General features: G+C 44.4%; 41 protein-coding genes and 1 riboswitch (1 of these 42 running past the window's edge). Of the genes, 30 read left to right on the top strand and 11 right to left on the bottom strand.

What is annotated here, in order from left to right:
* Nucleotides 1–288: 288 nt before the first annotated feature.
* Both DDT91_RS18615 and DDT91_RS18610 read right to left on the bottom strand, forming a co-directional pair.
* Nucleotides 289–1,338, bottom strand: a complete 1,050-nt coding sequence (locus DDT91_RS18615; protein ID WP_187177701.1) for a YncE family protein — start codon at nucleotides 1,336–1,338, stop codon at nucleotides 289–291.
* Complete coding sequence (locus tag DDT91_RS18610) at nucleotides 1,335–3,089, bottom strand: TonB-dependent siderophore receptor (protein ID WP_187177700.1); 1,755 nt, start codon at nucleotides 3,087–3,089, stop codon at nucleotides 1,335–1,337. Before DDT91_RS18610 ends, DDT91_RS18615 begins: the two co-directional genes overlap by 4 nt.
* 65 nt (nucleotides 3,090–3,154) lie before the next feature.
* Nucleotides 3,155–3,385, bottom strand: a riboswitch (cobalamin riboswitch).
* A gap of 31 nt (nucleotides 3,386–3,416) precedes the next feature.
* On the opposite strand from DDT91_RS18610, the gene DDT91_RS18605 reads away from it, so the two are divergent.
* The 12 genes from DDT91_RS18605 to DDT91_RS18550 all read left to right on the top strand — a co-directional run bounded on the left by DDT91_RS18605 (nucleotide 3,417) and on the right by DDT91_RS18550 (nucleotide 20,860).
* Nucleotides 3,417–4,652 (top strand): ABC transporter substrate-binding protein, encoded by a 1,236-nt coding sequence (locus DDT91_RS18605; RefSeq protein WP_255502187.1) that lies wholly within the window; start codon nucleotides 3,417–3,419, stop codon nucleotides 4,650–4,652.
* On the top strand, nucleotides 4,649–5,668 hold the full coding sequence (locus DDT91_RS18600) for an iron ABC transporter permease (protein ID WP_187177699.1): 1,020 nt from the start codon (nucleotides 4,649–4,651) through the stop codon (nucleotides 5,666–5,668). The genes DDT91_RS18605 and DDT91_RS18600 overlap by 4 nt, the downstream gene beginning before the upstream one ends.
* Before the next feature lie 4 nt (nucleotides 5,669–5,672).
* Complete coding sequence (locus DDT91_RS18595) at nucleotides 5,673–6,650, top strand: ABC transporter ATP-binding protein (RefSeq protein ID WP_187177698.1); 978 nt, start codon at nucleotides 5,673–5,675, stop codon at nucleotides 6,648–6,650.
* 307 nt (nucleotides 6,651–6,957) lie between these two features.
* The gene (locus DDT91_RS18590) at nucleotides 6,958–9,960 is read left to right on the top strand and encodes a PVC-type heme-binding CxxCH protein (protein WP_187177697.1); all 3,003 of its coding nucleotides are present in this window, start codon (nucleotides 6,958–6,960) and stop codon (nucleotides 9,958–9,960) included.
* A 33-nt stretch (nucleotides 9,961–9,993) separates the two neighbouring features.
* Nucleotides 9,994–10,242: a DUF1016 N-terminal domain-containing protein gene (locus DDT91_RS18585; protein WP_187177696.1), complete on the top strand. Its 249-nt coding sequence runs from the start codon at nucleotides 9,994–9,996 to the stop codon at nucleotides 10,240–10,242.
* A gap of 81 nt (nucleotides 10,243–10,323) precedes the next feature.
* Entirely contained in the window at nucleotides 10,324–11,025 is a 702-nt protein-coding gene (locus tag DDT91_RS18580) for a hypothetical protein (protein ID WP_187177695.1), read from the top strand.
* 202 nt (nucleotides 11,026–11,227) lie between these two features.
* Entirely contained in the window at nucleotides 11,228–12,490 is a 1,263-nt protein-coding gene (locus tag DDT91_RS18575; RefSeq protein WP_187177694.1) for a hypothetical protein, read from the top strand.
* Between the two features lie 866 nt (nucleotides 12,491–13,356).
* Nucleotides 13,357–14,028 carry a DUF1080 domain-containing protein gene (locus tag DDT91_RS18570; protein WP_187177693.1) on the top strand — a complete coding sequence of 224 codons (672 nt, stop codon included), beginning with the start codon at nucleotides 13,357–13,359 and terminating at the stop codon, nucleotides 14,026–14,028.
* A 44-nt stretch (nucleotides 14,029–14,072) separates the two neighbouring features.
* Nucleotides 14,073–17,225, top strand: a complete 3,153-nt coding sequence (locus tag DDT91_RS18565) for a HEAT repeat domain-containing protein (protein WP_187177692.1) — start codon at nucleotides 14,073–14,075, stop codon at nucleotides 17,223–17,225.
* Between the two features lie 261 nt (nucleotides 17,226–17,486).
* Nucleotides 17,487–17,903, top strand: coding sequence for a hypothetical protein (locus DDT91_RS18560; RefSeq protein WP_187177691.1), 417 nt, complete (start codon nucleotides 17,487–17,489; stop codon nucleotides 17,901–17,903).
* Between the two features lie 1,545 nt (nucleotides 17,904–19,448).
* Complete coding sequence (locus DDT91_RS18555) at nucleotides 19,449–20,387, top strand: alpha/beta hydrolase (RefSeq protein WP_187177690.1); 939 nt, start codon at nucleotides 19,449–19,451, stop codon at nucleotides 20,385–20,387.
* Nucleotides 20,388–20,473: 86 nt separating this feature from the next.
* A complete protein-coding gene (locus DDT91_RS18550; RefSeq protein ID WP_187177689.1) occupies nucleotides 20,474–20,860 on the top strand; it encodes a PH domain-containing protein in 387 nt (128 codons plus the stop codon).
* Between the two features lie 179 nt (nucleotides 20,861–21,039).
* On the opposite strand, the gene DDT91_RS18545 is transcribed toward DDT91_RS18550, so the two are convergent.
* Complete coding sequence (locus DDT91_RS18545) at nucleotides 21,040–21,759, bottom strand: class I SAM-dependent methyltransferase (RefSeq protein WP_255502186.1); 720 nt, start codon at nucleotides 21,757–21,759, stop codon at nucleotides 21,040–21,042.
* 288 nt (nucleotides 21,760–22,047) lie between these two features.
* Here DDT91_RS18545 and DDT91_RS18540 point away from each other — a divergent pair, with 288 nt between their 5' ends.
* The 5 genes from DDT91_RS18540 (at nucleotide 22,048) to DDT91_RS18520 (ending at nucleotide 24,937) form a co-directional block, all read left to right on the top strand.
* The gene (locus DDT91_RS18540) at nucleotides 22,048–22,434 is read left to right on the top strand and encodes a heme-binding domain-containing protein (RefSeq protein WP_187177688.1); all 387 of its coding nucleotides are present in this window, start codon (nucleotides 22,048–22,050) and stop codon (nucleotides 22,432–22,434) included.
* Nucleotides 22,435–22,437: 3 nt separating this feature from the next.
* Nucleotides 22,438–22,923 (top strand): heme-binding domain-containing protein, encoded by a 486-nt coding sequence (locus DDT91_RS18535; RefSeq protein ID WP_187177687.1) that lies wholly within the window; start codon nucleotides 22,438–22,440, stop codon nucleotides 22,921–22,923.
* A gap of 97 nt (nucleotides 22,924–23,020) precedes the next feature.
* Entirely contained in the window at nucleotides 23,021–23,401 is a 381-nt protein-coding gene (locus tag DDT91_RS18530) for a hypothetical protein (RefSeq protein ID WP_187177686.1), read from the top strand.
* Between the two features lie 11 nt (nucleotides 23,402–23,412).
* On the top strand, nucleotides 23,413–23,628 hold the full coding sequence (locus DDT91_RS18525; protein ID WP_187177685.1) for a hypothetical protein: 216 nt from the start codon (nucleotides 23,413–23,415) through the stop codon (nucleotides 23,626–23,628).
* Between the two features lie 235 nt (nucleotides 23,629–23,863).
* A complete protein-coding gene (locus tag DDT91_RS18520; protein WP_187177684.1) occupies nucleotides 23,864–24,937 on the top strand; it encodes an alkaline phosphatase in 1,074 nt (357 codons plus the stop codon).
* Between the two features lie 472 nt (nucleotides 24,938–25,409).
* Here DDT91_RS18520 and DDT91_RS18515 read toward each other — a convergent pair whose 3' ends face one another.
* The 5 genes from DDT91_RS18515 to DDT91_RS18495 form a co-directional block, all read right to left on the bottom strand.
* The gene (locus DDT91_RS18515) at nucleotides 25,410–25,934 is read right to left on the bottom strand and encodes a hypothetical protein (RefSeq protein ID WP_187177683.1); all 525 of its coding nucleotides are present in this window, start codon (nucleotides 25,932–25,934) and stop codon (nucleotides 25,410–25,412) included.
* Nucleotides 25,935–25,947: 13 nt separating this feature from the next.
* Nucleotides 25,948–27,237 carry a hypothetical protein gene (locus tag DDT91_RS18510; RefSeq protein ID WP_187177682.1) on the bottom strand — a complete coding sequence of 430 codons (1,290 nt, stop codon included), beginning with the start codon at nucleotides 27,235–27,237 and terminating at the stop codon, nucleotides 25,948–25,950.
* 11 nt (nucleotides 27,238–27,248) lie between these two features.
* Entirely contained in the window at nucleotides 27,249–27,824 is a 576-nt protein-coding gene (locus DDT91_RS18505; RefSeq protein WP_187177681.1) for a YceI family protein, read from the bottom strand.
* 297 nt (nucleotides 27,825–28,121) lie between these two features.
* Nucleotides 28,122–29,225 carry an endo-1,4-beta-xylanase gene (locus DDT91_RS18500; protein ID WP_187177680.1) on the bottom strand — a complete coding sequence of 368 codons (1,104 nt, stop codon included), beginning with the start codon at nucleotides 29,223–29,225 and terminating at the stop codon, nucleotides 28,122–28,124.
* Between the two features lie 149 nt (nucleotides 29,226–29,374).
* Entirely contained in the window at nucleotides 29,375–29,914 is a 540-nt protein-coding gene (locus tag DDT91_RS18495) for a hypothetical protein (protein WP_187177679.1), read from the bottom strand.
* Between the two features lie 178 nt (nucleotides 29,915–30,092).
* Here DDT91_RS18495 and DDT91_RS18490 point away from each other — a divergent pair, with 178 nt between their 5' ends.
* From DDT91_RS18490 to purN, 4 genes are all read left to right on the top strand, one after another.
* The gene (locus DDT91_RS18490; protein ID WP_187177678.1) at nucleotides 30,093–30,701 is read left to right on the top strand and encodes a hypothetical protein; all 609 of its coding nucleotides are present in this window, start codon (nucleotides 30,093–30,095) and stop codon (nucleotides 30,699–30,701) included.
* Nucleotides 30,694–31,356 carry a DUF2306 domain-containing protein gene (locus tag DDT91_RS18485; protein ID WP_187177677.1) on the top strand — a complete coding sequence of 221 codons (663 nt, stop codon included), beginning with the start codon at nucleotides 30,694–30,696 and terminating at the stop codon, nucleotides 31,354–31,356. Before DDT91_RS18490 ends, DDT91_RS18485 begins: the two co-directional genes overlap by 8 nt.
* The gene (locus DDT91_RS18480) at nucleotides 31,353–31,784 is read left to right on the top strand and encodes a VOC family protein (protein WP_187177676.1); all 432 of its coding nucleotides are present in this window, start codon (nucleotides 31,353–31,355) and stop codon (nucleotides 31,782–31,784) included. Before DDT91_RS18485 ends, DDT91_RS18480 begins: the two co-directional genes overlap by 4 nt.
* 129 nt (nucleotides 31,785–31,913) lie before the next feature.
* On the top strand, nucleotides 31,914–32,471 hold the full coding sequence (gene purN / locus DDT91_RS18475) for a phosphoribosylglycinamide formyltransferase (RefSeq protein ID WP_187177675.1): 558 nt from the start codon (nucleotides 31,914–31,916) through the stop codon (nucleotides 32,469–32,471).
* 199 nt (nucleotides 32,472–32,670) lie between these two features.
* Here the strand turns inward: purN and DDT91_RS18470 are convergent, their stop codons facing one another.
* Nucleotides 32,671–33,597, bottom strand: coding sequence for a LysR family transcriptional regulator (locus tag DDT91_RS18470; RefSeq protein ID WP_187177674.1), 927 nt, complete (start codon nucleotides 33,595–33,597; stop codon nucleotides 32,671–32,673).
* Between the two features lie 126 nt (nucleotides 33,598–33,723).
* Here DDT91_RS18470 and DDT91_RS18465 point away from each other — a divergent pair, with 126 nt between their 5' ends.
* The 7 genes from DDT91_RS18465 (at nucleotide 33,724) to DDT91_RS18435 (ending at nucleotide 39,776) form a co-directional block, all read left to right on the top strand.
* A complete protein-coding gene (locus DDT91_RS18465) occupies nucleotides 33,724–34,383 on the top strand; it encodes a carbonic anhydrase (protein ID WP_187177673.1) in 660 nt (219 codons plus the stop codon).
* Nucleotides 34,384–34,395: 12 nt separating this feature from the next.
* On the top strand, nucleotides 34,396–35,358 hold the full coding sequence (locus DDT91_RS18460; protein WP_187177672.1) for a sodium-dependent bicarbonate transport family permease: 963 nt from the start codon (nucleotides 34,396–34,398) through the stop codon (nucleotides 35,356–35,358).
* Nucleotides 35,359–35,370: 12 nt separating this feature from the next.
* A complete protein-coding gene (locus tag DDT91_RS18455) occupies nucleotides 35,371–35,664 on the top strand; it encodes a transcriptional regulator (RefSeq protein ID WP_187177671.1) in 294 nt (97 codons plus the stop codon).
* 206 nt (nucleotides 35,665–35,870) lie between these two features.
* Nucleotides 35,871–36,971 carry a DUF6544 family protein gene (locus tag DDT91_RS18450; protein ID WP_187177670.1) on the top strand — a complete coding sequence of 367 codons (1,101 nt, stop codon included), beginning with the start codon at nucleotides 35,871–35,873 and terminating at the stop codon, nucleotides 36,969–36,971.
* A 140-nt stretch (nucleotides 36,972–37,111) separates the two neighbouring features.
* Nucleotides 37,112–37,576: a hypothetical protein gene (locus DDT91_RS18445; protein ID WP_187177669.1), complete on the top strand. Its 465-nt coding sequence runs from the start codon at nucleotides 37,112–37,114 to the stop codon at nucleotides 37,574–37,576.
* Nucleotides 37,573–38,031, top strand: coding sequence for an aminoglycoside 6'-N-acetyltransferase (aac(6'), locus tag DDT91_RS18440; RefSeq protein ID WP_187177668.1), 459 nt, complete (start codon nucleotides 37,573–37,575; stop codon nucleotides 38,029–38,031). Before DDT91_RS18445 ends, aac(6') begins: the two co-directional genes overlap by 4 nt.
* Nucleotides 38,032–38,258: 227 nt before the next feature.
* Nucleotides 38,259–39,776, top strand: coding sequence for a M20/M25/M40 family metallo-hydrolase (locus DDT91_RS18435; protein WP_187177667.1), 1,518 nt, complete (start codon nucleotides 38,259–38,261; stop codon nucleotides 39,774–39,776).
* Nucleotides 39,777–40,020: 244 nt separating this feature from the next.
* Here DDT91_RS18435 and DDT91_RS18430 read toward each other — a convergent pair whose 3' ends face one another.
* Nucleotides 40,021–42,276 (bottom strand): helix-turn-helix domain-containing protein, encoded by a 2,256-nt coding sequence (locus DDT91_RS18430; RefSeq protein WP_187177666.1) that lies wholly within the window; start codon nucleotides 42,274–42,276, stop codon nucleotides 40,021–40,023.
* Between the two features lie 132 nt (nucleotides 42,277–42,408).
* Here DDT91_RS18430 and DDT91_RS18425 point away from each other — a divergent pair, with 132 nt between their 5' ends.
* Together DDT91_RS18425 and DDT91_RS18420 are read left to right on the top strand one after the other, a co-directional pair.
* The gene (locus DDT91_RS18425; RefSeq protein WP_187177665.1) at nucleotides 42,409–43,299 is read left to right on the top strand and encodes a phospholipase A; all 891 of its coding nucleotides are present in this window, start codon (nucleotides 42,409–42,411) and stop codon (nucleotides 43,297–43,299) included.
* A gap of 71 nt (nucleotides 43,300–43,370) precedes the next feature.
* Nucleotides 43,371–43,991, top strand: coding sequence for an FMN-binding negative transcriptional regulator (locus DDT91_RS18420; RefSeq protein ID WP_187177664.1), 621 nt, complete (start codon nucleotides 43,371–43,373; stop codon nucleotides 43,989–43,991).
* 51 nt (nucleotides 43,992–44,042) lie between these two features.
* Here DDT91_RS18420 and DDT91_RS18415 read toward each other — a convergent pair whose 3' ends face one another.
* Nucleotides 44,043–44,463 carry the final stretch of a S8 family peptidase gene (locus DDT91_RS18415; RefSeq protein ID WP_187177663.1) on the bottom strand. The gene runs 971 nt beyond the window's last position, so 421 of the gene's 1,392 nt are visible here — the last part of the coding sequence; its start codon lies beyond the right edge, outside the window; it ends in the stop codon at nucleotides 44,043–44,045.

Below are 44,463 nucleotides of genomic sequence, written 5' to 3'. Positions count from 1 at the left end.
TAACTTTTGGGGGCTAGTTCACGAGGCAGCTCTTTTTAATTTGGCTAAATCCTAGTCCTCAAATATGAATTCCGATTGATCGTATTCTTAGATACTTTTAGATTCAATTCCACAAAAAGCTTGACTTTCATGGATTCTCCATCACCTCTTTTGCCAGTAGACCTGCTTGCAGCAGGAAAGTCTCGCAGAAAAATTCGCAGATCAACGCAGAAGTGATTAATCCTGTGACTGACCACTGAGACTTCCTACTTCTTCCAAACCACCAAACTCCCCTACTCCATAACTTATTTACCTCACCAAAAATCCTGAAGGCCCCCTTCCCGTTTCCATAGTTTTGACCATAGAACCGTCCTTTGAATAAACGATCACTTCTCCATTGCCTTGGAAACCTTTGGAATTGGCCACGTAGATTTCTTGGCGGGCTTTGTCATAACCAATTCCATACAAGCCCGATTCATTTTTCCAGAGCCTGGCGTAATTTTCTCTCAAGGAAACTTCGATTACCTGATCCCTATAATCTGGCCAACCTGTGCTGAGTATTAAGTAAAGTTTGCCTTCGTCCCCTATCGCCATACGGCCTGTTGGATTAGCCATTGGATAGGACTTGGTTTCTTTCACCGTTTGGGCAGAAAGGTTTAAAGAATGAAAGTAGGCTTGATTATTAGAAGTGGCAAATACCCAAACTTCACCGTTCAACTCAAAAAACTGAACCGGATTGCCTTCTACTTCTATGGTCTTGGTCACCATTTCGGTATCCACATCGATAATCTCGATTTTCCCTTCTTCCGAACCCGCCACAAACACATATTTTCCAAAAGCAAACAAATCCTCGGGCTTGTTCGAAACATCGATTTTCTTTTTCACCGTACCACCATCCAAACCGGAAACCACTGCTACATAGGAATCAGGAGTCATAAAACTCGCATCATAAGGCCCATAATCAGAGATGAAAAGTTTTCCTCGAGCTGTTGCCAAGGACCTGGGCTGATCCAAATCGCCAATCACGGCACCGATGGACTTGAAATCACCCGGATTTACGATCTCGACCTTTCCCGTATTGGCCACCAAATAGAGGCGGTCTTCTTCCAAGATCATATCCTCCAGCAAGCCTGCAAAAGGCCGGTTATTTTCCGCTTCAAAAATGTTTGGGGTCAAGGTACCTGAAGCAGGATCAAGGTGAAAAACTTCCCCGTCATTAGCCCCGAAGGCACCTTCGTTCATCACTAATATCCCGGTGTCATACTTCCCAAGAGGACGCTCATCGGTTCCATTTTCACAGGAGAAAAGCAGGAGGATCAGGGCAAGTGCCCAAAGCTGATTTTTAAACAAATACTTCATAGTAAAAGAGTTAGATTAAGTTGATAAGATCGACCGGGCATTGCCCGAAGGTAGAGCACTTGATAGTCCCGATTGAGCAGGTTGAGCACCTGAAAGCTGATCGGAATTTGGAGTTTTTTTAAGTGGAGTTGGGAAAAAGAAAGGCCCGCATTCCAGAGCTGATAGCCCTCTAAGACTCGGGCATTGCCGGTTCCTATGGCACGTGGCCCGATATAAAAAGTGTAAAGATTCATTGAAAATCCATTTCTCTCCGTTTCCAAACTCCCATTCGCCTGATGCTTGGGCGTATAGTGAAGTTGCCGGGGAATTTGAGTATCAGAGGTTAAGTCCAAGGCTTGTGAAAACGTATAGCTTCCTCGAGCTTCCCAGTTCCACAAACCTGTTTTCCAAGTCATTTTTCCCTGATATTCAATTCCCTGATTTTGCACTTCACGGATATTCTGCGGACTCCAAATGGCTCCCTGAGGCAGCCAAATGATCCAATTGTCCACCTGCATGCGGTAGTAAGTCAGGCTTTGCTCCCAGGCGAAATCGCCTTTTTTGAGCCATTGAAGACCGAATTCTCCGTTTACACTTTTCTCGGGAAGTAAATCGGGATTTCCTCCCGGATTCCAAAAGCGGTCATTCAGCGTGGGTACTTTAAACCCTTTTCCCGCAGAGGCTTTGAGCAAAAGTTGATGGTTTTCTTTTTCCCAAATCAAAAAATCCATCCCAACGCCCGGAAGAAAAGGCTCCAACTGATTCTGATAAGCGAGCTGTCTGAAATTCGCAGAAAAAGACAAGCGCTCACTTACCTCCCATTTTGCACTTTGATACAACTCAATCCGCTGATCAGTGGCCGAAAAGGTGCTCAGATCGCCTTTGGCAAAAGTTCCTCGGGCTCCCACTTTGAACGTCCAATTTTCATTTTTTTGGATATCCCAGTCTGTAGCTAAGAGAAATTGACGGGTACGGTTTTCACTTCCGTTGAAAGTGAGTTGGTCCGAAATCCAGCCGGCCTTGACATTCCAAACCGAACCTTTTCCAAAGCGGAAATAGTCCAGCACTGCCCGCCAACTTTCATCTTGCTGCTGGTCTTGCGTGGCCGAACCCATTACCGGCTGAATCTGCCGATTAGCCCAATTCCACCAAAAGGAGGCTTTCAGCTGACTTTTTTCTGAAAGATTCCAGACCAAATCCTGCACCCATCCGACTTGCTCGGTTTGGGCATTTTCGGCTCGGATTTCCGGAGTTCCGGGCCTGGAAAGGTCCCGAAAGGGAAAATCATTTTGTGCAAACTGTCGGTAAATCTTGGTTTGAGTGCTAAAGCTTTTCCCCGAAAAACCAGCCGAAATCGACGAATTACTCAGTCCAAAGCTGCCAAAAGTCTGACTCAGTTGCCCTTTGAAGCCTCCCCCAAATTGGGCCTTAGTGCCTAAATGCACACTTCCTCCGATGGCCTCATTGCCAAAAAGCGCTCCCGAACTCCCAAAATGAACTTCTGCCTGATCAATGGCTTGGATCGGCAAAATACTCAGATCACTTTGTCCAAGGGAAATGCTATTGATTGGCAGGCCATTCCAAAAAACAGCGGTATGTCCTGCCGAGGTCCCTCGAAACGAAGGAGAAGCCAGCATTCCTGCTCCGTATTGACGCACAAAAACGGGGGACTTTTCCTGAAGCAAATCTCCCAAGGACCGAGCCGCATAGGCTTCCAAGTCCCTTTTTTCAAAGGAAATCACACCCAAAACACCAAGGTCATATCCGATCAAACACCCTCATACGACACAGGTCGGCTGAGAAATCGACAAGTCTTCTTCGCTTTTCCTCCGAAAGCACAGAATCAGCTGATCTAGGCAGGTCTCCTGGCTCGTCTGACTTTTGCCGGCCTTCTCTCCCGTCAAGCGGAAAATGGCTAAGTGGTGCAAAAGTACTTCCCCATGTTGCGATGGGGCAGACTTACAGTTGCGGGGACAGCTCCGGTTTTGCACCGGATTCCCTTTTAATCCCAAGCTCCAATCCCGATAGCTATCGGGATGGTTTGGGAACCAAAATCGATTCAAAGTAAAGCGATTTTTATTCGGGAGAAAAGCCTCAGAATGTTAAAAATTTTGGAAAGCAGGGAAAATCACGGTTACCTTGGTGGAAAATTTCGCACTAAGTTTGAGATGAAAAACTTCTCTTTAATATTCTCTTTACCCTATTTTTCAGCACCTTATCTCATACTTCTCGGGTTGGTATTATTTACTTTTTCCTGCGAAAAGAAATCTGAAACCGCTTTGGAAAAAACTCCGGTTCCTTTGGAGTTTGCCCAGGGCTTTGAACTTTTTAGAGGAGAAAATTTCTGGGAAATCCACGTTACCCAAGGCTATACAGGAGCGGAAAAAACCTATCGCTACCTCGTCTTGGAAGAAGGAGCCGAAGTCGAAAAAATCGGGTTCGATGCCGTCGTTCAACTGCCGATTTCCAAAGTCATTTTGACTTCTACCACGCAGGTTCCCCACCTTGATATGCTGGGTGAAACCGACAAACTCATCGGTTTCCCGCAGACCGATTTGATCTCAAGTGTTCCCACTCGTGCTCGAATAGATGCGGGAAATGTTACCGATCTGGGTAGTGGTCCTTCGGCCAATCCTGAGATGGTCATTGACCTGCAACCGGATTGGATCATGATTTCGACCTTAGGGGAAGATCTGCGCTACCTGGATCTTTTCGCGCAAGCCAATGTGCCTGCTCTGATCAACGGGGAATATGTGGAGCAAAATCCGTTGGGAAGAGCCGAATGGATCAAGTTTACGGGGATTTTGCTGGGCAAATATGAGAAGGCAGTTGCGGAATTTGAGAAGATAAAAATGGCCTATCAGGAAGCGGAAAAACTTGCTTCTCAACTCCCATTGGCCAATCGTCCCAAAGTCCTCAGCGGAGTCATGTACCAGGACATTTGGTACGCACCGGGTGCCGAAAGTTGGGGAGCACAGATCCTTCAAAATGCTGGCGGAGACTATGTATTCTCTGACCAAACAGGCTCTGGCAGCTTACAACTCAACTATGAATTCGTCCTCGATCGGGCTGCTGAAGCGGAAGTGTGGATTGGTTCGGCGGACTTCCCTGATATCAAAACCATGGGCAGCAATGAACCTCGTTACCAAAATTTTCAAGCTTGGAAAACAGGTCATATCTATACCTATACTGCCAAAAAAGGAGCCACAGGAGGCTTGGAATACTTCGAACTCGGCTATGTGCGCCCCGATCTGATTCTCAAGGACCTGATCAAAATCCTCCACCCGGAACTTTTACCCGAGTTTGAGTTATATTTTTATCAGAAATTACCATGACTCATCGCCCCTACCTTTTTCCCATCGCCATCCTACTCCTCGGATTGAGCTTGCTGCTCAATCTGAGCTTGGGTTCGGTGTGGATTCCCTTTGGAGAGATTGTTGGCGGATTGGTTTCGGGCGACTGGACCAAAACTTCCTGGGAGCAAATCATCCTCAACTACCGTCTTCCCAAGGCCTTGGTGGCAATTTTTGCAGGAATCGGACTGAGCTTGAGCGGCTTGCAGATGCAAACCTTTTTTCGAAATCCATTGGCCGGGCCTTTCGTTCTGGGAATCAGTTCGGGTGCAGGATTGGGAGTGGCCATATTGATGTTGGCAGGTTCAGCATTGGGTTTTGCCTTAAGCGGAATCAACTCCTGGGCCATTGCCACAGCCGGGATTTTGGGAGCGGGATTGGTGCTTTCGGGGGTAAGTTTGGTGGCTTGGCGGGTCAAGGACAGCATGACCTTGCTGATCGTCGGACTGATGTTTGGAAGTGCGGTATCGGCGGTGGTTTCGGTCTTGTCTTTTTTCTCAGGAGCTGAAGCGCTAAAGCTATACACCGTTTGGTCTATGGGGAGCTTGGGTGCTTTGGGATGGACCCAGGTTTCGATTTTGGGAATCCTGATTGCTTTGGGAAGCCTGCCCGTTTTTCTTTCCATCAAGTCCTACAATGCCTTGCTGTTGGGAGAAAACTACGCCCGAAGCATGGGTATCCGAACCGGACAAATGCGCTGGGTGATGATCGTAAGCACGGGGATTTTGGCAGGGGGAATCACGGCATTTTGCGGGCCGATTGCCTTTTTGGGCATTGCGGTGCCGCATTTGGCGCGGATGGTTTGGAAAAGTTCGGATCACCGGGTGCTATTTCCGGGATCAGCACTGATCGGAGCGATTTTACTATTGCTTTGTGATGCTGTGGGGCAATTGCCAGGTTTGGCGAGTACTTTGCCTATCAATGCAGTTACTTCGCTTGTCGGAGCGCCCATTGTGATTACCCTGATTTTGAGAAAAAACTTCAGTAAAGACTTTTGATCCGATGAAGAAATTTTCCCAAACTATCGCCCTTTCCGGAAAAAGCCTTTCCCTTGGCTACACTCACCAAAAAGCTAAAAAAGAGATCCTTTCCGACTTGGATTTTGCGCTTTTCTCGGGTGAACTCACCTGTCTGCTCGGACCCAATGGAGTCGGGAAATCCACGCTGATCAAAGCCATTTTGGGACAAATCCATCCCTGGAAAGGAAGCATCCAACTCGATCAGCAATCCATTACAGACTATTCTGTCGAAGAACTTGCCAAGCGGATTGCTGTGGTGCTGACCGACCCGGTTTTCCCGGGAAATATGACTGTGGGGCAACTTGTCGCTTTGGGCCGAACGCCCCATACGGGTTGGTCTGGCAAACTGAATCTATTTGACAGAGAAATCGTCGAAAAAGCCCTATCCGACACCAAAATCACCTACCTCCGCGACGAGCGACTCAGCGAAATCAGCGACGGACAACGTCAAAAAGCGATGATTGCACGGGCCTTAGCGCAGGATGGACAGGTAATGATTCTGGACGAACCTACAGCCCACCTGGACTTGGTCAATCGCTTTGAGATCATGAGTTTGTTGCGAGAAATCGCTCATTCCCAGGAAAAAGCGATTTTGGTAGTAACCCATGATTTGGACATTGCGATAGAGACCGCGGACCGATTTTGGTTGCTTAACTGTGGTACCCCACTCATTTCTGGTAAGCCAGAAGACCAGATTCTTTCCGGTCAGATCAACCAATTGCTTCCAAGTAATAAATATCGATTTAGCCTAACTCGGGGAAGAATGGAGGCTGAGGAACCAGACTTAAATTTTAAGATTGAAGGACCTCAGGAATTGGTTTTTTGGGTGAAAAAGGCACTGATTAAAGCGGGCTTTCAGGGCTTGGATTCGGTAGTTTCGGTTTCGAAGGAACCATTTTTGATTCGCTACAAAGACCAGGGATTTAGTACTTTGGAAGAGCTAGTGATTTTTTTGAAATAGTAAGAAATTGAGGGAATTAAGGAGGTTCTTAACTCAATCGAGGCCTAGCCAAAACCCTCAGTGTTATGCTGCTTTTCCGAAAGCAGCATTTCTTGTTTAGAGGATATCAGTCCAGCGTCTGGAAATGCAGGACAGCAGAAATGATTCAAATCCAACAAATCATCTCTTACTGACCTCCTTTTAACCTCTGGGTTCTCCGTTGTTAAAATCCTCAACAGTTAAATTTTCTTTGATCTCAAACGCATTCCTTCTATTTTGTCATTTGATTGATTTTCAAAAGAAATCAAGCCGATAACCCCAAAAACCTATGAAAAAACCTATTCTAGCCTTGGCCGCGATTGGCCTGTTGACTTTTTCCTGCGACACCACCAAGCCCCAACTTACCCAAGAACAGTACGATGCCCTCACCGATGAGCAAAAGCGCTCGGTGGAATTTGCGCTGGACGGAATTGAGGTGCTAGATGATAGACTTCAACTTACCCTTTTCGCCTCCGAACCCATGATGACCAACCCGACCAATATGGACATCGATGACCGCGGTCGGGTGTGGATCACCGAGGCCTACAACTACCGAAATCAACTCAATCCCAAAAATCCAGTCAAAGCTGAAGGGGATAGAATCTTGATTATGGAAGACACCGACGGAGATGGACAAGCGGACAAATCCACGGTCTTCTACCAGGGAACCGACATCAATGCCGCTTTGGGAATTGCGGTTTTTGGCAATAAAGTTTTCGTTTCCGTCAGCCCGAATGTCTTTGTCTTTACGGATGAAAACGGGGACGATGTACCCGATAAAAAAGAAGTGCTTTTCTCGGGAGTCGGCGGCGTACAGCACGATCACGGCATGCATGCCTTCACGTTTGGACCAGACGGAAAGCTCTATTTCAACTACGGCAACGAAGGCAAAGGCCTGCATCATGCCGATGGAACCCCGATTTTGGATCCTTTAGGTCGTCCGGTAACTTCCGAGACTTCTCCCTATCAGGAAGGCATGGTCTTCCGTTGCGATCCTGACGGCAGCAATCCGGAAGTCCTTGCCTGGAACTTCCGAAACAATTACGAACTCGCCGTGGACAGCTATGGCCGCATGTGGCAGAGTGACAACGATGACGACGGCAACCGTTCCACGCGAATCAACTTCGTGATGGACTACGGCAACTACGGTTTCAAGGACGAAATGACCAAGGCCGACTGGAGAACCCGCCGTGTAAATATGGAGGACTCCGTGTGGCGTCAGCATTGGCACCTCAACGATCCAGGCGTAGTGCCCAACTTGGTTCAGAACTATGCGGGTTCGCCCACGGGCATCCTCGTCTACGAAGGCAAACTCCTCCCCGCCGAATACCAAAATCAGGTCATCCATGCCGATGCCGGTCCCAATGTGATCCGCATGTATCCCGTGCAGGCTTCCGGAGCGGGTTTTACGGGTGAAGTCAAGCCGATTTTGGATGGCAACAAGCGGGACAACTGGTTTCGCCCATCCGATGTGACCGTGGCGCCTGACGGCTCGATCTTCATCTCCGATTGGTACGATCCCGGAGTGGGTGGCCATGCTGTGGGGGATTTGGAAAAAGGCCGGGTCTATCGCCTCGCTCCGAAAAAGTCCAACTACAAAGTGGAAGCACCGGATTATTCTTCTGTCGAATCCCTGATCGAACTGGTGCAAAATCCCAATCGGGCGATCCATTTCAAGGCTTTTATGGCCCTTCGGGAAAAAGGAACTGAGGCCAAAGATGCCTTGGAAAAGCTCTATGACTCCGAGGACTCCCGCATGAAAGCCCGTGCCTTTTGGTTGCTGAGCAAGCTTCCCAATGGAGAAGAATACATCCGCCAAGCCGCTGCCGACGCAGATGAAAATATCAGGGTCGCAGCAGTTCGCGCTTCCAGAATCAACGGTATGAAAGACAATGCCTTCCTGCTCCAACTTGCTTCTGATCCCTCTGATCAGGTGCGTCGGGAAGTGGCTGTAGCCATCCGATATGAGGAAGCTCCAGACGTGTGGCTGAAACTGGCCGAAGGCTATCGCAGCGGAGATCGCTGGTACTTGGAAGCTTTGGGTATTGCGGCGGAATACCATTGGGATAGCTATTTACCAGCCTATCTGACAAAAATCGGTCAGGGCTGGAGTAATTCGCCTGAGGCCAAAGACCTGATTTGGAGATCGAGATCGGCAGGTACACCGGCGCTTTTGGAAGAACTGATCCTAGCGGAAAACAGTCCTGCAGATCATCGCTACTACCGGGCATTGGACTTCCAATCCGCCGATCTGAAAAACCAAACCCTAAAAAACCTCCTGGCAAAAGGCCAAAACGAAGATCAGGTCATCATCCTGAGACAAGCGGCTTTTGATACCAAAAAACCAGACGCACAGCTGCTCAACTTGGCAAAAGCCAAAGCGGGAGAAATCGCTGATGACCGGGATTTTCTAGAGATCGTGCGCAAATACCAGTTGAAAGACCAGAAAGAGCGCCTTCTTGGTTTGGTGTATCAGGACGAAGACCGTGGTTTGGCCAATCAATCGGCTGGACTTTTCGCTTCCCTCTACGGCATGGGTGAGATCGAACAGGCCATGAAAAATTCAGATGAAACCAAAGCCATCGCCGCCATCCGTAAGTTTGGCTCAGTGGATACCCCGGATATGGCTAAACTGCTGGCTAAATTCTGGAAAAATGACAAAGCCTCCACGGCTATCCGAACCGCAGCCATGGAAGAAGCCAAAGGCTATCAGTCTGAGGCCGTGCTTTGGGAACTGGCCAAGGAAGACCAGATTCCTGCCGACCTACTTCCTATCGCACAGAAGATCCTGATGAGCAGCTGGAACGGCAATATCCGAGTGCTCGCCCTGGAAAAATACGGGGATAGAATCGCCCAAGACTATGACTTGGTCAAAATGCTCTCTGCCAAAGGGGAAGTGGAAAAGGGAAAAACTCTGGCTTCCACCTACTGCGTGGCTTGTCATAAGATCGGAAATGAAGGCGTGGACTTCGGCCCTGCTCTTTCCCAAATCGGAGGCAAACTCAGCAGGGAAGGACTCATCAATGCCATCATCAACCCTTCCGAAGGCATGGGCTTCGGCTACGAAACTCAACTCGTCAAATTCAAAGACGGCAAGGAAATCCGCTGCATCGTCAACTCCAAGACCGAAAACGACCTGATCGTAAAGCTCGTCGGCAGCAGTGATCAAACCATCTACAAGCTCGCCGACATCGCCTCCATCACCCAACTTTCCGAATCCTTGATGCCCGCCTTCCCGCTGAGCGAACAGGAACTGGTGGATTTGGTAAGTTATTTGGAGGGGTTGAGGTGAGGGAAGCTCAATGACAAATAAGGGAACTCAAGAATGAAGGAAGAAATCTCCGCCCATAGTCAAACCTTATTCAAAGGAATTGAGCAGCTAACTGCATCTGCGAGAGGTCGTGTTGCAATCTTTGTCAATGCGGAAACGACTATGCTTTATTGGCAAATTGGGGATTATATCAATAGAGAATTGCTTAAAGGGGATAGAGGGATCTATGGAACAAAGATTCTTACGACACTGTCGCAAGATTGGATTTGGCAGAAATATCCAATTACAAATTGGAAAGTATAATCGGGTGGAATTGCAAATTCCACCCAGTCCAAACCATAATTTGACTACTCCGAGAAGGAAAAGTAGCTGAAAATTTGAAAAATGGATTTAGAAACGTTCTCAAAGTTGATTACCAACTCAACCGAAATTGTTATGGTCTCGATGGCTTTTTTTGCTGCATTATTCGCGGGAATTCAGGCATTTTTTCTTTTAAAAGCCTACGAATTAGCAAAGGATTATCTACCTCAACACAAAGCAAAGCTGAGATCTGAGATATCAGCTCAACTGTCTGAAAAAATAATTTTCAACCTTTATGAGTTGAATCGTTTAGGAGAATCTTTGTTTGATGGAATTCATTTAGTTTCAGTGAACAAGATTATAAAAAATGAAGACTATTCTGACATTCCCAAAAAATTTAAAAATATACATTCTAGACTGGAGTTAGTTTTAAAAAATCTGGAGGAAAGATCTGAAGCAATTGGGGAAGTAATGTCAAATATTCTAGTGCATACAGATTTTTTAAAGGACGAAACGGCTAGGAAATTGGCAGAAAAATTAAATTTTTCATTTGGGTCCTTTTCCAGTAAACTTCAAATTAATTTTTCAACAATCGATAGTGAAAGTGATTTCCAACTTGAACAAATGAATTCAATTGAAAAGCATATTTATATCAAGGAGAAGTATAAAGAATTTAAACGATTTATTCCAAGAAATTTTAATGATTTAGAGTTTGATCAAATTAAAGAATTTAGAAAAATTCATGAAGAGTTTAGAATTTACCTTCTTGCTAATCATAGACCCTAGCTACGCCATCCTCCGTGTATAATAGGAAAATGATTAGGACTAATTGTAGAATAAACCTTCACTTTTCTATCCAAAAATATTTGTAATTGATATATACAGCATGAAAGAAGACCAGTTAAAAATTGGTTTGGACTACTCCGAGGGGGATCTAAATGCAAAAAAGAGTTAAAACATCGAAATAATTAATAATAACTTTTAAATAATGGAAATAGAAAATCATAAAATCAATAGCAAGTCAACCATAGAATCGTATGTAAAATTAGAAACTGAAAGAGAAAATAGAAGATCTATTTATCTTGGGGTTAAAATCCCTAGCGAACAAGAAAAATTGAATTATATTGAAAAAAATATAAATTCACTGAAAATATATCCAACATATGACGATTTATATAAGGAGTATAAATTTTTCAAATACTATTTTTTTACTGATTCACTCATAGGAATATGTAGAACCTTGAATCTAAATGAAGATTTTAAATATGCATCGACATATCACTTTGAAAAATATAAACACTTCTTTATTGAGGGATATGAAAAATACATAAGAAATGATTACACTATTAATGATTCCCATAAGGAAAAATATATTAACGAATTTTCCAATATTGAATCGATTCTGACTGAAACAAATAAACTTCCTACCTACTCAATTTTTCAAGGGGGTACTCCTGAATTTATTGAAGAGATGAAAAATCCTCTAGACCCGGAAAAACATGATTTTAATGAAGCACTATTTAATAGATGGATTCTATTTTCTTGCTGGAATAGGTTAAATAAACGGGAAATTATAGAGATAATATGTTCCGGAAACTCAAGTTTATTCCTCCATTCAACAAAAAAAGTATTAGGCGAGGAAAAATGTAAAGAATATTTAAACGAAAAATACCAAAAAAAAGAAGACTTGTTAGAAAGCCTATTTGAGAATTTCATTTTTGACAATTGGTGGGAAATTGAAAAAATGAAGAATTACAAGGAGGGATTTTTTACTTACGAACCATATTCTTTCGATTATAATTTGGTATGTGAAAAGGAAATATTTAAATCTCTTAGAATTATAGAGAATGAAATGAGGTTGGATTTTGGCCAAAAATCAATAGGATCCTTTTACAATGAAAACATTCTTTTCAAAACTATTAAAAACAATTTCGGCAATAAGTTTAAAGTAATTTCACAAGCGTCACCTGATTGGCTAAAACCACAAAGATTTGATATCTATTTCCCAGAAATTAATCTAGCAATTGAGTATCAAGGAGAACAACATTTCCGACCTGTTGATTTTGGTGGTAAAGGATTAGACTTTTCACAAAAGCAATTTGAATTAAATAAAAATAGAGATGAATTAAAAAAAATAAAGTGTATTAGAAATAACTGCATTCTTCTCGAAATGACATTTAAAGACGATATAAATGAATTCATCAAAATTATTTCTTTAAAAATTAATACGATTGAGAAAAACAGAGTTTAATATTATTTCCAACCGCCTATCTAAGGCGTAATTTCTTCTTTTCAACATTAAATTCCCCGCCTGAGCGTAGTTTAACGCCGGCCCGAGCGGAGTTTGCCCTTCTGGGTATAGTTTGAAATCGGCCCCATTCTGAGCGTAGAATTAGCGGTTGACTGAGTGTAGTTTGCAACTACGCTCTTCTATTCAAACGAATTTGCAATTCGCTAAATCACCTTCTGGGTATAGTTTGAAATCGGCCTAGGCGTAGTTTGCAAAACGCCTTTTTATCAAAACGATCCCATAAAGCTGTCGGGGTGTGATTCAACACCAAACAAACTTACTAATACCAAAAGCAGGATTTCTCCATCACCAAAAAGACGTATATTCAAGTCATGGAAAAGGTGCTAAAGATTACTTCTCTAAAAGATACCTCCTCTGACTTTGCCTTTTGGTCTACCAAAAGTCCTATCGAACGCCTGGAAGCTGTAGAACTCCTTCGGCAGCAATATTTTAGCCTCAACAAAGATGTTCAGCCAAGACTTCAAAGAGTTTGTAGAGTTATTAAACAATCATAAAGCAGAATACATCATCTTCTGGCCGTAGAAATTCTGGTTGACTGAGCAGATAAGGAATCTTCTTCGCTTATCTATTTTTCCGGGTAACGTACAACTGTTTCTTCCCGAAAACTCTATTGCTGCTTGGTCATGGAAATCGGTTCCTTGAAAAACCTTTCCAAAGGCATACAGAAAGAAGGTACACTTTTAAAAAATGCTTGTTCACCACATATAAAAATAGTGGTCAAAATAGACAGTAAACGGATGGATTTAAGGAAGTTATTTCTAGATTAAAGTGTCAAATCAAAACACACCATTTCCAAAAACAACAGAATGAAGTCCACAGTAAAGCAGTTTCTCCGTATCAACTTGTTCTTTTTTACAGCATTTATCTTCAGCTATGCAGCTTCTGTGGGACAAACTTTCCAAAATACCATTTCCATATTTAACGGAAAATCTTTGGAAGGTTGGAAGGTACACCCTGTAGCAGCTAAAGACCTTTGGAAAGTTGAAAACGGTCTGATCGTAGGTGGGGATGGGACTAGTAAAATCCCTGAAAACACCTACCTATACACAGAGGAAGTGTATGGGGATTTTGAATTGAGATGTCTTTTCAGATTGACAGGTGATGAAAATACTGGCCTGATCAATAGTGGAATACAGTACCGTTCTGCCGTTGTAAACAACAACATGGTTGGCTATCAAGCAGACATCGGCAATGGCTATTGGGGAGATATTTATGACGAACACAGACGTGGTAAGCTGGTGGGAGGTGACTTGAGTACCCTAAAACACATCCTCTCCGAAAGTGGATGGAACAGCTATACGATCCGCTGCAAAGGAAACTTCCACGAGATTTTTATCAATGGGGTAAAGACCGCTGAGTATGAAGAAAAGGATCCCAATGTTCCAAAAAGCGGGTTGATCGGCCTGCAGTTACACAGTGGAGGAAATGCCAAAATTGAATTTCGGGATTTGACGATTACCCGTCTGAGCGGGAATTGAATTTTTCACTTAAAAAAACTAATCCAATACCCCTTTACACTATCATGAAGGCTAATAAAATCCTAATCCTGGCAGCTTCTGTTTCTATAATTTTATTGATCCTATTTTTCTTAACTAGTTCACCCTTTCAGGATCAAAGTTCAACCACAACCTCAGTAGAAGGAGCGCTTACTCCTGAAGAGCAACTGAAAAGCTTCAAATTACCTGAAGGATTTATCATAGAGCTGGTTGCCAGTGAACGGGATGGGATTATCAAGCCGATTGATTTGACTTTTGATGAATCCGGAAGATTGTGGACCCAAACTGCTTCCATGTATCCCCTCGATCCGATCGCGGATATCAAGTGGAACGATTTATTAAATCTGATGAATGATTCAGCCGCTCAAAAAAACCATCCTGAGTTTCAAAGAATTTCAAAACTGTATAAAGGAGAAACTAAAGGGGATGACAAAATCCTAGTCCTTTCCAATCTCTTTAATGACAACCCTCTGAAAGTAGATGTTTGGGCGGATGGACTTACCATTCCTCAAAGTATTCTGCCTTACAAAAACGGCGCATTCGTAGCTCAGGGCTCTGAACTTTTTTTACTGCAAGATTCCGATGGCGATGGGAAAGCTGAAACCAGAACTCCCCTATTCACCGGTTTTGGCTTCACCGACACCCATACCATGGCTCATACGCTGGTTCGGGCACCGGGGAATTGGATTCACTTCAGTCATGGCGCTTTGAACAAAGGAGAAGTCACCGCCTATCATGGCGACATGAAGCTTCGGATGGACTACAGCAAAATTGCGCGGTTTTCAATTTCCGAAGCAAAAATGGAAATAGTCAATTCAGGGTTAAACAACATTTGGGGTTACCAATTGCGCCACAATGGACAGTGGTATGGCACTGAAGCAAATGATATGGGGTATTCGGTAGTCCCAATGGAATCCGGAACAAGTTTTCCGGGAATAGGAAATGAAAAAATCCGACCCTATCAGCCCTGGTTGCCGGCCTTTCATGAATTCAGGGTGGGAGGTACAGGCCTTTCGGGTTTGGCCTTTTCGGATGACACCCCGGGATCTTTTCCTGAAGAATGGCGGGATGTTGCTTTTTTGGCCAATCCTATAACCGGAACCATAAACTCTGTAAAAATCAAACGGAATTCTGATGGCAGTTATAGTTCGGAACATCTTGAGGATCTGCTGGTATCAACTGATCCCTGGTTTCGCCCTGTCAATATGGAATTCGGACCAGACGGCTCACTGTATATCGCAGATTGGTATAACAAGATTGTCTCCCACAATGAGGTTCCCACCACCCATCCGGATAGAGACAAATCGCTTGGAAGAATTTGGAGAATCAGGCATGTAAGCCAAGAGAAAAGGGAGATTCCTGATTTCAGGAAGATGAAAACCGAAAACTTGGTAGAGCATCTCCATTCTCCCTCTCTCTGGGCAAAAAGGTCAGCTTGGCAACAACTATCCGATCGGCCAATCTCTGAAACCAAAAATCTCTCTCCCAAATTGATCGAGCTGGCGGGTAATACTTCGCAGGATGAAATCACGCGAATCCATGCACTTTGGAGTCTTGAAGGGATCAACCATTACGATGAGAACTTGATGAATGCCTTAATTCAAGACCCCATGGAAAATTTAAGGCGTGAAGCCATTCGCTCTCTCGTCACTTTTAAGTTAAGTCCCGCTGAGGCGGCAAGTAAACTGAAGGTAAGCAGTGAAGACTCAAATGCTCTGATCAGATCTCAGGTGCTTCGAACCCTATCGGAAATTGGAGGTGGGATTCCCGAAACCATTGAGATACTGCTTTTAGCCTGCAAACCTGAATTGCCTGGAAACCAAATGGGTGGATCCTATGAAAGAAGATTTGAGCGCTACCTTGCCAGAAAAGCATTGGAAAACTACCCTTCCGAATTGTATGCATTTTTAAATTCCCCAGCCGCTTCCAACATCCCCATCACCAATAAAATCTGGGCAATTCAAGCCTTAAACAAGGAAGAAAAAGAACAACAGTTTCTCACCCTTTGGCCCAAGGCCAAGATTTCTGAATTGGATGAGACCCATTTCATCATTGTCTCCCAAATGTTGGGGAACAAAGAAATTTATCAATTGGTCAAGCCCTATTTTTCCAACCTTGACCATGCATCCGACTATGTCAGTTTTGCCATCCAAAACCAAGCCCTGATTCAGTCTGATTTATTGACTGAATTACTGAAAACACCTATTGCCTACCTGTTGAAGCAGGATTCTGAGCCGAACAAAAACTTAGGATTAGAGGCTGTCAGCAGATTTCAAATCCGCTATCCGGGACAACAATTGAGCTCATTGGTTGATAAGAATGCTTCAGAGAAAACTACTAATCTGGTCATCAAAGCCTTGGAAGTTGACCTCAATGCCAATCAAACCTACTTTTTTCAACTCTACCAAAATGGAGATATAAGCTTTGGCAATCAGCTTTTGGCATTAAACCATTTTTCGAAAGTAAATCCATCAGAAGGCAAAAAAGAACTGATCCAATTGATCCCAACCTTGGATTCCTATGAAAAAACTGAATTGGTCAAATTATTCTCCGGCTCCAAACAAGGTTCGGAAATAGTAAAACAACTGTTCGATTCAAACTTGCTGGAAATTTCCGCATTTACTAAATCTTCAGCCGAACAGATAAAAAGTTACGATACCTCTGACCCTCTTGGCAACAAACTATTAGCTGCTGTTTACGAATTTGAAGAGTCCGAGAAAAAATTACTGAATGAAAAATTAATCAGTTACAAAAACAGTATAGCCAAGAATAAAGGAAATGCAGTGAATGGGAAAGTCCTTTTCCAAACTTGCTTAATGTGCCATAGAGTCGGCAATGAGGGTCAAAGTTTTGCTCCTGCTTTGGATGGTTCGGCCAACCGGGAACTAGAAGCTCTCCTTACCGCAATTCTGGACCCGGATGCTGCTGTGGAGTCAAATTATGCGGTCTTTAGGGTTACCAAAAAAGATCTCCAAAATATCGAGGGTTATCTTATCAAAAGAGAAGATTCGGGGACTACCCTGGGTTTTATGGGAGGAAGCAAAGTATTTATTGCTGCAGAGGACATTAAAAGTCAAGGCTTTATCGGCGGGCGTTCATTCATGAATTATGGTTTGATTGACAACCTCACCGAACAAGAGGTGGCCGATTTATTTGCCTATATCAGTACTTTAAAATGAAAATTTACTCCCCGCATTTTATCCGAATGAGCTTGTCGTTGATGGAATTAGGGGAAAGTAGTCCTCCAACTCATCAAATTAAAACCTAGTTTTCTCCCCAAAACCAATATCCCACTTATATCCAACCCAAAAAACTTAAACCCATTAACAACCTATCCAAGACAGGCTTTCCCGCCGTTTTTCCACCCAAAACAAATTGGGTTTTGACTACACAAAGCTGAGTCAGATTCAAGAAATTTTTAACAGACAAATTATCAGCAGATGAAGCAGAATTTTAATTTTTTCAAAAAAACTTTACAGCTCTTCTGTTTAATCCTGATTCAAAGCTGTGGGCCCGAGGATCCGACTGTGTTTTCCGGAGAAGTAGTAGACCTAAGGACTGGAAGTGAAATTCCCGGTGTCACTTTATTAGTAAGTGTTTACGAGAAGTCTCCTCTCCTAACAATTCCTGGTATTATCAGAGAGGATACCCTTGAGACGGATAGCCAGGGAAAATTTCGACTAGTGGTTCCTTTCGACGAACGATATTCCCGCTTCACCCTAAACGTTTTGAAAGAAGTAATCCCCGGCATCTATGAATTTGCCGACGGGAAGGATTGTTCCCCTTACGATTGCACTTCGTTGATCCCTGGAAAAGTGTATCAATTCAGGCTAAAGATCCCTTTGGACTCACTTTAAAAAGCGGTTTAAATAATAACTGGCCTTGGCCTGAAAATAACAGGAAGCAGCTACTTATTTTTATCCAAATGAATTTATAAATCCCTGAAAATAAAATCTTGTATTTGCTGTTTCCTGATGGTTTCCGGATATTATCGGCCATGCCTACGGCATTTTCCGGAATCGTTAATCATTTTTTCACCAGCCATTAAAATGGCTTGCTAGATCATCTGCCATGCCTAAAAGGCATTTATTCCAAATAGACATCCTTGTCGTAGAAATGCAAGTTAATCGGATACGTCTAGAGGTGTTTTTATAATACAGTCCCGTAGGGACGATCCATCTACTAGCCAGAGGTTTCAACCTCTGGATTTAAGGGTTACCACCAAATTTGACCAAAGTCCCATCGGGACGGACGATATAATTTCAATCCCAATTATTCAAATCATATTTTAAATCAAAAATCGGTCATGCCTAAAGGCATTTTTTCCAAATAAACATCCTTGTCGTAGAAATGCTAGGCAATCGGTTACGTCTAGAGGTGTTTTTATAATACAGTCCCGTAGGGACGATCCATCTACTAGCCAGAGGTTTCAACCTCTGGATTTAAGGGTTACCACCAAATTTGATCAAAGTCCCATCGGGACGGACGATATAATTTCAATCCCAATTATTCAAATCATATTTTAAATCAAAAATCGGTCATGCCTAAGGGCATTTTTTATGAACCCACCATTCCTTTTTTCCAGCCATTGAAATGGCTGGCTAAGCAATCTTTCATTCCTATGGCATTATTCTCCAGTATAATTAAATTTTAGTCCCATCGGGACGATTCATCCACTAGCCAGAGGTTTCAACCTCTGGATTTAAGGGTTACCACCAAATTTGACCAAAGTCCCATCGGGACGGACGATATAATTTCAATCCCCATTATTCAAATCATATTTTAAATCAAAAATCGGTCATGCCTAAAGGCATTTTTATGAACCCATCATTCCTTTTTTCCAGCCATTAAAATGGCTGGCTAAGCAATCTTTCATTCCTATGGCATTATTCTCCAGTATAATTAAATTTTAGTCCCATCGGGACGATTCATCCACTAGCCAGAGGTTTCAACCTCTGGATTTAAGGGTTACCACCAAATTTGACCAAAGTCCCATCGGGACGGACGATATTCAATCGACAAATATTTAATAAATCATAATTATTTCAATCAAAAATTGATCATGCCTATCTCTTGAATACAGGCACGCCTACGGCATATTTCCCTGTTAATTCCCCACCCTGCTCCCGTACAGCTGTCGGGACTGGCTGCTTGCTAGATTTGTCCTGTGGACAAATCCTTTACGCTCGCCCCTCCTATCGGGATGGATAATAGGATTTCCATTTCTTTCATTCAAACCTTAAACTATTTCACCACAACCTTTTTTTGCTTTCTCCAAAAATCACTTTCACCTTTTGCTTTTTAGAAAAACTAGTCATTTCCACTTCCCAAAATCAAAAATCCCCTGACTTTTCTCCACAAAACCAATATCTTACTCCAGTCAAACCCAAAAACCTATACCCATGACTAACCTTATCAAATCAGGCTTTATCGCCTTCTCTCTGGCCTTTTCCATTCATGCTTTTGCCCAAGACGGCACCATTTACCCACTTGAAAATCCCGCCGAACCCAATGCCATTCTTCTGGGAACGGGCGGAGTGGAAAACCAACCCGCACCCGAAACCTGGTTTCGCCAATGGGGTGATCCCATGGCTCGGAATATCTCCACAGCCACGTTGACTCCTTTCCTCCCCGAACCAGGAAAAGCCAATGGCGCGGCTGTGATTGTGGCACCGGGAGGTGGATTCAGTTGGCTATCCATGGGCAATGAAGGTTGGGAAGTAGCGGAGGCACTAGCCAAGCAGGGAATTGCTGCTTTTGTCCTGAAATACCGATTAAATCCTACGCCTCCTGCACTCGAGGACTTCTCAGCTTGGATGAACCGACCTCGCCCAGCCGCTCCAGCACCGCCTGCCTCCGGTTCTGCCGGATCGGCTCCTTCTGCTCCTCGACCTCCTCAACGGGACCTTTCCAACCAGTTGGAAGATGCCGAGGCAGCGTATGCGATGATTGTCAGCCGAGCCAATGAATGGGGAGTGGACATCAACCGGATAGGAATGATCGGTTTCTCCGCAGGCGCAGGACTGACCATGCATGCCACGCTAAATTCCAAAACCATGAAACTGGCCTTTATCGGCCCGATCTATGGTGGCATGGGCCCCGTGGAAGTACCAAAAGATGCTCCTCCCATGTTTAATGTAATTGCCACTGACGATTTCCTGTTTCAGGGGCAGTTTGGCGTGATCGAATCTTGGCACAAGGCAGGCCGGCCAGTCGAGTTTCACCTTTACCAAAACGGCGGCCACGGCTTCGGTCTCGGCAACCCCAACCGTACCAGCAACCGCTGGTTTGATGCGTTTATGCATTGGCTGGATGTGAATAAGTTTTTGGTGAAGGGGTAAAAAAATCAATGGATTAAAAAAGTCGGATGCAAACCATGCGTGCCTGTCCGCTAAAGGCAGGCACTCGCATTGAAAAAGCATACTTTATGAGAAAAATATTCACCATCGCTATACTAACATTCGCTTTTGGATTGGTCGCTTATGGCTTGATTCCGGGAAAAACAGTCATTACAGGTGACGTTGTCAAGTTTACCGGAATGTATGGAATAGAGCTTAACCTTAGTGACATAGAACAGGTGCAACTGATCAACAAAATTCCAAAGATCAAATCCCGCACCAACGGACTCAGTGCATTTGGGGTAAAAAAGGGACATTTCAACCTTGAGGGGTATGGAAAAAGCAGACTTTTGGTGGAGTCTTCTCAGCCCCCATTCCTGTTGATTACTACCAAAAGCCAAGAAACGGTAATCAGTAATTCGAAAAATCCGGAGGATACGAAAGCAGTTTTTGAGAAGATAAAAGAAGGATTGTAAGCGAATTTAGAGTTTCACTTTTTGAAATCAACGTCAATAAAACTCAAAGTAAATTGCGAATAAGGAAACTTCGGAAGTCCTATTCAATCTTTCAAAGCCACTTTGGATAATAAGATGCTTAGCTGTGATCGAAGACCGACACAAACTCGGAAATAGTGTTAGACACACGCTTTAGCGCCTCATTTACCTACCTTCTCAAACACCAAAAAGTGCTGGATTTTCATAAACTGACCGTTTTGAACGAGTTTGAATCCATTAGCCGTTAATTCTTTTTCTACCTGCTTCACGGTCATTTTGTGCAGCGGCTTGATGGCCACTTCCGGGTCTTCGCCCCGATATTCGATCAAAAGTAATTTGCCTCCTGGTTTAAGGGATTGGCGAATGGCAGCAAGCATTTCGACCGGAAACTCGAGTTCGTGGTACACATCTACCATGAGGGCAAGATCGACCGAATTGGCAGGAAGATTTGGTGAAGTCTCTGTCCCCATCACCGGAATCACATTGGAAAAGCCGAGTTCTTTGGATTTTGTATTTAGGTAATTGACGGCCTTTTCCTGGATTTCTACGGCATAGACTTTTCCAGTTGGTACTTTGGGTGCGATTTTGAACGTATAATGACCCGAACCCGCACCGATATCGGCCACCACGCTGGATTCAGAAACCGGAAGATTTTTGATGGCTAAGGACACGCTTTCTTCCTGTTCCCGACTGCGTCGCTCCAGCCAAGACATCCCTTCAAATCCCATCACAAAAGAAATCTCCCTTCCCATATAAACTTTGCCAATCCCGTCATAGCTGGGTGTTTTATAGGTATAAGGAGAGCTTGCCTTTTGTGCCAGCAGGGGTAGGATGGTCATCCCCATCAACCCCAAAAAAAATCCTGCTATTCTTCCTTTCATGTTTTTCACGTTTAAATCTTTAACCCAAATCCCAAATCAGGTGTTTGGCATCAAACCTCGACGACTTCCTCCTTCTCCCAACCACAGACCACCTGATCCACCATTTGGTCGACATAAATCCCACATTCATCTTGGTTTTAATCAAGTTTGGTCTATTTCATTTTTAAATGGAATTTTGACTTAGACTCTTTTACAGATCTATCAGTATATTAGATAGAGTTTTACCCAATAAAATTGCTTCAAATAAAATTCTTACAGAAATTCCTTTTTAAACCCTATCCATTCACTATGAAAAAACTAGCTATTCTCCCCATCGCCGCCCTGATCGGATTACTTTTCTTACAGGCCAATCCAAAACCTGAAGCGGACACTGTTCTTGCATTTCATCCGGAAGCGCCTGCTTTGCCCGCTGAAGTAAAGGCAATTGTCCAGCAAAAATGTTACGGTTGCCACAATGCCAATTCAAAAAATGAAAAAGGTAAAGCCAAACTGGATTGGGATGCCTTGGAAGCTGCTAAAAAATCGAAAGCGCTAGCCAGCATGGGCAAAATCAAAGAAACACTAGAAGAAGGATCCATGCCGCCTGCAAAATTTTTGGAGTCCAACCCAGATAAAAAACTGACGGCCGAAGAAGCGGCAACTCTCATGCAATGGAGTACCGGCAAAAAGAAATAAGCCATGAAACCGTGGCAATACCTCATCGGTGGATTGGCGGTGATAGGCATCGCCATCCAACTCATTCCGAATGAACTCCCTGTGGTGGAAACCAATAACCCCGATGACCTGATTGGCTCGGGAGTGGTTGAAGGTGAAGTAGCAGGCATCTTAAAAAGCGCATGCTATGATTGCCATAGCAATGAGACCAAGTATCCTTGGTATTCTTATGTGGCTCCAGTCTCTTGGTTGGTCGCTAAAGATATCCGTGAAGGACGAGAGGAACTCAATTTTTCCACCTGGCAGCAGTATGACATGATGGAGAAACTGGAGAAACTGGATGATATCGCTATCGAGGTGGGAGAAGGTGAAATGCCGATGAAAATCTATACCTATATTCACTCTGAAGCTAAACTCACTGATGCGCAGCGACAGCTGATCATCACCTGGACAGAGGCTACCATGGATGTAGTCGCAGAGGAGGAGGAGACCGAAGAAAGTGTAGAATAATTCATCCTCGTACAAGATTGAATGCACAGAAAGGGTTAATCAGCAATGGTTAACCTTTTCCTTTTTGCCCTGTCAAATTTCCAATTCTGAAAAATGCATGAAGAAACTCCTTCGAAATTTCCTGATACTGATCTTTCCAATAGCATTGATGATCCTTGTTAATGAATATTCCAGATTTCAACTTGAAACGACTGATTACCAAAGCCGAGGGCAATCCACCATCAATCCTGCAATCCGAAACCCAGAAAAATGTACTTGGGCCTGTCACAACGACACGGGCTATTGCAAAACCCATCATGTGAAATTAAATCAGGCTTACTTTTTCTTTACCGATCCTCTTTATTTTGGGATGATCGCTGCGCTGAAAGGATTTGGAAATTATGGATTGGCCAACATCCTTTTGCTGGTGCTTTTCTTCCCAGTATTGATCTACACGATGCTGATCAAATCCCTCAACATTCAGGATCGAATTTCTTAACTCCGAAAGTCATGAACCTACTACTCGAACTTGCCTATTGGGTGTATAACTATTGCACCGACTTTGTGATCAACCTCGCCAACATCCTGAATCTGTCGTATTACGAGGTCAATTTTTTCCTTTTCATCATCCTTTACCCCGCTTTGCTTTTGGGAACTGCCTTGCTGTTTTTGATTCAGAAATGGAGGCTGAAAAAATGGCAAATGAAAATTTTCAATGAACAATGATCAAACTCAATGTTGAATTTTCAAGCAACCTTTTCTCTGAGAATCCCAAGTTGGTCATTGTCCTTTCGTAATTGAGATCATTTGGTCATTGATTATTTAAACGGTGGCCTTTTTTCAAGAAAATCAGGTAGACTAGAAGAAAGATTTCCAAAAGATCAAGATTGGGTTAAGAATATCGATACAGCTCATAATTCTTCCATTTGAAATCTATTTTGCAAAAAAATCCCAACTCCTAATGAAGAAAAGATACTTATTCCTTCTCGCCCTTTCTCTTAGCACCAGTCCAACATGGGCCCAGAAAAAAGTCAAGAACCCCAAAAACATCATTCTGATGATCGGTGATGGCATGGGGGTATCCCAGATTTATGCAGGGATGACGGGGAATTTTGGACAGCTCAATCTCGAGCGGATGCCGGTCGTGGGCTTTCATAAAAATCAGGCCAGCAACGCCTTTGTAACCGATTCAGCTGCTGGGGCCACGGCTTTTTCCTGCGGAGTAAAAACCTACAATGGCGCCATCGGGGTAGATGCATCCGGCAATCCTGTTCCGACCATTTTGGAAATAGCCGAGCAAAACGGGCTTGCCACCGGACTTATTGCTACCTGCTCGATCACACACGCTACCCCGGCAAGCTTCATCTCTCATCAGCCATCCCGCTCCCTAGATGAAGACATTGCCAAGGACTTTTTGGCTACGGATATCGATTTATTTATTGGAGGCGGAAGAAAGTTTTTTGCCAATCGCAAAGATGGACTCAACCTGGTCGATTCACTAAAATCCAGAAACTACCAAATCGCCAACTCCATTGAGGAAGTACAGCAGGTGAAAAGCGGAAAATTGGCAGCATTTCTTGCTGATGAACAGCAGCCAAGATTTTCAGCAGGTCGTGGAGATGAATTGGTCAAATCCACCGAGGTAGGACTCGAATTGCTCAAAACCAACAAAAAGGGCATGTTTCTGATGATCGAAGGCTCCCAGATTGACTGGGGAGGTCATGGCAACGACACGCAATACATTGTTGAGGAAATGATCGACTTTGACAAGGCAATCGGCAAGGTCCTTGACTTCGCAGAAAAGGACGGAAACACCCTGGTGATCATCACGGCTGACCACGAGACAGGAGGATTTTCTGTCAACAAAGGGGACACCAAAACAGGCATGGTCGAAGGGAAATTCACCACCGGAAGCCATACAGGGGTGATGATCCCGGTCTTTGCCTACGGTCCGGGTTCGGATAAATTTGCCGGCATTTATGAAAACAATACCATTTTCCATAAAATGATGGCGGCATTTCGCTTTAAAAACTAAGACTTGACCAATGGACCGCTCTGAAAACCGGTTCAAGGAGGTCCAGCAGCCAAAGGAATTCATCCAGAAAACTGAACCATGAGAAACCATCAATTGAGGCAGGAAGTAGTTACCACTCGGGGGATAATCCACTGGATTTCTTGAGATTCAAAAACTACTTTCTCCTTTGGATTTACAATGGGTCTTTCTTAAAACCACTTATCAAGCAATCCAAAAAGCCTAAGAAGGATAATCCAATGGAAAATAGTGATGTACCCTGTAGATGAAAATGCCTCCCTCCTAATTCTGAGCTTTCTCTATCTGTCACCTCATAAGTGGAAAAAGGAAAAGTCTGGAAATCTTAAAATTCCAAAAAATTGATAAAATCATTCCATTCCTAATCTTGGAAAACGGGCAAATACGATAGAGCTCGTTGTTTCGCTTTAAGGTCAAAAAAATAAGAAAGCCTCCCTAGATTGAGAGGCTTTCTTGTTTAAGCACCGAGGAGGATTTCCAGGTCCAGTTGGTCTTCTACTTTGACCAATCCCCCAAACTTGCTGGGTGGAGTTAGGTTGAGCAAATCAAAATTTAAAATCAATTTTCCGCTCAATCCTTTGGGGCTTCTTTCGAGCATCAGATCCGGGAACTCCAGTTTTTTTCCTACTAGATCCAAGCTCAGGTGACAGAAAATCTTCCCTGACTTTTCTCTGAAATTGGCCACTTTGACGTGTGCGTAAGGGAAATCATCTGCTTTCAACGTGGATCTGAAATCACTGTTCAGAAGGAAATTCCCGCAGGAAAAGCTTTTTACCGGAATCTTAAATTCGAGCCCCTTTTTGACCTCGGTGGAGTTTATTCGCAACGTATCCGCCATTCCCGCCTTTGAAAAATCACAGTTGAATTTGCCTATGGAGGTATATCCACTTACCTGGATTTTCTGTTGGGTGATGACCAGTTCTTTTCTCTCCTGGATTCCAGAAGAGAAAAGAAACAGGGCAATAAGCGCTAGGATACGCATGATTTGATTTGTTTTAGAATCCTATGACTCCTTCAATCATTACACCATTGAATTTACCACCATTTCGGATATCGGTTTTGGCAAAGTCATTGTAGTTTTGATTGACATATTCAATTTTGGCAAGGATGTTTTTGGAGATAAACCAACCTCCGCCAAACTGGGTACGGTCTATGGAAACATCCAATCCGCTGCCTGCCAATTTACCTTTCACTTGGTTGTAACGTCCTGCCAGATAGAATCTTTCGTTCATTCCAAATCGGTAAACCAGATCAGCACCTACTTGGTTCCAAGTTCGGTCAGCTGTTTCGTTTGCAGCCTTACCTTTTGAAGTTTCAAAGTTTCCGAAGAATTCAAGTCCTTTGTATTTGATAAAGGGGTTGATCACAGTGGCAGTGATGTTGTCAGTCTGACCTGGGTTGATTCGGCCGGAAGTAAATTGAGCAGTTGGGGTTGCCAAAGTGTTTTCCATGACTAGGTAATATCTGGAACCAGCACGGTCACCTCCGTAAAGGGTGTTTCTAGCAGAACCTGAAGTGGTATAGATAGAACCTGTCAAACGAACGCGAAAGTCATCGGTAAGCTGCTTGTCATAGCCTACTTTTCCAAGCCAAGAAAGTTCTCGATCATCAGGTCTGGTAACACCTCCCTGGATTTCACCCCCGGTGATACCACCCATAATGATCCAACCGTTGCTCTGGAAAGTCAAATCACCGCCCACTTCTGTGGTAAAGGCATCCATAATGTAGTTTCCTACAAACGGATTGTACATGGCGTTACCGTTGTCAGTTCTTCTGAAGTGTGCGTCACCGTAATTGATCTCCATATGCCCCACTCTCAAAGTCAGGTATTTAGAGAACCACTCAGGATTTCCTAAGAAAGGAAGCTTGTCAAATTGTAGGTAACCGCCTTTTACCCAAGTTTCCGGATGGTGTCTAGAGGATAGATAAGCAATCATATTTAATCGTACACCATCCATCAACTCCACGTCGATATTAAGGTTAGCAGTAGCTAAGTTACTACCGGTACCGATTTCAATCAGCTCATTTAGATTAACGCCCGCAGGGTTTCTCACTGGATCAGCAGTATTTTCATGGCTAAGGCTCTGAAGCTGCTGGGTGAAATGTCCACCTACCCTTACCTTAACCCCTTCGAAAGCCACGGTGTCAAGCTTTCCGGTTTCAAAGATATTGACCCCTCTTTGATCATAGGGTCTCCAATATTGGACGTCACGTTGTAATCCCTGTGCCAAGCCTGTGGCTGAGATACCTGCCGCTATCAGTGCAGTGATTAGATACTTTTTCATACTAATTTGGATTAAATGGTGGGTTGAAATGTAGATTTAAATGAAAGTTTTACTCCGTCTTCAGTTTTGACTGTACCCATCAGAGCGGTGGGAGGTGTCACATTGAAAGTGGTTAATTTGGTTTCCAGGCTACCCTCGAAGGTGTATTTTCCTCCTGCAGCACTCATTTTTACCGGAAAACTTACCGGCTTAGTCACTCCAGCTATCGTTAGGTCGCCTTTGGCCACAAAGGATGTTCCGCTCCCCGTCAATTCTTTCAATACAAAGCGGATATCCTTGTTTTTACCCGTGTTGAGCGCCTTGTAGGCATTCGTGTCCAGACCTTTGGTGCCGCTTTTTAGTGTTTCGGCCGGAAAGCTGATTTGAAGGCTCTGAACGGTCTTAAGCTGACCACCTTCAAGGACAAACATCCCCTCACCGGCGCCCGATTGAGATGTCATAGCCCAGTCATGAAGTGTTGACCCTCCTTCCACCTTGAACATAGGAGAGGAAGACAATACATACTTGGTCTGAGAGAAACCGGTAAATGACCCTACAAAGAGTAGGCAAACCAGTAGGATTAAAGGGTTGGGTTTAGGAGTTCTCATTTTCTTTTTGATTGGTTTGATGATGCTAAACTCTGAACGGAAAGCCGCTTTTTAGCTGACAAAAGTCAGTTAATCGCATGATTGATTACAGTACCAAAAATGATTCATAGGAATTTTCTACTGTTTATGGCTAAAATCCCCTTTAGCAAAGAATAATAGATCGAAAAAAGACTTACAATCCATATAAAATTCCATTGTTTATAGCAATACAAAAACAAACACATCCTAATAGTGTGTCCGATCACGAAAGATAGATAAAACAGGTCCTAAAGGGCATTTTTTTTGGAAAGAAAAAATTCATTTGACTCCAGGAGTCTGGACAAAACCTTCTTTCAGTTTCAAATTTCGATCAAAAAGCAAAGGGTAATTGGTTCTGCCTCGTACAGGCCAGTTATTCAACCAGCTTCTCCCGTCATGAAGACCCCAGAAAGTCACGCGGGAAATTTTATCTGCGTGTTTTTGAAAAAGTGCAAAAAGAGAAGCATATCGCTCGACCAGCTTCTCCTCAATTTCTTTTGGCAACCCGGTTTGATAAGGATTCCACTCTTCAGACGCTGCGTAATTGATAGTCAAATCAGCCCCCTCGGAATCTGAAGGACGCGGGAGTACATCTATGTCCAATTCGGTCACATGCACCTGAAATCCCGCTTCATGTATATCCAAAATGGCCTGCTCGATCTGCTCCAGACTAGGAGTATTCAATCGGTAATGTCCTTGCATTCCTATTCCGTCGATTCGTACGCCTTGATTTCTCAATTGAGTGGCCATAGCCAAAATCGCTTTTCTCTTTTCAGGTTTCCAGACATTGTAATCGTTGTAATAAAGTGCTGCCTCAGGATCTATTTCATGGGCCTTCTCAAAAGCTATTTTGATGTAATCTTCTCCAATCAACGAATACCAGTGGGTTTTTCTCCAAGTACCATCATCTTCAAAAGCTTCATTGACTACATCCCATCCGTGTATTCTCCCTTTATATCTTCCTACCACCTCTGAGATATGTTCCTCCATCCGAAAAACCAAGTCTTGCCTACTTAAAAATTTTCCTTCCCCATCCTGAAATACCCAAGCGGGAGTCTGCTGATGCCATACTAGAGTGTGTCCTACAATAAATGCCCCCATTCGCTCTCCAATAGCCACAAAAGCATCCCCAAACTCAAAATTGTATTCATTTGACTTGGGATGGACCGGCCCCCATTTCAGTCCGTTTTCTGAAGTAATCGAATTAAAGTGAAGTGTTAAAAGAGAATCTGCACCGGGTTCTCTTCCGGTAACCTGTGCAAGATTTACCGCTGATCCCAGGTAAAAATCAGACTCAAATCGATCCTTAAGCCCTTCTTTTTTGAGGGTTTGGCAGGAAACTAGCAACCCAAGGCAGAAAGAAAACCAATATCTCTTTTTCATAAATGAAATTAAAAAACCTGTCTCAATCGAGACAGGCTATACAAATGATCTTTAGACCGTTGAATAAATTAATGGCATAAATTCATCGGATCCAAATCCAAAACCTATCCTGAGCCATGGTGATAAACTTGCCGATGCCTTTCAAATAATTAATCCTTTCCGCTTCCTTTAAACTGATCTTCTTTATAGGCAAACAACACATTGAAAGTGGTCAGTGAACCATAGCATCGGGTGATGTATTGCTGTAAGCCTACCCGGTCTTCATCATCGAGCTTGGGGTGGTTGTTGATATTCTGTTCTAGCACACGGAGTTTTTCTCTGACCATCACCACTTTATGGAAGAAAGTTTCGATGGGAATCTCCTTAGATTGAAGACTCTTGTCATAGGGCTCGATGATCAACTTTCCTCCCATCCATTTTCCTCCCAAAGGCACCAAGGGGGCTCGTTCGGAGGTGGCTTGAAGCGCCTCACGAATGGCTTTTTCCACATCCTTCATGGTGAGCATAGGAAAGTCCGGCAATTTGGCTTCCTCTATGGTAAATCCTTCATAGTCTCTTGCGAGGGTCTTTACCTCTTCTACTGAGGAAAAGTAAATTTTGTAATAGTTGGCATCCACAGACACAATTACTCCAGAGCCAAATTTGGGATGTCCGATACGACTTCCAACCGCTAGTTCACTTGCTGACATGATTCTTGTTGATTGAGTTGACCATCGAAAATAAAAAGAATTGGATCATCCCTCACTGCGTCAGGTCCTGGATTGAAAAAAAAGAGTTGAACCTTGGTGCAACTTTTTCCCCTTCAATCCATCATATTAAAAGGAAATATATCCTTTCCGAAAACGACAGCCCCAAAACCTCTTTGTCATGAAATCCTTTTTTACCCAATCCGTCTCTGCTTTTCTTGGATTTACCCTTTGGGGTGCCGGAATGGTCAAACTTTATGCAGGCCATCGGTTTATCGGATGGATTGGTCCGCCTTGGCTGGTGGAGCAGTTGGAGAAATATGACTTGGGACTCTATGCCGAGTTTATCGCGGTAAGCCAGATCGTAATTGGGTTCATGCTTCTTACCACCCGATTCAAACTCCTTGGAGGCATCATGCTCGTACCCATGCTACTGAATATTTTGATGGTCACGATTTCACAAAATTGGACCGGTACGCCGTATGTCATCACGGTTCTATTAGGCATGAATGCCTTTCTACTTTGGCAGTTCAGAGATTTTTTCAGCCCCTTAGTCAATGAAACCTTTCCCAAAGAGTCGTGGAGAACAGTTGCCAAACGAACCCTAACAGGTCATTTGGTTTGGGTTGTAGGACTATGCTTAAATCTACTATCCATCACCATCTCTTACTCCAACCTTTATCTGGCATTTGGATTTTCGGGACTTGGTGTTACTCTGGGAATTTTGGCATTTCTAGTAGATCGGAAGTATCTTGAAAGAAAAACCGACACCAAGCCGAACCATGTTTGAAGACTTTTTTAAAATACTTCTCTTTTTACACATACTGGGAGGTTCTATTGGTCTGCTGACTGGACTGTTGGTCTTCCTCCTTAAGAAAGGAACAAAAGTCCACGGAAATCTAGGTAAGCTTTTCATTTTAGGAATGATTATTACCGGGATCACTTCCCAGATTATGGCAGTACTACACCCCAGTGCTTTTTTGTTCATGGTTGGGGTGTTCACTATTTACCAGGTAGGATCAGGAGCTAGGGCTATCTACCGCAAAAACTTCCGGGCAAACCATTCCATCGATCGCTTTTTGCAGTTTGGGATGATTATCGCGGGGTTAGGGCTAATTTTTCTGGGAACAAGTAGACTTTTGGATGGAGACCTGTTCGGGATTGTCTTTGTGGTATTCGCTGGGATAGGCATGATGATGGCCCTCCAAGACCTTCGCTCTACCTCTACAAAGCATGACAAAAAAGCCTATATCCGAAAACACCTTCAGCGATTGGGAGGAGGGTTTATTGCCTCTACCACCGCATTTTTGGTAGTCAACCTGCGAAATCTCCCAGATTGGTTGCCTATTTGGGTTCTCTGGCTATTGCCTACTCTGCTGATTTCACCTCTGATTTTCAGTTATTCTAAAAAATACGAACCAAAAACCTCAACTCCAGCAACATGAATATCTATCCTTACCTCAACTTTGACGGCAATGCCGAAGAAGCCATGCTTTTCTACCAATCCGTCCTAGGCGGTGAATTTGAAGGCAACATAGGCTACTTTGGAGAAATTCCCGGAATGAATATCCCTGAAGAAGAACAAAACAGAGTCATGCATGCCTGTCTGAAAATTTCCGATTCGGTAAAAATCATGGCCTCCGATACCAGCCCCAGCATGGGGCAGATTTGGAAAAAAGGCAACCACAACTATATCTCAATCAATGCGGACAGCAAAGAAGAAGGCCATCGTATTTTCACCCAACTATCCTCAGGAGGTACCATCGAAATGGAATACCAGAGCACGTTCTGGGGGGCTTATTTCGGAAGCTTTGAGGACAAATTCGGCATCGGGTGGATGGTGAATTATGATCTGAAACCGGGAGAAGAATAGGGAATTTCTGAGGTCGGGTTTCGGAACTGGGATTACCAAAATCCGGAATCCTATTTCCGAAATTTCCACCTCCGTTTTGATTCAATGATCCGGCAACACTTACTTGCACTCTCAAACAACTCATGCCAGATGATTAGACTAGCCATCCTTGCCTCCGGTAGCGGCTCAAACGCCGAAAAAATCATGGAGCATTTCCAAAATTCCTCCAAAGGCCATGTTGCCCTTGTGGCTTCTAATAAACCAGACGCCTTTGTTTTGGAACGTGCAAAAAATTTCCAAGTACCCACTTTTACTTTTACTAAAAAGGAAATGGAAGCAGGTGTTCTTCTTGATAAACTAAGGGAAGAAAAAATTGACTGGGTGATTTTGGCTGGCTTTTTACTGAAAATCCCAGATGACCTAATCCGTGCCTTTCCAAATCGGATGGTCAATATCCATCCTGCCTTATTGCCTAAATACGGCGGGAAAGGAATGTACGGCGCATATGTCCATGAGGCGGTAAAAGCCGCAGGAGACAAAGAAACAGGGATCACTATTCACCTGGTTAATGAGCACTACGACGAAGGAAAAATCATTTTTCAGGCAGCTACTTCTGTCACCCCCGAGGACACGCCAGATTCCATTGCACAAAAAGTACATGCCTTGGAGCATAGGTATTTCCCTGAGGTCATTGAGAGCTTGATTTAAATGGAAAAGTTATCCGCCGATGCCTGGAGAAATCCCCAAAAACCAAATACGTATTGAAAAACTTTGAAGTAGACCTGCCTGAGCTACAGTTTATGAATTTGAAAGGCATGAGCCTATTTCTCCAGTCAACGCAAATTATAAGCAAAAGCCTATCCTCGAAAATGGGCCATTTTCTAGCCTGGCCCATAAAAAATGATGGCTAGACATAGTCCTTGCACCAACCAAAGTGCTCCCGGATAATTCCCGCCTTTTCGTTTTCTACATGACGGAGGAAGGCACTGGCTACAGGAGAGTGATTTTTCCCTTTGGGCCAAATGAGCCTCCACATGGTCGTAATGGGAAGTCCGCTGACCGGTACAATTTGCAGTTCCTTGCTTTGGAGTTCATTTCGAATTCCGATCAGGGGCATGATGGAGTACCCCAATCCGGCCAATACTGCCTGTTTCACGGCTTCGTTGGAAGTCAGTTCCATTTTTTTTACCCCCAGTACATGCTGTTGGTCAAAAAAACTCTCCATCACCTGTCGTGTTGCGGAACCTGCTTCCCGATAGATGAGCGGTAGGTCTTTGAAAAGATCTTTGTTGAACCCCGTGTCATGGAAGGATGTGGAAGACTTACTGACCAGATAAAGCTTGTTTTCGAGCAAGTCCAATTTTTCAACCTGTAGCGTGGCCGGCAATATGGAAACAAGAGAAAAGTCCACGGCATTCTCTTCGATGGAACCGATGACCCGTTCCTTGTTGGTCACGTCCATTTGAAGTTCTACACCGGGATGCTGACGCATAAACGAACTCAAAAAATAAGGCATCACATATTTGCCTGTGGAGACCACCGACAGCTTCAGCCGACCCGTGAGCTGCCCCTTGAAGGCATGGGTTTTAAAATCAATCGCGGCCACTTCATTCAGAATCCGCTCGGCTGACTGAGCGATCTCCTTACCAAAATCCGTGATGTAAATCCTTCTCCCTACCAACTCCGTGAGCGGGATATCAAACTGATCCTGAAAATTTTTGAGCTGATTGGAGACTGCAGGCTGGGTAAGATGGAGTTCGTCCGCAGCCTTGGTGATGCTTCCCCGCTCGGCAATTTTCAAAAAAATCTTCAGCTGGTTAAGGGTGTAATTCATAATTTTTTGGTGATGTATTATATCATAAATATAAATGAAAATCAATGAATCAAGGTCGCCATTTTTGCGCCCGGAAAAAAGAAGCAATACGCTAAACTTTAGACATAAAACCAATCCAAGTATAAAATGAACCGAAAAACAATCTCCACTCTCCTCTTGCTGACATTTCCTTTCCTTCTAAGCTTTGGGCAAACTCACACCCCGATGTCCCCGGACAAGGCGCTACAGCTTCTAAAAGAGGGGAACCAACGGTTTGTAGCCGGCCAGTCGATCAAGCCCAATCAGGATATCAACCGGATCAAAGAGGTAGCGGCAGGACAGTATCCTTTTGCCACGATCGTGGGCTGCTCAGATTCCCGTGTACCCAATGAGATCATTTTTGATCAGGGAGTTGGCGATTTGTTTATCGTCCGCACGGCAGGACAAGTTTCAACTTACGCTTCTTGGGGAAGTATCGAGTTTGCTGAAGAAGTACTGGGAACCAAGCTCATCGTGGTCCTAGGACATACCCAATGCGGGGCTGTGAACGCCGCTGTCAAACTTCCCGAAGTCCCGGGCCATATCGTCACCCTCATCAATGCCATCAAACCCGCTGTCGAAAAAGCCAAAGCCTCTGAGCCTCACGACTTACTCGATGCCTCGATCCGGGAAAATATTCGCACCCAAGTAGAATCCTTGAGGAACCTGGAGCCTGTACTCGCCAATCGTGTCCGTGAAGGCTCTGTCCAAATCATCGGAGCGCTTTATCATCTGGAAACTGGCGAAGTAGAATTTCTCCAAGACTAAATCCAACAACACATGCTGACAAGCCTATTATCTCCTATGGTCCTAGCCTTTCTGCTGGGAATCACTGCAGCAAGGGTAAAAAGCGATCTGAAATTTCCTGACTCGCTTTACCAGTCACTCACCATTTACCTACTGATTGCCATAGGCATGAAGGGAGGATACAAGCTCTCTTTGGCTTCGCTGGACGAAGTCATCCTACCCGCGGCCGTGGCTATCGGTCTCTGCTGCACTATCCCCTTGTGGACGTATTGGATCATGCGCAAAGCAGGAAAGTTCGACGTACCCAATGCAGCCGCTCTGGCAGCCCATTACGGATCTGTTTCTGCAGTTACCTTCAGTGCCGCTATCGCTTTTCATGAGACGCTGGGGATTTCCTTCGAGGAATTTATGCCCAGCATGTTGGCCATGATGGAAATACCGGCCATTTTGATCGGCATCTCTTTGGCTCGGATCAATGCTCCTTCCAGCGCAAGTCATTCGGAGGTTTCGCTTAAAGAAATAGCCCGCGAGTTGATTGCCGGCAAAAGCAGCCTTCTGCTGCTTGGTTTTTTGATCATTGGATTTGCTGTGGGGAAAAGCGGTTGGGAGCAAGTTTCCCCTCTTTTTGACACCCCATTCAAAGGAGTCTTGACACTCTTCCTTTTGGAAGCCGGTTTGGTCGCAGGCCGAAAACTTTCAGATCTGAAAAAAGGCGGGTTGATGATCATCGGATTTGGAATTTTCTTCCCCATTGTTCATGCCGTCCTTGGCATTTGGCTTGGACACCTTGCGGGGTTGAGTCTGGGTGGAGCTACAATTCTGGGCGTCTTGGCCGCCAGTGCCTCCTACATTGCCGCACCTGCGGCTTGCCGAGTAGCCCTTCCGGAGGCCAACCCTTCCTACTACCTGACCGCAGCCCTTGCGATTACTTTTCCCTTCAATATCATCCTTGGCATTCCGATGTACCATCAGTTTGCCGAATTTCTTTACCATTAATCTTTGCCGCAGATGACTGAATTTACTTTACTTACCATCATCACTGAAGACGTACTTGCACCGGTGATCGAAAAAGAAATCGAACAATTGGGGGCAAAAGGGTTCACGCTTACCTCGGTCACAGGTAAGCATCTAGGCCACACCCGGGATAATCCCTGGGAGGGAGAAAATGTAAAAATCGAAAGTATTGTTTCGGAAGAAACCAGCCAGAAAATCCTAAAGCATCTGCAGGAAAAATACTTTGACCGCTATGCCATGATTGCGTTCTCTCATCCAGTGCGGGTAGTTCGTAGCGATCATTTCTGATTTCAGGGATTTAACTCAGCGAAGGGGAAAGCATTTTGAGAAAACAAAAAGCTTTTTTCCTCGCTGGGGTTGGTAATTTCCTCTCGCCCGAAAGAGGTTCACAAACCACTTTTTTTACACTACCTGCTGCTAGAAAAACTGATTTAATCAGATTAACTTAGGGAAACTGGCGCTTAAAAATCCGGTATACACCTTTTTCAAAGCTTATGAAAGCTGCTTTTTTGTCACTGATTGTTATCCATGGTCTGATTCATTTCCTGGGCTTTGTCAAAGGATTTGAACTCCGGGAAATCAAAGAATTTACTCTGGTGATCTCCCGCCCTATGGGACTTTTCTGGTTGCTGACGGCTTTGCTTTTCATCGGATATGCTATTCTGTTTTTCCTTTCCCATCGTTATGCTTGGGTGCTGGGCCTGGCGGCCTTGCTCCTTTCGCAGATTCTGATTTTCATGGTTTGGCAAGATGCCAAGTTCGGCACCCTTCCCAATTTTCTCATTCTATTGGTCTGTATGGTCGGATTGGGGGAATTTCTTTTTGAAAGGCGCATCCTATCAGAAACAGACACGCTCCTGACCCGGGTCAAATTTCAATCCCCGGTTGTGGTCAGGGAGGGGGACTTAAACAATTTGCCTGAACCAGTCCAAAAATGGCTGAAGAGATCGAATATGGTAGGAAAACCAAAGTTGGTTCTCGGAAAAGTATATCAGGACGCAAAAATGAAACTCAAACCCGATCAGGAAAAATGGTTTGAAGCAAGCGCTATACAATACAGCAGCCTAGAAGAGCCTGGATTTATTTGGTCGGTGGATGTCAAGATGAACCCGTTCCTGTTCTTTCGTGGTAGGGATAAATTTTTCTCCGGCAGAGGCGAAATGCTTATCCTGATCAATTCGCTGTTTGCAATAGTGGATGAAAAAGGGGAAAAGCTGGACGAAGGAAGTCTTCAGCGCTTCCTTGGCGAGATGGTTTGGTTTCCTTCTTTCGCTTTGGATCAACGCATTGCTTGGGAGGCCCTAAGCGACAGCACGGCAAAAGCCACCTTAGAGGTAAACGGGACAAGGGGAAGTGGCATTTTCTACTTTACCTCAGAGGGAGATTTTTACAGATTTTCAGCATGGCGATTCCAGGGAAATAAGCCGGATTCTAAACGCCACGAATGGGTGCTTGAGGTCTCACAACATGGGGAAATGCAGGGGATCAGGGTGCCTATCGAAATGACCGCGACCTGGAAACTCGAGGAGGGAGATTGGACATGGCTCCATCTGAAAATTACCGATATCCAATACAACGAAACGGCTCTGGAATGATAGAAATAAGCAGAAAATCTGTCTTTCTCTTTCTACAAGAAGCTGGATTCTCAGAATTGACTTAGGTAAACCATGAAAATCAAGTTTAGAATTGATTCAACCACCTTAAGCTAGCCTCAACCTATTAACCTTTAATTCTGATGAATCTGATTGAACTCAATGAAAACGAACTATTCCTCGCGAACAAGGGAAGTAAAGATCAGCTGGTGAAGCTCCGCCGATTGGTATATGAACTCAGAAAAAGAGAATTGCCGGATTCGATTGTAAGCTCGATCAACGAGAAACTGGAAAAGGTCAATTCTTTCAACCCCAAGGAAAAGTCTGCGGAAAAAATGCTTTCCCAAAAGCTATCTGAAATACTAAAACTGGTAGAAAAAGAACTGCATCTGGTGCCAAGACACCACTATCGCTCACAGTGGATGGTCCTGGGAATGTCTGCATTTGGATTGCCTTTCGGGGTGGTATTTGGAAGTATGCTGGACAACATGGCATTTTTAGGATTGGGTTTGCCTTTCGGGATGGCCATAGGCATTGCAGTTGGGGCTGCAATGGATGAAAAAGCACAAAAAGAGGGAAGGCAATTAAATCTGAACGTGGAAGAATGACCGAACAGAATCCTGAAATTGTAATTGAAAAGCTTTTACCTCACAACCTGGACACCTTCACCAGGCTTACTCTTGAGCTTTGGCATGACTGCCAATATGAGGAGGAAAGAGAATATTACCTCAGTTTAATCCCATCTGACCATGATGCCTGTTTTCTACTTAAAAATCGGGAAAATGGCATTGGGTTTATCCATGTGTCGGTTCGATTTGACTACGTGGAAGGAGCAGAAAATCGCCCCACTGCATACCTGGAAGGGATTTTTATTAAACCTGAGTACAGAAATAAAGGGCTTGGCAAAAGGCTAATCCAAGCCGGTGAAAACTGGGCCAAAACAAAGGGAATCAAGCAAATGGCTTCTGATACCCCCATTTCTAATGCACATAGCATCAATTTCCACTCTAAAGCAGGGTTCAGAGAAACTGAGCGGATCGTTTGTTTTATCAAGGATTTGTAATCCAATTCCGGAGGCGGGAAAGATTTTTTTCGATCTGTGTAAATAAGCGTCATTCAGCGAAAGGAGTCTTCACTTGGTCAAGGGAGAGACCATTGATCCTGCTCCATAGGTTATCCCCTTCCAAAAAACCATGCAACCTAACTTTTAGCCATAGTCCATTTCGCAGCAAAACTATTGTGCACCTCTGGCATTTTCTGTGTAAATCGGTAAAAGAAAATCACCTACCTATGAAACAGTTATGTCTAGGCCTAGCCCTGTTAGTTTCCACAGGCCTATTTGCCCAATCTCCTGACCGAGCCCGCCTGGAAGCACTAACAGAAAAACAATGGCAATCTGGCTTAAGACTCCTCCAAGAGATCGTTGCGATGCCGAATGATGCGGTTTTCCCGGAGCAGATCGAGGTCAACATCAAATGGTGTGAGCAGGTTTTTGCTGCCCGAAAGTGGACCACCGAACGATTGGACACGGGGGGAATCCCCTTACTTTTGGTGGAGAAAAAGCAACCAAACGCTAAAAAAACGGCACTTTTTTACTTCCATGTGGACGGACAGGCAGTAGATATCAGCAAGTGGGATCAGCCCAATGCTTACGAGCCTGTGCTCAAAGCGCAAACGGCTTCCGGAACATGGGAAGTCCTGCCCATGGAAAGACTGAGAACGGAATACAATCCCGAATGGAGAATTTTTGGTCGCTCCACTTCCGATGACAAGGGCCCCTTGGCGATGTTTATTACTGCTTGGGATGCCCTGACCGAAGCAGGTATTTCTCCGGATTATTCCGTGAAAATCATCCTGGACTTTGAGGAGGAACAGGGTTCGCCAAGACTACCCGCCGCAGTGGTTCAATACAAAGACAAACTGGCCGCTGATCTCATGCTCATCATGGACGGCCCACGCCACACCTCCAATCTGCCTACACTTAGCTATGGTGCAAGAGGAATTTCGGAACTTTTCCTCACCACCTACGGTCCCAAGCTTCCACAGCACAGTGGGCATTACGGCAATTACGCCCCCAATCCGGCTTTGCTGATGTCCCAACTTTTGGCCTCCATGAAGGATGAAAACGGGAGAGTGGTCATCCCGGGATTCTATGATGGCATCACCTTTACGGAAGCTGAGCAAAAGATCTTCGCTGCCGTTCCGGACAATGAACCTGCGGTAAAAAAGCGATTGGGCCTTGGCCGCACCGATCAAGTTGGAAAAAGCTATCAAGAAAGCATCAACTATCCTTCACTCAATATCCGAGGAATGTCGGCAGGATATACTGGCGCACAGGCAACCACCATTATACCAGCAACGGCCGTAGCCGAACTGGACATACGCTTGGTTCCGGAATCCGATCCGGTAAGGCTTTTTGGATTGATCAAAGACCATATCCGCAAGCAAGGCTTTCATATCGTGGAAAAAGATCCTACCGATGAGGAGCGCATGACTAATCCTAAAATTGTAAAAGTTAATACCTCAATTTCCTATCAAGCTTTCCGGACGCCAATGGATTCTCCGACAGGTGCTTGGCTAAGAAAGGCAATGAACCGTGCCTTTGGTCAGGATCCGGTGCAAATTCGAATTTCCGGCGGTTCGATTCCTATTTCTCCTTTTGTGGATGCTTTGGGAATTCCCGCTGTCACCATCCCCACCGTCAACGCAGACAACAACCAACACAGTCCGAATGAAAACATACGCCTTGGAAACTACAAAGAAGGGATTCTGACGATCATGAGTGTACTGAGTGAGAAGATGTATTAAGGCTGGGAAGTTGGAATGCGTGGAAGTAAGGAAGTTGGGATTCATGAGGCACGATTCATACCTGACTGAGGAACCTCAGGCTGGCTCAAGGTTCCCGCACCATGGTACGTATCCAAACTAACCTATTGTGAATGAACAGAAACTAGGTGCGCTCTATGGGCTATGTGGTTGAAAAAATCTTAACCTAGAATGATTCAAGTCCTTAGTCGAACTGGCCTGACCTAGAGTTGATGGTGGGTTCCTTTCATTCCTCCCTGCCTGAGTAAAGCACTAATCTCAGGGTACCGTAGTCATATTTCCCTCCAAAATGCTCAAAATACGCCTTCAGGGAATCGAGCTTTTCTTCCACGTGCTGAATCTCCCGGATAGTCTTGGGGGGGACTAAATCTTCAAGTTGGATTTGGCCAAGTTTTACCCCATGGGCCAGATGCCCCATGATGGTGGAGACCGTATAGCCACGTTCCTCGGCGATCTGCTCGGGTGTCTTTCCTTCCTGAAAAAGCCGGATGCTCCAGGCTTTGGTATTTTCTTTTTTCTCCTTGGGTTCTTTGGGTTCTTTGGACTTTTTACGACCGGTTTTGTTTTTGGCAAAAGTCCTTTCGGGAAGCTCTTTTTGAATCAAAGCAACCAGATTGACGCGGAGTTGCTTGACTCGGAGATCTATGGCTTCCATTTTCTCAGCCACTTCTCCTTTGAGGATAGCTTGAATGAGATTACCGCTTTTGGCGATCGCAGTATATTTGCGAAGCAACTCGATTTCAAGTTCTTCGATGCCGTTTTGATAAGTTTTTATACGGGCAAAATCCTCGATCCGCAACTGATGCCTAAGGAGGATTTCGAGCGATTTTACCAAAAGATCCAGGTAATAGGCTGTCCCCTTTTCTACCCGGTCCAGTAGCTTTTCCTCGTGTTTGGACTGAATGAGCGACTGTAATTGCTGTCGGAATTTGCGCGTGTTCTCTCGCTCTTTTTCCAAAATCTCAAAAATCGCCGGCAAGTCTTTTCTCAAATCTTCCTCTTCAAATTCCAAGGTAGTTTCCTGATCCCGGTCAAATTGGGTCATCGAAGAAATCAGGGATTCAAACTCGAAAGTCGATTCGATGAGCTGACTAAGGTAGGCTTGCTGATTTTGGTGAAGGAGCCCGGCAAGGTCTTGAGTGGCGGATTTGCTTTGGGTAAACTCGACGACTTTGGCATCCGAGTAGATGACATCCGTCTGTACACGCGTTCGCAGCACCAAGCCATCCAGACTTCGAAGTCGGCTGAGCGCCACATACACCTGTCCTGGCGCAAAGGCTTGGCCCACATCCACAATCGCGCGATCAAAGGTTAGCCCTTGGCTTTTGTGTACCGTAACTGCCCAAGCTAATTTAATCGGAAATTGGGAAAAAGTGCCTATTACTTCCTCTTCCAGTTCTTTAGTGTCAGGATTGATCCGGTATTTTTTGTTTTCCCAAAGCTCCTTTTTCAAGGTGTACTCCTCTCCGGAATCATCCATTTCGACCACTACCTGATCTGTTGTCAGTTTCGAAACAGTAGCCAATTTACCGTTGAAATAAGAGGATAGGCCTGAGGTATCATTTTTGATAAACATGACCCGGGCCCCGACTTTGAGCTCGATGGACTCGGGCAAGGGATACAAATGCTCCGGAAACTCCCGATCAATGTCTGCGTCATAAAAAAAGGAAGCCCCATCCAAACTTCTGAGTTCGCGGAGATTGATTTCGTCCGCCTTGTAGTTATGGGTGGTCAGTGTAATGCAGGGAGGCAAATCCCGGATTTCATCTGGGGTTTTGTAGTGCTGATTGAGGATTCGTACATCCTCGGGTGTGGACAGATTGTCTCGAAGATTATTTAGAATGCGGATAAATGTCTCATCCTGCTGCCGAAAGATTTTATCAAGCTCGAGGTACACTAATCCGGAATTTTGCAGTGCTTTCGCCTCAAAGAAATGCATGGATTTATAAAACCGGCTTAGGACACTCCATTCTTCGTCCTTTACCACTGGCGGTAGCTGGTACAGGTCACCAATAAACAAAACCTGAATCCCGCCAAAAGGTACGTGGTAATTCCTCTTCACACTTCGCATGCGGTAGTCGATCGCGTCCAAGATATCCGCTCGAAGCATGCTGACCTCATCGATGACCAAGAGATCAATCGATTTGAGGACGTTACGGCGAAACTGGTTCAGAGGATGACTTCGGGCGAGCGTTTGCTGGGTGAAAAAACCGTGTCGGTCACTGTACTTCCCTTCGGGTTCACGCACTGGCAAAAAGGTCCCAAACGGTAATAGAAACTGGGAGTGAATCGTGACTCCTTTGGCATTGAGCGCGGCAATGCCGGTAGGTGCCAAGATCACAAATCGCTTGTGGGTGCGTTGGGCAAGCGCTCGGAGAAAAGTGGTCTTTCCTGTCCCTGCCTTCCCTGTCAAAAAAATCGGAGCTCCGGTGTTGTTCACAAAACGTGCCGCCAACTCCAGTCGGTCAGTGGAAATGTTCATAAAACTAAATTACCATTATTTCTGATTTACTCAGCCTTTTGTAATAAATTACTAAGCACCCAATCGGAGACCAAGGTAAACCTTCCAAAAGGTTGAGCCTATGGACTTGCCTCAAAAAAGCTTCAAAATTTGATGAAAAAACTGGCTTTGTTCTTCCTGACATTTTTTTTCTCTTGGGTAGCCTTGGCTCAAATCAAAGAAAAACCAACCATTCCCTCCCGCTACACAACTCTTTCTGAAAGTTGGGAACTCGGAGCTGAAACAAACAAAGAAACCTTCCGCCTTATACCATACAAGCCTTTTTACCTCAATGCAATCAAATGGAGTAACCATCCCAACCAGCTTCCGCAAAGCGAGAATCCAGTCTATTCCGCTACTGAATCGTTGGACCTAAAATCCTATGAAGCCACTTTTCAATTCAGCTTCAAAACCAAAATAGCTCAATCCCTTTTCTCAGAAAAAGGAGATATTTGGCTTGCTTTTACACAAAAAGCATTTTGGCAAGTGTATAACCTGGAGCGATCCCGAGCTTTCAGGGAATTGAATTTTGAACCGGAACTGATTTTCAACTATCCGGTCAATTTCAACTTGCTCGGAATGAAGGGAAAAATGATTGGTTTCTCCCTCAGTCACCAGTCTAATGGCAGAGACATACCTCTCTCCCGAAGTTGGAATCGGGTAATTTTTCATCTGGGCCTCGAACAAGACCACTGGTCCCTGATTATTAGGCCATGGATAAGGATTCCGGACAAGGACGATCAAAACCCTGAAATCACCCAATTCATGGGGCGGGCTTCGGTCATTTTCAACTATTACCCAGGAAAACACCATATCTACCTGACTGCAAGCAATAACTTAAAATTGAAAGATAATCATGGCAGTGCACAGATGACCTACGAATACCCCATACTGAAACACCTGAACTTGCAGATGCAAGTATTTACGGGGTATGGCGAAACCCTCATTGATTACAACCACAGGCAAACCACCTTGGGGTTTGGGATTTCTTTTGTGAATTGGTAAAGCACACTGGATGTTTTTACCTTGGAGGTCAGAAATCGACCAAATCCCCTTAGACATAACCTCCGCTCCCTATGTATATCCATCCAAAAAACCTCTGGGAAAACGAGCCAGAAGTCATTGAGTTTATTCAAAAAAACGCCTTTGCCACCTTGATTTCCCAAGTGGATGGAAGGCCTTGGGCAACCCATTTACCTTTCATACTGGATAAAAGTCCAGCCGGGGAGGCCGTGCTTCATGGGCATTTGGCTAAAGCCAACCTTCAATGGAAGTCTTTTTCAGAAAATGAGCAGGTATTGATCCTTTTTCAGGGTCCTCACGCTTACATTTCCTCCTCTTGGTATAACCACGAAAATGTACCCACCTGGAATTACCTTGCTGTCCACGTCTATGGAAAGATCCGCATCATTGAAGGAGAAGAACTGATGCATCACCTGAAGTCACTAGTGGATGGATATGAAAACGGTCGACCAAACCGGGTACATGTGGAGACGATGAGTGAAGCGTACGTGGAAAGTCAAATCCGTGCCTTGGTGGGAATCGAGGTGAAAATCGAGGAAGTACATGCCAGCGCCAAACTTTCACAAAATCGGGACGATGTCAACTATCAAAACATTGTCAAAAAACTGGAACAAAGTGCATTCCCTCTGGATAAAGAAGTAGCTGAGGAAATGAAAAAAAGAAGACCGTATTAAACAAAAAAGAGCCCCGATTGGGGCTCTTTCAAGTTATGGGAAATTAAGCAATTAGAATCCAGCAACATTAAGTCGGCCATTGGTCGCCACTCTTCCATTCAGGGAAGGGGTAGCAACAGCAGAACTCAAAATCGCATTTTTGATCTGAGTCGCAGAAGCACCCGGATTCAATGAGGCGTACAGGGCAGCTGCACCAGATACATGTGGGGTTGCCATAGACGTACCGTTGTAGCTGGCATAGCCCGAACCAATGGTAGCATTCTTGCCTTTTCCTACAGCCACTGGTACTGTTGACCAGATTCCAGAACCGGGGGCTCCGATATCTACTGAAGTTGCGCCAAATTGAGAGAAGGAGGATAAAGCACCAGAGCTAGTGATAGAAGCTACTGCAATGATATTTTCAGAAGAATAGCTAGAAGGATAACTTGGCGTGGCATCGTTGTTGGTACCTGAATTGCCAGCTGCAGCGATA

Source organism: Algoriphagus sp. AK58, assembly GCF_014324365.1.
GTDB lineage: Bacteria > Bacteroidota > Bacteroidia > Cytophagales > Cyclobacteriaceae > Algoriphagus.
Note: the sequence above shows the minus strand (reverse complement) of the source record. Positions and strands in the feature narration are given on the sequence as shown.

Coding starts and splice junctions, on each gene's coding strand:
- DDT91_RS18420 (WP_187177664.1), top strand. CDS start 43,371: ATGTATATCCATCCAAAAAACCTCTGGGAAAACGAGCCAGAAGTCATT.
- DDT91_RS18565 (WP_187177692.1), top strand. CDS start 14,073: ATGAAGGCTAATAAAATCCTAATCCTGGCAGCTTCTGTTTCTATAATT.
- DDT91_RS18585 (WP_187177696.1), top strand. CDS start 9,994: ATGAAGGAAGAAATCTCCGCCCATAGTCAAACCTTATTCAAAGGAATT.
- DDT91_RS18480 (WP_187177676.1), top strand. CDS start 31,353: ATGAATATCTATCCTTACCTCAACTTTGACGGCAATGCCGAAGAAGCC.
- DDT91_RS18595 (WP_187177698.1), top strand. CDS start 5,673: ATGAAGAAATTTTCCCAAACTATCGCCCTTTCCGGAAAAAGCCTTTCC.
- DDT91_RS18435 (WP_187177667.1), top strand. CDS start 38,259: ATGAAACAGTTATGTCTAGGCCTAGCCCTGTTAGTTTCCACAGGCCTA.
- DDT91_RS18575 (WP_187177694.1), top strand. CDS start 11,228: ATGGAAATAGAAAATCATAAAATCAATAGCAAGTCAACCATAGAATCG.
- DDT91_RS18445 (WP_187177669.1), top strand. CDS start 37,112: ATGAATCTGATTGAACTCAATGAAAACGAACTATTCCTCGCGAACAAG.
- DDT91_RS18485 (WP_187177677.1), top strand. CDS start 30,694: ATGTTTGAAGACTTTTTTAAAATACTTCTCTTTTTACACATACTGGGA.
- DDT91_RS18525 (WP_187177685.1), top strand. CDS start 23,413: ATGAACCTACTACTCGAACTTGCCTATTGGGTGTATAACTATTGCACC.
- DDT91_RS18520 (WP_187177684.1), top strand. CDS start 23,864: ATGAAGAAAAGATACTTATTCCTTCTCGCCCTTTCTCTTAGCACCAGT.
- DDT91_RS18470 (WP_187177674.1), bottom strand. CDS start 33,597: ATGAATTACACCCTTAACCAGCTGAAGATTTTTTTGAAAATTGCCGAG.
- DDT91_RS18605 (WP_255502187.1), top strand. CDS start 3,417: ATGTTAAAAATTTTGGAAAGCAGGGAAAATCACGGTTACCTTGGTGGA.
- DDT91_RS18510 (WP_187177682.1), bottom strand. CDS start 27,237: ATGAAAAAGTATCTAATCACTGCACTGATAGCGGCAGGTATCTCAGCC.
- DDT91_RS18590 (WP_187177697.1), top strand. CDS start 6,958: ATGAAAAAACCTATTCTAGCCTTGGCCGCGATTGGCCTGTTGACTTTT.
- DDT91_RS18500 (WP_187177680.1), bottom strand. CDS start 29,225: ATGAAAAAGAGATATTGGTTTTCTTTCTGCCTTGGGTTGCTAGTTTCC.
- DDT91_RS18540 (WP_187177688.1), top strand. CDS start 22,048: ATGAAAAAACTAGCTATTCTCCCCATCGCCGCCCTGATCGGATTACTT.
- DDT91_RS18430 (WP_187177666.1), bottom strand. CDS start 42,276: ATGAACATTTCCACTGACCGACTGGAGTTGGCGGCACGTTTTGTGAAC.
- purN (WP_187177675.1), top strand. CDS start 31,914: ATGATTAGACTAGCCATCCTTGCCTCCGGTAGCGGCTCAAACGCCGAA.
- DDT91_RS18505 (WP_187177681.1), bottom strand. CDS start 27,824: ATGAGAACTCCTAAACCCAACCCTTTAATCCTACTGGTTTGCCTACTC.
- DDT91_RS18550 (WP_187177689.1), top strand. CDS start 20,474: ATGAGAAAAATATTCACCATCGCTATACTAACATTCGCTTTTGGATTG.
- DDT91_RS18495 (WP_187177679.1), bottom strand. CDS start 29,914: ATGTCAGCAAGTGAACTAGCGGTTGGAAGTCGTATCGGACATCCCAAA.
- DDT91_RS18555 (WP_187177690.1), top strand. CDS start 19,449: ATGACTAACCTTATCAAATCAGGCTTTATCGCCTTCTCTCTGGCCTTT.
- DDT91_RS18455 (WP_187177671.1), top strand. CDS start 35,371: ATGACTGAATTTACTTTACTTACCATCATCACTGAAGACGTACTTGCA.
- DDT91_RS18530 (WP_187177686.1), top strand. CDS start 23,021: ATGAAGAAACTCCTTCGAAATTTCCTGATACTGATCTTTCCAATAGCA.
- DDT91_RS18615 (WP_187177701.1), bottom strand. CDS start 1,338: ATGAAGTATTTGTTTAAAAATCAGCTTTGGGCACTTGCCCTGATCCTC.
- DDT91_RS18450 (WP_187177670.1), top strand. CDS start 35,871: ATGAAAGCTGCTTTTTTGTCACTGATTGTTATCCATGGTCTGATTCAT.
- DDT91_RS18600 (WP_187177699.1), top strand. CDS start 4,649: ATGACTCATCGCCCCTACCTTTTTCCCATCGCCATCCTACTCCTCGGA.
- DDT91_RS18490 (WP_187177678.1), top strand. CDS start 30,093: ATGAAATCCTTTTTTACCCAATCCGTCTCTGCTTTTCTTGGATTTACC.
- DDT91_RS18535 (WP_187177687.1), top strand. CDS start 22,438: ATGAAACCGTGGCAATACCTCATCGGTGGATTGGCGGTGATAGGCATC.
- DDT91_RS18460 (WP_187177672.1), top strand. CDS start 34,396: ATGCTGACAAGCCTATTATCTCCTATGGTCCTAGCCTTTCTGCTGGGA.
- DDT91_RS18465 (WP_187177673.1), top strand. CDS start 33,724: ATGAACCGAAAAACAATCTCCACTCTCCTCTTGCTGACATTTCCTTTC.
- DDT91_RS18425 (WP_187177665.1), top strand. CDS start 42,409: ATGAAAAAACTGGCTTTGTTCTTCCTGACATTTTTTTTCTCTTGGGTA.
- DDT91_RS18545 (WP_255502186.1), bottom strand. CDS start 21,759: ATGAAAGGAAGAATAGCAGGATTTTTTTTGGGGTTGATGGGGATGACC.
- DDT91_RS18515 (WP_187177683.1), bottom strand. CDS start 25,934: ATGCGTATCCTAGCGCTTATTGCCCTGTTTCTTTTCTCTTCTGGAATC.
- DDT91_RS18570 (WP_187177693.1), top strand. CDS start 13,357: ATGAAGTCCACAGTAAAGCAGTTTCTCCGTATCAACTTGTTCTTTTTT.
- DDT91_RS18580 (WP_187177695.1), top strand. CDS start 10,324: ATGGATTTAGAAACGTTCTCAAAGTTGATTACCAACTCAACCGAAATT.
- DDT91_RS18560 (WP_187177691.1), top strand. CDS start 17,487: ATGAAGCAGAATTTTAATTTTTTCAAAAAAACTTTACAGCTCTTCTGT.